The organism is Psychrobacillus sp. NPDC096623 (assembly GCF_044762655.1).
GTDB lineage: Bacteria > Bacillota > Bacilli > Bacillales_A > Planococcaceae > Psychrobacillus.
Map to the genome: position 1 here is coordinate 403,700 of NZ_JBIWER010000003.1, position 57,671 is coordinate 461,370.

Annotated in this window: 54 protein-coding genes and 1 other annotated feature (2 of these 55 running past the window's edge); of the genes, 14 read left to right on the forward strand and 40 right to left on the reverse strand. The window is 35.7% G+C overall.

What is annotated here, in order from left to right; all coding sequences use genetic code 11:
* From rarD to ezrA, 6 genes are all read right to left on the reverse strand, one after another.
* Nucleotides 1–295: the start of an EamA family transporter RarD gene (gene rarD, locus ACIQX2_RS11475; RefSeq protein WP_402850224.1), read on the reverse strand. The gene continues 614 nt to the left of window position 1, outside the view; only the first 295 of its 909 coding nucleotides appear in the window; it begins with the start codon at nucleotides 293–295; its stop codon lies beyond the left edge, outside the window.
* Nucleotides 296–425: 130 nt separating this feature from the next.
* A complete protein-coding gene (mbcS, locus tag ACIQX2_RS11480; RefSeq protein WP_402850227.1) occupies nucleotides 426–2,003 on the reverse strand; it encodes an acyl-CoA synthetase MbcS in 1,578 nt (525 codons plus the stop codon).
* 180 nt (nucleotides 2,004–2,183) lie between these two features.
* Entirely contained in the window at nucleotides 2,184–2,387 is a 204-nt protein-coding gene (locus tag ACIQX2_RS11485; RefSeq protein ID WP_402850230.1) for an alpha/beta-type small acid-soluble spore protein, read from the reverse strand.
* 82 nt (nucleotides 2,388–2,469) lie between these two features.
* On the reverse strand, nucleotides 2,470–3,672 hold the full coding sequence (gene thiI / locus ACIQX2_RS11490; RefSeq protein ID WP_402850233.1) for a tRNA uracil 4-sulfurtransferase ThiI: 1,203 nt from the start codon (nucleotides 3,670–3,672) through the stop codon (nucleotides 2,470–2,472).
* A gap of 6 nt (nucleotides 3,673–3,678) precedes the next feature.
* Entirely contained in the window at nucleotides 3,679–4,812 is a 1,134-nt protein-coding gene (locus ACIQX2_RS11495; RefSeq protein WP_402850236.1) for a cysteine desulfurase family protein, read from the reverse strand.
* A gap of 75 nt (nucleotides 4,813–4,887) precedes the next feature.
* On the reverse strand, nucleotides 4,888–6,588 hold the full coding sequence (ezrA, locus tag ACIQX2_RS11500) for a septation ring formation regulator EzrA (protein WP_402850238.1): 1,701 nt from the start codon (nucleotides 6,586–6,588) through the stop codon (nucleotides 4,888–4,890).
* Between the two features lie 151 nt (nucleotides 6,589–6,739).
* On the opposite strand from ezrA, the gene hisJ reads away from it, so the two are divergent.
* Nucleotides 6,740–7,537: a histidinol-phosphatase HisJ gene (gene hisJ / locus ACIQX2_RS11505; protein ID WP_402850241.1), complete on the forward strand. Its 798-nt coding sequence runs from the start codon at nucleotides 6,740–6,742 to the stop codon at nucleotides 7,535–7,537.
* 16 nt (nucleotides 7,538–7,553) lie between these two features.
* Nucleotides 7,554–8,033 (forward strand): GAF domain-containing protein, encoded by a 480-nt coding sequence (locus ACIQX2_RS11510; protein ID WP_402850243.1) that lies wholly within the window; start codon nucleotides 7,554–7,556, stop codon nucleotides 8,031–8,033.
* Between the two features lie 48 nt (nucleotides 8,034–8,081).
* Here ACIQX2_RS11510 and ACIQX2_RS11515 read toward each other — a convergent pair whose 3' ends face one another.
* The 4 genes from ACIQX2_RS11515 to ACIQX2_RS11530 all read right to left on the reverse strand — a co-directional run bounded on the left by ACIQX2_RS11515 (nucleotide 8,082) and on the right by ACIQX2_RS11530 (nucleotide 12,268).
* Entirely contained in the window at nucleotides 8,082–8,402 is a 321-nt protein-coding gene (locus tag ACIQX2_RS11515; RefSeq protein WP_402850246.1) for a cysteine hydrolase family protein, read from the reverse strand.
* Nucleotides 8,374–8,982, reverse strand: coding sequence for an AAA family ATPase (locus ACIQX2_RS11520; protein ID WP_402850249.1), 609 nt, complete (start codon nucleotides 8,980–8,982; stop codon nucleotides 8,374–8,376). Before ACIQX2_RS11520 ends, ACIQX2_RS11515 begins: the two co-directional genes overlap by 29 nt.
* A 165-nt stretch (nucleotides 8,983–9,147) precedes the next feature.
* On the reverse strand, nucleotides 9,148–10,335 hold the full coding sequence (gene megL, locus ACIQX2_RS11525) for a methionine gamma-lyase (protein WP_402850251.1): 1,188 nt from the start codon (nucleotides 10,333–10,335) through the stop codon (nucleotides 9,148–9,150).
* A gap of 70 nt (nucleotides 10,336–10,405) precedes the next feature.
* Complete coding sequence (locus ACIQX2_RS11530; RefSeq protein ID WP_402850254.1) at nucleotides 10,406–12,268, reverse strand: sensor domain-containing diguanylate cyclase; 1,863 nt, start codon at nucleotides 12,266–12,268, stop codon at nucleotides 10,406–10,408.
* A gap of 363 nt (nucleotides 12,269–12,631) precedes the next feature.
* Between ACIQX2_RS11530 and rpsD the strand changes: the two genes are divergently transcribed.
* A complete protein-coding gene (gene rpsD, locus ACIQX2_RS11535) occupies nucleotides 12,632–13,234 on the forward strand; it encodes a 30S ribosomal protein S4 (RefSeq protein ID WP_402850257.1) in 603 nt (200 codons plus the stop codon).
* A gap of 477 nt (nucleotides 13,235–13,711) precedes the next feature.
* Here rpsD and ACIQX2_RS11540 read toward each other — a convergent pair whose 3' ends face one another.
* The gene (locus ACIQX2_RS11540) at nucleotides 13,712–13,942 is read right to left on the reverse strand and encodes a WGxxGxxG family protein (RefSeq protein ID WP_402850260.1); all 231 of its coding nucleotides are present in this window, start codon (nucleotides 13,940–13,942) and stop codon (nucleotides 13,712–13,714) included.
* 1,213 nt (nucleotides 13,943–15,155) lie between these two features.
* Nucleotides 15,156–16,259 (reverse strand): J domain-containing protein, encoded by a 1,104-nt coding sequence (locus ACIQX2_RS11545; RefSeq protein ID WP_402850262.1) that lies wholly within the window; start codon nucleotides 16,257–16,259, stop codon nucleotides 15,156–15,158.
* Nucleotides 16,260–17,263: 1,004 nt separating this feature from the next.
* Between ACIQX2_RS11545 and ACIQX2_RS11550 the strand changes: the two genes are divergently transcribed.
* Entirely contained in the window at nucleotides 17,264–18,001 is a 738-nt protein-coding gene (locus ACIQX2_RS11550) for a hypothetical protein (protein WP_402850265.1), read from the forward strand.
* Between the two features lie 784 nt (nucleotides 18,002–18,785).
* On the opposite strand, the gene ACIQX2_RS11555 is transcribed toward ACIQX2_RS11550, so the two are convergent.
* Nucleotides 18,786–19,034, reverse strand: coding sequence for a hypothetical protein (locus ACIQX2_RS11555; protein WP_402850268.1), 249 nt, complete (start codon nucleotides 19,032–19,034; stop codon nucleotides 18,786–18,788).
* Nucleotides 19,035–19,230: 196 nt separating this feature from the next.
* On the opposite strand from ACIQX2_RS11555, the gene ACIQX2_RS11560 reads away from it, so the two are divergent.
* Nucleotides 19,231–19,395 (forward strand): hypothetical protein, encoded by a 165-nt coding sequence (locus ACIQX2_RS11560; protein WP_402850270.1) that lies wholly within the window; start codon nucleotides 19,231–19,233, stop codon nucleotides 19,393–19,395.
* Nucleotides 19,396–19,561: 166 nt separating this feature from the next.
* On the opposite strand, the gene tyrS is transcribed toward ACIQX2_RS11560, so the two are convergent.
* Nucleotides 19,562–20,824, reverse strand: a complete 1,263-nt coding sequence (tyrS, locus tag ACIQX2_RS11565; protein ID WP_402850273.1) for a tyrosine--tRNA ligase — start codon at nucleotides 20,822–20,824, stop codon at nucleotides 19,562–19,564.
* Between the two features lie 52 nt (nucleotides 20,825–20,876).
* Nucleotides 20,877–21,074, reverse strand: a binding site (T-box leader).
* Between the two features lie 101 nt (nucleotides 21,075–21,175).
* Here tyrS and ACIQX2_RS11570 point away from each other — a divergent pair.
* Together ACIQX2_RS11570 and ACIQX2_RS11575 are read left to right on the forward strand one after the other, a co-directional pair.
* The gene (locus ACIQX2_RS11570; protein ID WP_402850276.1) at nucleotides 21,176–24,151 is read left to right on the forward strand and encodes a transglycosylase domain-containing protein; all 2,976 of its coding nucleotides are present in this window, start codon (nucleotides 21,176–21,178) and stop codon (nucleotides 24,149–24,151) included.
* A 164-nt stretch (nucleotides 24,152–24,315) separates the two neighbouring features.
* Entirely contained in the window at nucleotides 24,316–24,693 is a 378-nt protein-coding gene (locus ACIQX2_RS11575; RefSeq protein WP_093060364.1) for an SET domain-containing protein, read from the forward strand.
* A gap of 63 nt (nucleotides 24,694–24,756) precedes the next feature.
* Here ACIQX2_RS11575 and ACIQX2_RS11580 read toward each other — a convergent pair whose 3' ends face one another.
* Complete coding sequence (locus ACIQX2_RS11580) at nucleotides 24,757–25,635, reverse strand: phosphotransferase family protein (RefSeq protein WP_402850281.1); 879 nt, start codon at nucleotides 25,633–25,635, stop codon at nucleotides 24,757–24,759.
* A gap of 120 nt (nucleotides 25,636–25,755) precedes the next feature.
* Nucleotides 25,756–27,474 (reverse strand): acetate--CoA ligase, encoded by a 1,719-nt coding sequence (gene acsA / locus ACIQX2_RS11585; RefSeq protein WP_402850284.1) that lies wholly within the window; start codon nucleotides 27,472–27,474, stop codon nucleotides 25,756–25,758.
* A gap of 173 nt (nucleotides 27,475–27,647) precedes the next feature.
* On the opposite strand from acsA, the gene ACIQX2_RS11590 reads away from it, so the two are divergent.
* From ACIQX2_RS11590 to ACIQX2_RS11600, 3 genes are read left to right on the forward strand one after another with little or no spacing between them, the layout of a single operon-like run.
* Nucleotides 27,648–28,280 (forward strand): GNAT family N-acetyltransferase, encoded by a 633-nt coding sequence (locus tag ACIQX2_RS11590; RefSeq protein WP_402850286.1) that lies wholly within the window; start codon nucleotides 27,648–27,650, stop codon nucleotides 28,278–28,280.
* Nucleotides 28,281–28,316: 36 nt separating this feature from the next.
* Nucleotides 28,317–28,964: an acetoin utilization AcuB family protein gene (locus tag ACIQX2_RS11595; RefSeq protein ID WP_402850288.1), complete on the forward strand. Its 648-nt coding sequence runs from the start codon at nucleotides 28,317–28,319 to the stop codon at nucleotides 28,962–28,964.
* Entirely contained in the window at nucleotides 28,961–30,133 is a 1,173-nt protein-coding gene (locus ACIQX2_RS11600; RefSeq protein ID WP_402850291.1) for an acetoin utilization protein AcuC, read from the forward strand. The genes ACIQX2_RS11595 and ACIQX2_RS11600 overlap by 4 nt, the downstream gene beginning before the upstream one ends.
* Nucleotides 30,134–30,609: 476 nt before the next feature.
* On the opposite strand, the gene ccpA is transcribed toward ACIQX2_RS11600, so the two are convergent.
* Both ccpA and ACIQX2_RS11610 read right to left on the reverse strand, forming a co-directional pair.
* Nucleotides 30,610–31,608, reverse strand: coding sequence for a catabolite control protein A (ccpA, locus tag ACIQX2_RS11605; RefSeq protein ID WP_402850294.1), 999 nt, complete (start codon nucleotides 31,606–31,608; stop codon nucleotides 30,610–30,612).
* Nucleotides 31,609–31,742: 134 nt separating this feature from the next.
* Nucleotides 31,743–32,828: a bifunctional 3-deoxy-7-phosphoheptulonate synthase/chorismate mutase gene (locus ACIQX2_RS11610; RefSeq protein WP_093060358.1), complete on the reverse strand. Its 1,086-nt coding sequence runs from the start codon at nucleotides 32,826–32,828 to the stop codon at nucleotides 31,743–31,745.
* 166 nt (nucleotides 32,829–32,994) lie between these two features.
* Between ACIQX2_RS11610 and ACIQX2_RS11615 the strand changes: the two genes are divergently transcribed.
* Nucleotides 32,995–35,130: a cell division protein FtsA gene (locus ACIQX2_RS11615; protein ID WP_402850297.1), complete on the forward strand. Its 2,136-nt coding sequence runs from the start codon at nucleotides 32,995–32,997 to the stop codon at nucleotides 35,128–35,130.
* Between the two features lie 53 nt (nucleotides 35,131–35,183).
* Here ACIQX2_RS11615 and ACIQX2_RS11620 read toward each other — a convergent pair whose 3' ends face one another.
* From ACIQX2_RS11620 to ACIQX2_RS11680, 13 genes are all read right to left on the reverse strand, one after another.
* Entirely contained in the window at nucleotides 35,184–35,465 is a 282-nt protein-coding gene (locus ACIQX2_RS11620; RefSeq protein ID WP_402850299.1) for a hypothetical protein, read from the reverse strand.
* Nucleotides 35,466–35,728: 263 nt separating this feature from the next.
* On the reverse strand, nucleotides 35,729–36,376 hold the full coding sequence (locus ACIQX2_RS11625; protein WP_402850301.1) for a uridine kinase family protein: 648 nt from the start codon (nucleotides 36,374–36,376) through the stop codon (nucleotides 35,729–35,731).
* 38 nt (nucleotides 36,377–36,414) lie between these two features.
* A complete protein-coding gene (locus ACIQX2_RS11630) occupies nucleotides 36,415–37,032 on the reverse strand; it encodes an NUDIX hydrolase (RefSeq protein ID WP_402850304.1) in 618 nt (205 codons plus the stop codon).
* Nucleotides 37,033–37,577: 545 nt separating this feature from the next.
* Nucleotides 37,578–38,153, reverse strand: a complete 576-nt coding sequence (locus tag ACIQX2_RS11635) for a YtxH domain-containing protein (protein ID WP_402850307.1) — start codon at nucleotides 38,151–38,153, stop codon at nucleotides 37,578–37,580.
* Between the two features lie 14 nt (nucleotides 38,154–38,167).
* Nucleotides 38,168–38,632: a DUF948 domain-containing protein gene (locus ACIQX2_RS11640; RefSeq protein ID WP_093060353.1), complete on the reverse strand. Its 465-nt coding sequence runs from the start codon at nucleotides 38,630–38,632 to the stop codon at nucleotides 38,168–38,170.
* A gap of 142 nt (nucleotides 38,633–38,774) precedes the next feature.
* Nucleotides 38,775–40,076: a UDP-N-acetylmuramate--L-alanine ligase gene (murC, locus tag ACIQX2_RS11645; protein WP_402850312.1), complete on the reverse strand. Its 1,302-nt coding sequence runs from the start codon at nucleotides 40,074–40,076 to the stop codon at nucleotides 38,775–38,777.
* Between the two features lie 112 nt (nucleotides 40,077–40,188).
* Nucleotides 40,189–42,486 carry a DNA translocase FtsK gene (locus ACIQX2_RS11650; protein WP_402850315.1) on the reverse strand — a complete coding sequence of 766 codons (2,298 nt, stop codon included), beginning with the start codon at nucleotides 42,484–42,486 and terminating at the stop codon, nucleotides 40,189–40,191.
* Nucleotides 42,487–42,838: 352 nt separating this feature from the next.
* Entirely contained in the window at nucleotides 42,839–43,444 is a 606-nt protein-coding gene (gene ytpR, locus ACIQX2_RS11655) for a YtpR family tRNA-binding protein (RefSeq protein WP_402850318.1), read from the reverse strand.
* Nucleotides 43,441–44,256, reverse strand: a complete 816-nt coding sequence (locus ACIQX2_RS11660) for a DUF1444 family protein (RefSeq protein WP_402850321.1) — start codon at nucleotides 44,254–44,256, stop codon at nucleotides 43,441–43,443. Before ACIQX2_RS11660 ends, ytpR begins: the two co-directional genes overlap by 4 nt.
* Nucleotides 44,257–44,312: 56 nt before the next feature.
* The gene (locus ACIQX2_RS11665; protein ID WP_402850324.1) at nucleotides 44,313–44,621 is read right to left on the reverse strand and encodes a thioredoxin family protein; all 309 of its coding nucleotides are present in this window, start codon (nucleotides 44,619–44,621) and stop codon (nucleotides 44,313–44,315) included.
* Between the two features lie 13 nt (nucleotides 44,622–44,634).
* Complete coding sequence (locus ACIQX2_RS11670) at nucleotides 44,635–45,147, reverse strand: hypothetical protein (RefSeq protein WP_402850327.1); 513 nt, start codon at nucleotides 45,145–45,147, stop codon at nucleotides 44,635–44,637.
* A gap of 63 nt (nucleotides 45,148–45,210) precedes the next feature.
* Nucleotides 45,211–45,735 (reverse strand): DUF84 family protein, encoded by a 525-nt coding sequence (locus ACIQX2_RS11675; protein ID WP_402850330.1) that lies wholly within the window; start codon nucleotides 45,733–45,735, stop codon nucleotides 45,211–45,213.
* A gap of 79 nt (nucleotides 45,736–45,814) precedes the next feature.
* The gene (locus ACIQX2_RS11680) at nucleotides 45,815–46,888 is read right to left on the reverse strand and encodes a M42 family metallopeptidase (RefSeq protein WP_402850333.1); all 1,074 of its coding nucleotides are present in this window, start codon (nucleotides 46,886–46,888) and stop codon (nucleotides 45,815–45,817) included.
* 157 nt (nucleotides 46,889–47,045) lie between these two features.
* Here ACIQX2_RS11680 and ACIQX2_RS11685 point away from each other — a divergent pair, with 157 nt between their 5' ends.
* Complete coding sequence (locus tag ACIQX2_RS11685) at nucleotides 47,046–47,360, forward strand: hypothetical protein (RefSeq protein WP_402850336.1); 315 nt, start codon at nucleotides 47,046–47,048, stop codon at nucleotides 47,358–47,360.
* A 176-nt stretch (nucleotides 47,361–47,536) separates the two neighbouring features.
* Here the strand turns inward: ACIQX2_RS11685 and ACIQX2_RS11690 are convergent, their stop codons facing one another.
* From ACIQX2_RS11690 to pepV, 7 genes are read right to left on the reverse strand one after another with little or no spacing between them, the layout of a single operon-like run.
* Nucleotides 47,537–48,382 (reverse strand): YtnP family quorum-quenching lactonase, encoded by an 846-nt coding sequence (locus ACIQX2_RS11690; RefSeq protein WP_402850339.1) that lies wholly within the window; start codon nucleotides 48,380–48,382, stop codon nucleotides 47,537–47,539.
* 14 nt (nucleotides 48,383–48,396) lie between these two features.
* Nucleotides 48,397–49,038: a tRNA (guanosine(46)-N7)-methyltransferase TrmB gene (gene trmB / locus ACIQX2_RS11695; protein WP_402850342.1), complete on the reverse strand. Its 642-nt coding sequence runs from the start codon at nucleotides 49,036–49,038 to the stop codon at nucleotides 48,397–48,399.
* Nucleotides 49,039–49,057: 19 nt separating this feature from the next.
* Nucleotides 49,058–49,975 (reverse strand): diacylglycerol/lipid kinase family protein, encoded by a 918-nt coding sequence (locus tag ACIQX2_RS11700; RefSeq protein ID WP_402850345.1) that lies wholly within the window; start codon nucleotides 49,973–49,975, stop codon nucleotides 49,058–49,060.
* Nucleotides 49,968–50,951: a nuclease-related domain-containing protein gene (locus ACIQX2_RS11705; RefSeq protein WP_402850348.1), complete on the reverse strand. Its 984-nt coding sequence runs from the start codon at nucleotides 50,949–50,951 to the stop codon at nucleotides 49,968–49,970. Before ACIQX2_RS11705 ends, ACIQX2_RS11700 begins: the two co-directional genes overlap by 8 nt.
* Complete coding sequence (gene thpR, locus ACIQX2_RS11710) at nucleotides 50,935–51,498, reverse strand: RNA 2',3'-cyclic phosphodiesterase (RefSeq protein ID WP_402850350.1); 564 nt, start codon at nucleotides 51,496–51,498, stop codon at nucleotides 50,935–50,937. The genes ACIQX2_RS11705 and thpR overlap by 17 nt, the downstream gene beginning before the upstream one ends.
* Nucleotides 51,495–52,346, reverse strand: a complete 852-nt coding sequence (gene dat, locus ACIQX2_RS11715; RefSeq protein ID WP_402850353.1) for a D-amino-acid transaminase — start codon at nucleotides 52,344–52,346, stop codon at nucleotides 51,495–51,497. The genes thpR and dat overlap by 4 nt, the downstream gene beginning before the upstream one ends.
* Before the next feature lie 2 nt (nucleotides 52,347–52,348).
* Nucleotides 52,349–53,755 carry a dipeptidase PepV gene (pepV, locus tag ACIQX2_RS11720; protein WP_402850356.1) on the reverse strand — a complete coding sequence of 469 codons (1,407 nt, stop codon included), beginning with the start codon at nucleotides 53,753–53,755 and terminating at the stop codon, nucleotides 52,349–52,351.
* A gap of 484 nt (nucleotides 53,756–54,239) precedes the next feature.
* Between pepV and ACIQX2_RS11725 the strand changes: the two genes are divergently transcribed.
* Nucleotides 54,240–54,461: a DeoR family transcriptional regulator gene (locus tag ACIQX2_RS11725; protein WP_093060335.1), complete on the forward strand. Its 222-nt coding sequence runs from the start codon at nucleotides 54,240–54,242 to the stop codon at nucleotides 54,459–54,461.
* A gap of 37 nt (nucleotides 54,462–54,498) precedes the next feature.
* Here the strand turns inward: ACIQX2_RS11725 and ACIQX2_RS11730 are convergent, their stop codons facing one another.
* Complete coding sequence (locus ACIQX2_RS11730) at nucleotides 54,499–55,221, reverse strand: pseudouridine synthase (protein WP_402850358.1); 723 nt, start codon at nucleotides 55,219–55,221, stop codon at nucleotides 54,499–54,501.
* A 9-nt stretch (nucleotides 55,222–55,230) separates the two neighbouring features.
* Entirely contained in the window at nucleotides 55,231–56,847 is a 1,617-nt protein-coding gene (locus ACIQX2_RS11735; protein WP_402850360.1) for a putative polysaccharide biosynthesis protein, read from the reverse strand.
* Nucleotides 56,848–57,202: 355 nt separating this feature from the next.
* Between ACIQX2_RS11735 and ACIQX2_RS11740 the strand changes: the two genes are divergently transcribed.
* A protein-coding gene (locus tag ACIQX2_RS11740) for a BaiN/RdsA family NAD(P)/FAD-dependent oxidoreductase (protein WP_402850363.1) crosses the window boundary here: on the forward strand, nucleotides 57,203–57,671 show its 5' end (the start). It continues 794 nt past the right edge of the window; 469 of the gene's 1,263 nt are visible here — the first part of the coding sequence; the start codon lies at nucleotides 57,203–57,205; its stop codon lies off the right edge, out of view.

The following is a 57,671-nucleotide window of genomic DNA, read 5'->3' on the forward strand; positions in this document are numbered from 1 at the left end:
CATTAACTGCAAATATGTATGTAAACCAATTTCCTGTTACTAGATAGGAAGCTACGAAAAGTCCCCAAAAAGATTTCTGGTTTGCCCATAAATCCTTTAGATCTATTTTCAGCTGTTTCAAATTCCTTCCGACAATTACAAGCATCAGTGTAAATATAAAAGACCAAATTACCCTACCTGCAAGTATTTCATCACTTGAAACATGCTCTAATAACTTCCAGTAGATGGGCATGAATCCCCATAAAATGTATGCTATTATAACAAATATGATTCCTTGTTTTTCTTCCGTTCCCACTAATGACACCTCTTTACTTTGTGACTCGAAATATTAAATAATTATATTGCTTTAAATCACTAAAGTAAACAGTAAAACACGGAGAGCGAATTTATCTCCGTGTTTGACAAGTAAGTTAACCGCACAAATCTTACTTTTTACTATTCTCTTTTAATCGTAAATCTATTCTTCTAATTTTCCCAGATGTTGTTTTAGGTAATTCGGAGATAAATTCGATTTCCCTTGGATATTTATAAGGTGCCGTCACTTGTTTTACATGGTTTTGTAATTCTTTTATTAAATCCTCAGAACCTACTATAGATGCATCACGTAATACAACAAATGCTTTAACAATGCTCCCTCTTTCAGGATGTGGTGCTCCAACTACAGCGCATTCTTGCACTGCTGGATGTTTCGTCAATGCATCTTCTACTTCAAATGGTCCAATTGTGTAGCCTGAGCTAATAATTATATCGTCTCCCCGACCTTCAAACCAGAAATAGCCATCCTCATCTTTTTTCGCACGATCACCTGTAATATAATAGCTCCCTCTAAATTGCATAGAAGTTCTTTCAGGATCCTTTAAGTATTCTTTAAATAACGCTGGTGTTTCTACATGAACAGCTATATCTCCAACTTCACCAGGAGCACAAATTTGACCTAAGTCATTGATTATGTCCACAGTATTTCCTGGAGTAGGTTTCCCCATTGATCCAGGTCTTGCTTCCATGCCCTTCATTGTTCCAACAAGTAACGTATTTTCTGTTTGACCGTAGCCATCTCGTACTTCTAAACCAAATATTTCTTCGAATTTTTCAATTACTTCTCTGTTTAACGGTTCCCCAGCTGAAACAGCACTATGAAGAGAAGATAAATTATAGTCGCTTAACGTATCAACTTTCGCCATAATTCTGTACTCGGTTGGTGTACAACATAAAACGTTCACTTTTTTCTCGTGAATATTTTTTAAGTAAGTTTTTGGATCAAACTTCCCGTTATATACATAGCCAGTAGCGCCACTACCAAGAGTAGCTAAGAAAGGGCTCCATATCCATTTTTGCCAGCCAGGACTTGCGGTTGCCCAAACAACATCTCCCTCTTGAATTGCCAGCCAGTTCGGCCCAGAAGTGCGTAAATGTGCAAAAGCCCAACCATGTGTATGGACAACCCCTTTTGGATTTCCAGTCGTTCCACTAGTATAGGATAGAAAGGCCATGTCATCCTTTAATGTATCAACTGTTTGAAATTCCTCCGACTCTGCTTGTATTTCCTCTGTCAACGAAATCCAATTGTCTTTCTGATTGCCGATCACAAATAAAAGTTGTTCATCTAAATTAGAAACTTCTTCAAATTGATCAAGAAATGGTTCGTAAGCGATTATTGCTTTTGCATCACTATGAGACAAACGATATTCTATATCTTTTGCTCGCAGCATTTCAGAACTTGGTATAACAACAAGGCCAGCCTTTAATGCAGCTATATATATTTCATACGCTTCGATTAAACGAGGTACCATTATTAATACTACGTCTCCTTTTTGGAGACCTTTACGTGTGAACAGATTGGCAATTTTATTTGCTCTTTGGATTAAATTTTTGTATGTACTTTTTTTCTGCTCCCCATCTTCAGATTCCCATATCAACGCTAATTTATCTTTATCAGTAGCATATTTTTCAAATTCCGTTACGAGGTTATAATGTTCTGGGGCAATTAAATCTTGTTTATTCATTAAATTTCCTCCTTTTTACTTTCTTATTATAAAGGAAAATTATCTCTTTTAGTAAATTAAATTTCCAAACTTTCAGACATTATATTAGTATATTATATACTTCTCCAATCAAAAAGAACAGATCTTCCTGCATATCATCAAAAAAACCGGCAGCATAGGCTACCGGTTTCTTTTCTTTACTTATTTTTGGTATCCGTTCATTTGTTGTTGGGCTTGGGCAACTAATCGCTTCGTAATTTCTCCGCCTACGGATCCGTTGGCACGCGATGATGCTTCCCCACCAAGTTGTACTCCAAACTCTTGTGCAATCTCATATTTCATTTGATCTAGAGCTTGTCTTACACCAGGTACTAGAAGTTGATTTGAGTTGTTATTGTTTGACATGTTCCTCACCTCCTTGTGAAATTAGATTGTACATTTTCATCTAATTCATACACAGAGGAGAAAAGGTATTTTATGTCAGTTATTAAAGGAGATTCGAAAAATCATTCGACTTTTTCATTGGAAATGAAAGAACTTCTCTATTTTGCACTGCTTCTGTTATTAATTCATCAAAATCCTTAAAGCTCTCGTAATATTCTACTTTTTCGAGCTTCGGTTTAGTCTTTGGACAGGAAGGTGTAAAAATAGTACAACAGTCTTCATAAGGTAATATGGAAGTGTCGTACGTTCCAATTTCCCGGGCAATATCAATAATATCTAACTTATCCATTGAAATTAGTGGTCTGAAAATTGGTGTAGATGTAACTGCATTAATCGCCGTTAAGCTTTCTAACGTTTGGCTCGCAACCTGGCCTAAACTCTCTCCTGTTACTATTCCTAAAGCTCCTATTTCCTCACGAACAAGATCGGCAATTTTCATCATTAAACGTCTAGTAGTAGTCATCGATACATTTTCAGGAATTTGAGCTTGTATACTTTGTTGAATATCTGTAAAAGGTATTACATGAAGTCTTACTGTTGCCCCAAAATGGCTTAGCTGATTGGCAAGATCCATCACTTTTTCTTTCGATCGCTCACTTGTAAATGGTGGGCTATGAAAATGTATTGCGTCAAGACGAACACCACGTTTTAAAAGCATATATCCAGCCACAGGGCTATCAATTCCACCTGACAACATCAATAAAGAACGACCATTTGAACCTAGAGGCATACCTCCTGCTCCAGGAATTACTTGCGCCATCATATATACGGCATCATTCAACACTTCAATTCGTAAATCTATTTCTGGTTTTTTCATTTGAACTTTTAAGGTAGGATATTGTCTTAATACATTACTAGCTACCACGCTTTGTAGCTCATATGTGTCCAATGGGAAAAACTTATCAGAACGTTTTACAGTAACACGAAACGTTTTATCCTGGCTATCAAGGCTATCCATAATTTGAAGTGCAGTTGCTTGAATATCATCTAATTCTTTTGAACAGGAAGCTACAGGACTAAATGATTGGATACCAAATATTTTAGGCAACCGTTCTATTAACGCATGAATTTCCGAGTCATCAGATGATGTTAAAAACATGCGATCTCTTTCAGCTTGAATTTTAATATTAGGTAAATCGACAAAAGAAAACCTAATATTATTTCGTAAATGTGATATAAATTGCTTTCTATTTCTTCCTTTAGTGGATAATTCACCATATCGTACTAATATTTTTTCCCATTTCATACTTTTTTAATCTCCTTTAATAACATTCATGACACGCTTGAATACTTTTTTAAATTGCTCTATCTCTTGTCGGGTGTTAATAGTACTAAAGCTAATTCGCAATACGCCTTTTATATAATCGTCAGAAATATGCATAGCCTTTAGCACATGACTAGTTTTCGTTTGTCTTGAGGAGCAGGCACTACTAGTGGAAACAATTATACCTTGTTGCTGCAATGCATTGATTAGCACTTCTCCTTTAATTTTTCGCACCGAAAATGAAATTATATGTGGGGCTTTCTTAGCTGGAGATACAACTTTTATGTTTGGAAAAGACTGTAAATAATCTAATAAATCATCTGACAGCCTTTGTAAATTTACGATTTTTTCATCTAAATCTTCCAAAGCAAGTCTCATTGCTTTCGCTGTTGAAACGGCCAAAGGTACAGAGGTTGTACCACTGCGAATACCTGATTCCTGCCCTCCACCGTATAATATCGGTTCTATTTCGATGAATTTTTTTAATGCAAGTAACCCGGAGCCTTTTAAGCCATGTATTTTATGAGAAGAGATTGTTATAGCATCAACTTCAAGTTGCTTAAAATCAACTGGCATTTTCCCGAAACTTTGAACGGCATCCATATGAAGAAGCGCTCTGCTTTGTTCTCTGACAATTTTAGAAAGTTCTTCTATTGGTTGTATTGCGCCTGTTTCGTTATTTACATGCATAACACTGACTACTACAGTATCATCGCGAAGAAGTTTTTTCACGGACTCTAACAAAATGATTCCTTCCGTGTCTACAGGAATCCACTCTACTTCAAATCCTTGATCAATTAATTTTTTAGCGGTTTCTATAATAGAAGGATGCTCAATTTCGGATATTAATACATGCTTCCCTCGATGCTTATATTTTAAAGCTAGCCCAAAGATTGCTAAGTTGTTGGACTCTGTTCCACCTGATGTAAAATATACTTTATCACTCGAGGTTTTCAGGATACTTGCAATTTGTTCTCTAGCAGATTGTAACAATTCATTGGTCTGATGTCCAAATGTATGAATGGAAGCTGGATTAGCCCAAAATTTTTCATTGACGGTTACAAAAGTATTAAGCACCTCTGGATGTACTTTTGTCGTCGCACTATTATCAAAATAGATCATTTTCCATATCGCTCCTTTTCGGAAAAAAACCACCGTCACTAGAGTGAGGTGGTTCACGTTTGTATACAAATAAGTTTATGTACGCCAAGCGTCTTCTTTCACTAATGCATCAATTTTCTTTAGAGCTCCCGGCTCTACCTCTTCCACTGCTGTCGCTGCATCCTCTAATGCCTTCGCATAACGCAATTGTCTAAATGCTTCCTCGGCTTCTAGTAGACGAGCATGAACTTGTGGGTGACTTGCACGGTAGCGATTGCCGTACTGAATAATTTTTTCTGTGAGTAACACATTCTCAAGCATTTCTTTCGCTCTCTTATGTACTTCCTCCATACATGCCTCGGCTTTTTCTAAATAGTTATCTACTAGTGACATATTTAAAGGTACTTCCTGTAGGCTTTGCATAGCTACATAAATATGCTCCTCGGCTTCTTCTAAACGAACGTCCATATCCTCTGGAATTCCAGGAATATTGGCTTTTTGTAACATGCGATCTGTTTCATGTAACATATCTTTTAGCTCATCTAGTTTTTCCCGTGCACTATTTTCATCGATTCGAAGGTTTTTCAGGCGATTTGCAAATCGATCCTGTTCTTCGTAAAGCCGATCTATCTCTTCAGCAATTTCATTTAACTCATCCTGCAGGCTTGAATATGCAGATTGTTCTTCCTCTACTCTGCTAGAAAGCAATTCAAACTTTTTCTCTAAATCCTCTAGCTCTTTTAAGCAGCTTTGTGGAATTTCGGCTTCTTTTTCTGGAAGACGATAGCTCTGTTGTACATATGAAGCTTCCTCACTAACAGCACGAGTAACAGATGTCACTTCACGTAAACGTGTACCAGTCTGTTCTTTATATTGGTCCACATATTTTTTAGCAAGCACTTCTTTTTCCAATAAATCATAGAAAGTATCTAACTCATCTTTTAACTCTTCCACTCTAATAATTGTTTTACCAACGTTTAGGTCAATAATAGCTTGTTTTAGTTCCACAAGCTCTGCTTCCATGGAATCTAATTTTTGATTCATTTCGAGATGCTGTAAATAATAAGAGCTCTCTTCCATCTCTTTTTGCCCATTTCGCAATTCATGAATTATAGCTGGGATTTTATGTTGAATTTCGGATAAAACTGTAGGTATATCATGCAATTTAGGGAAAAATTTTTGGCCATCATCCTGAACAGTGATTACCAGTTCACGAGCACTCAAATAATTTCCTGAATCTGTTAATCGATCAAATTCCTCAAACTGTGGGATGAAGGATTCTAACTTTTGCTCCAACGCCTTCACTGCTTCGCCAAAAGAATGCTGATGGGCAAGAAGAGTTTTTCTTGCTGCACGATGCTGTTCCTTTATTTGCTCCATCTCGATACGGTTTTTTTCTTCGCTACCGATTAGTTCCTCAAGCTCTGTTAAAATTCCTGACATTTTCTTGTCACAAAGAGAAATTAAAATTTGAATTTCCTTTTCTATTTTCGTCGCTTTTGGAAAAATAAATCGGTCAACACTTTCTTCCACATCAAATAAAAGGACATCGATTTTCGGCATATGCACATCCATTACCTCAGTCCATGTATTTCTCCATCTTTCAAACATTTCCTCTGTTTGACCGTTCATATTCAGCTGTTTCACTTTTGTCATTTCTTCTAAAATTGGTTTGTTTTGAATTTGATGTTTCTCATGTTCTAATCTCTCTATTTCTGCGTTATGTTTTCGTCGTATGATAAATGCAAAAATTGCAATTACTAAAAGTATAATGACTGCTGGGATGATATACTTCATCGTAAGCCCCCTGTTCCAAATTCAAAAAGTTCTATTTCCAATGCTACTCTATATCTTACCATGCTTTTTATGTTATTGTTTCATAAAACAAGAGAAAAGCAATTAATTCTTAAAAAATCTTATATTTATATAATTTGGAGGCTGATATTAATTGAAAAAGGATGGACATATCCACTCACCTTATTGTCCACATGGGACTGAAGATTCCTTTCATTTGTATATTGAACAGGCCATACAAAGTGGTTTTCAAGCAATTACGTTTACAGAACATGCCCCCCTGCCTTTAGGTTTTATAGATCCAACACCTAATAAGGACAGTGGAATGAGCATAAATCAATTAGAATCTTATATTTTCGAGTTACAAAAGTTGAAAAAAGAATATAACAAAGATATTGTTATTTCAACAGGTTTAGAAATCGATTTCATATCTGGGTTTGAACAAAATACGATTACTTTCTTAAATACATATGGAAAATACTTAGATGATTCAATTTTATCAGTTCATTTCTTAAAACACGAAAATGATTATACGTGCATTGACTTCTCAAAATCTACATTTTTGACATTCATCAATCGACTTGGAAACCCAATGTCTGTTTATAAATTGTATTATAAAACACTGCTAGATTCAATAACGAGTAATCTTGGTATTTTTAAACCGAAAAGAATTGGTCATATAACATTAGTGCACAAATTTCAGCACTCCTTTACCGAGGAAGTGCAAGATCATGAAGACATAGTAGCTATTTTGAATGAAATCAAACACCAGCAGCTAGAGCTTGACGTAAATAGTGCGGGATTAGCTAAGCCTTATTGTTTAGAAAGTTATCCTCCGCCAACTTATATAAAGCTAGCGAAGGAACTCGAGATTCCACTTGTATTTGGGTCTGATGCACATCAAGCAAAAGATCTACATCAGTTTTACAATGAAATAAGTACTTTACTATAGAATGGAGACAATAATTATGTTCACAAAATCAGCATACTCAGAAGATTTAACAGCTAATTACAATATGCTTTCCAAACAACTAGATGCTCTTTTAACTGGAGAGACAAATACTATTGCAAATTTAAGTAATGCTTCCGCATTATTAAATCAATTTTTCGATCAGATTAATTGGGTTGGGTTTTATGTAATGGAAGATGGAGAACTAGTTTTAGGTCCATTCCAAGGTTTACCTGCATGTGTAAGAATTCCGTTAAGTAGAGGTGTGTGCGGAGCAGCTGCTTCAAAACGAGAAACAGTTATTGTACCAGATGTACACGCTTATCCAGGACATATCGCATGTGATGCAGCATCACAATCCGAAATTGTTGTTCCAATCATTAAAGACGGTGAACTTGTAGGTGTTTTGGATATCGATAGTCCTATTAAGGATCGATTCTCTGAGCAGGACGCAGAAGGCTTGCAGCAATTTATTGATGTATTAGTGAAGCATATTTAATAAGTCTATAATATTCGATAATAAAAAGGACCTACTTTTAGGTCTTTTTTATTTGCTCGATTTCATAAAGACATACTTAGTAGTGAAATCCGAATGAAGTTGATTTCCACTCCTACGGACGCTTTCCGTGGGCACGGCTTTAATCTCCTCGTCTCTGCTTTCCTGCGGGGTTTTCGGTTCGCGCTGTTCCCACTGGAGTCGCCGCCTTGCTCTCCAATCAATTAGATCCACTTTATACAAATCCATAGAACGTGCCCGGGTTAATAAATCATTTAAGTTTCGTAATAATTTATCCCAATTGAACACTTCTTCACCCTCTTGAAACATTGCATTTTCTACATCAATTACTAATAGTGCTTCCTTTGTCAAAATGCTCACCCTTTTGGTTGTTTAATTGAAACTCTGTTTTTATATAATGAGCAACTTCTTCCAAACTCAAATAAGTATTATCTATTCTTAAATAATTCTTTCTTTCAATTTCATCCTTATAAGAATTTAATCTACTATTTTCTAGAGTACTTAGTAAATGTTGTTCAGATTGTTCTATATTTCTTTTAGTCGGTTTATGCTCAAGTCTATGTGGTGTCTTATTACGTTTTAACCTTTCCTCTACGTTTGCCTCTAATTCTACAAAATATATCTCTGCTCCATGAGAAGCTATGGTTTGACACATACTTTCTATTTCATCCCAATCTTCTTTTTTATCAAAATACCATACCTTAGTAAAAATCATTCCATTATTATCACTTTTTGAAAATGAATTAAATATTTCCTGTCGAAATAGATGTGTTAACCTCCACATTTCCGGACTAAATCCAAATAATGGCTCCAGCAAATCAATCGTCATATGGTTATGAAATAACTTCAAACCTGTTATCTTTGCTAATTCCTGTCCGACAGTCATTTTACCAACTGCTTGCGGTCCAAATATAAAAACAAATTTTTTCATAGTACCTTCCTCCTTGAAAAGATCATCAGAATTCTGATTCTCTATTACATTATGTTCCACAAAAAAAACGTTAATCCTTCTTGGATTAACGCACCCGCTTGTTTTATTACTAGAAAATCTTGGACAGGTTCAAACCACGCAACTAAAAATGGGATATATCCCCTTTTACAATTTATCTAATGCTCGCTTCAAATCTTCTACTATATCAATAGAGTTCTCCAGACCAACGGAAAGCCTTAATAACCCACCTGTTATGCCCATTTCTAAACGGTCTTTTTCAGGTACAATGGAATGCGTCATTGTATAGGGATGCTGAATCAGTGTCTCCGCATCTCCTAAACTAACAGCAATTTTTATCAGCTTTAGCTCATTCATAAGCTTTTGCGCCTGTTTCACTCCACCATTTATAGTGAACGAGATAAGCCCACCACCAGCTTTCATCTGTTTCTTCGCCACATGGTACTGTGGATTATCTACATCAAATGGATAATAAATATTTTCTATAGATGGATGTGCCTTTAAAAAGTCGAATACTTTATGAGCATTTTCCGAATGCCGATCCATCCGAACATGCAGTGTTTTTAAACCTCGTATTAAAAGCCATGCATCGAATGGTGAGATGATACCACCAAAGTCTTTTTGAACAGTACCCCGAATCGTTTCCATAATCTCTTTATCTTTTCCTACTAGAATTCCTGCAATAACATCACCATGTCCATTAATATATTTGGTCGCACTGTGAAGCACGAAATCTGCTCCTTGTTCAATCGGATTTTGTAAATATGGTGAAGAAAATGTATTATCTACAACAACTGGAATGCCATGTTTCTTCGCAACTTCTGTGATCAATTCGATATCTACAATTTCCATCGTTGGATTAATAGGTGTTTCTATATATATACAAGCTGTATTAGGTTGAATTGCATTTTCTATCTCTTCCTCGTTTATCAAAGCTTTTAAATCATGCGAAATATTGTATTTTTCCTTCAATATTTTTAACAAACCAAACGTACAACCATAAATTCCTCTTGTACATAGTATGTGGTCACCTGATTTTGTCAGGTGAACTAAAATAGCACTAACCGCGGCCATACCAGAGCCGAATGCTAAAGCACCCTCCCCCAACTCCATCGCAGCAATTCGTTCCTCCAATACTTGTACGGTAGGATTACCTAACCGAGAATAAATTCCCCCAGTCACTTCCCCAGAAAATCTTCTTTCCCCCTGCTCCGCTGTGTCAAAAGCGAATGTCGATGTCTGATAAAGTGGAACAGAAAGGCTATCTTGGTGCTCTCCGGTTGTATATCCCCTATGGATATACAATGTCTCTTTAGAAAAACTTGAATTACTCATAATATACACCCCTTTTGTAAACGCTTACATATAGTGTACATCGAATATATAAAAAAGAAAAGACACCTCCTCAGCAAGAGTGAGATGCCTTATAAACGCAAAGTTGATTTTTACCATTGTTTTTTGCTTTATACAATACAGTATCTGCGTTGTGGAAAAGGTTATTAAAACTTAAATTATCATTTCGTTGCCAGTTCGAAATACCAATTGATACTGTTACGGAAGGTTTGGTATTTTGGGGAATGGCCATTAATAACTGTTTACCCATTTCTATGCCTTGTTCCAATGACATATGTGAAAAGTATAAAGCTAGCTCTTCTCCACCCCACCTCGCACTAATTCCTTTATTTTCAATCATTCCTTGTATAACTCTTGCTATTTGTATTAAAATTTCGTCTCCTTTTTGATGACCATGGGTATCATTAATACGTTTAAAATTATCAATATCAAGAAGTATAAAGACACCTTCGTCATCTGTCTCCATCGCTTTTTCAACAAACCTATCTAAATAATTCCGTGCAAAAAGATTTGTTAAGTGATCTCGATCTACCATTTTTTGAAGCTTATCTCTTAAAGTTGAGTTGCTAATAGCTAATGAAGAATGCTGTATCAAGGACTGCATAAGTTTGTAATTGTCAAAAGAGAAAAAATAGGGTTCCTTATGCATAATAATACTAAATCCAGTAATATTGCTCTGTTCTTTTAATGGGATAGCCACTAACGAACGGTATTCGTATTTCAAATCGTTTAATCGATTGAAATCGGCAATAAATAAAGAATCCTTCTCCGTTTTAAAATGGTTTGTAACATATTGAATATATAATTGCCCATCCATCGTATGGAATAAATCTGTACTCGCAGGGGAAATTTTATATTCATCCTTTTCTATAAAAACAAAGCCAACATGTTCGGGTTGGAAAAACCTCATTAGCTGGTCTCGTAAAAAGTTAACCATCTCGTCCAAGGACAAATTCATATTTAACTTATGCGACGTTTCGTTGATCAATTGTAAATCAGAAACCAGTCGATGCGATTGAATATATAACTTAGCATTTTCTAACGCATTGCCAGCTGCTGCAGCGAGCAAAGTGGCAAAATCTTTTTGCCTAATCGAAAATAAATAATCTAGTGGTGCAGAAATTTGTAAAATACCGTAAATCCCTTGTTTACCTACGATTGGAATATTCAGCAAGCGAACCCCTAAGTCCTGTGCTAATTCTGTTGTTAATTCACCTGAAACATATGCCTCAACTGTGGCATTTCTTTCCGTTGTATAATCGAATAATTTATATGGAACAGATGTTTTACGATCCTGGTCATTTGAAAGGATAAGTATAGACTTGAATTTAGGAAAAGCTATTTGGATCGAGTGTAATGTTCCTTCTAAAATTTGACCAATATCTAATGTCGAATTAAACATTTTCGTTACATTAAACAAATTTCGATATTGGTTCTCCTGCTGAGTTAAATAAACGGACTTCCTAATCGTTTTTACTAATTTAGTAATTGTTTTCAAAAATTCGTTTAGTTGAGGTGTTTGTGAAAATTCTTGCCATTTTTCTGTGGATTCTATTATTATTAAACCTAATGGCTGTAGTTCTGCTTCTCTTAATAATAAAGCCACGTCTAGGCCGGAAGAGTCCCTTAATTGAAGAGTTTGTACATCGACATAATCCTTGTCATAGAAAAACTTTTCAATCTCTGACCATTTGACAGCATTCAGTTTTTTTGTAAATGAATGATTCCAAGAAAGTTGTAAAAAAGTATCAGAATCGTATATAAAATACTTTGCTTTTTGTATGTCAAAAAAATCATATAAAATTGTTTGTAATTCTTCAAACCAATTAATACTTGATTCATGTGTAAACAAGCTTTCGTTCCAAATATCTAGAATTCCACTTTTAAGACGGATCATCTTCTCTTCGCTATCCATTACTTCACCTCTTTAGGTTTCCAAGAGTATCTATGATACTTTTATCACATTTACGTATAATTCAATATAACTATATTTTATCCTATTTATATATTCTCTGTCTATTGCATTTTTTACAATTTTTTTGAAGTAGAATATAATTTGACTTTTAATATATATAGAGATACAATGGACTTTGTGTAAAATAAATGCAGCAGTTGTATGGCCTAGATTGCTCATTTTGTTCCTCTATACTATAGATGGTGTATCCCGTAACCCTTGGCTGCTAGGGCGATGATACATGAAAACAAAATGTCTGCTAGTCTGAATACATCTGGTCTTATTTTACAACAAAATAAAACCAACATAGAGGAGGAGACATACATGTCTCGTTATACAGGTCCATCATGGAAATTATCACGTCGCCTTGGTATTTCACTAAGCGGTACTGGTAAAGAATTAGAAAAACGCCCTTACGCACCAGGACAACACGGTCCTAACCAACGTAAAAAATTAACTGAGTACGGTCTTCAATTACAAGAAAAACAAAAACTTCGTCACACTTATGGTGTAAACGAACGTCAATTCCGTACATTGTTTGACAAAGCAGGTAAAATGCAAGGTAAACATGGTGAAAACTTCATGATTCTTCTTGAAACTCGCCTTGATAACATCGTATACCGTTTAGGTCTTGCTCGTACACGTCGTGGAGCACGTCAATTAGTAAACCACGGTCACGTATTAGTTGATGGTAAACGTGTGGATATCCCTTCATACCGTTTAAAAGCAGGTCAAGAAATTTCTCTTCGTGAAAAATCTCAAAACCTTGATGTAGTAAACGAATCTATCGAAGTTAATAACTTCGTACCAGAATACTTAACTTTTGACGCAGACAACAAAGTAGGTACTTTCGTTCGTAATCCAGAACGTGGAGAACTATCTGCTGAAATCAATGAAGCTCTAATCGTTGAGTTCTACTCTCGTTAATTTTATTGCTCTGCAAAGAGTAATATTAAATGCCTTCGAAACCTTTGTTTATCAAGGTTTTGGGGGCTTTTTTATTTTTTCGACATTGCAGAGTAAAGCTTTAAATAGCAGGTTGTTGGGGCTAATAAATATTATTTATGGTGGCGTATGTACAGGAATAGTTAAGTATAAATATATGCCTATAATCGATCAAATTGTGCTATAAACAGAAAGCTGTTGTAAATAATGAAATGTCTGATAATGAACAAACCACCTTCACCTTTCGTTTACCGATTTCCCCATTGTTTTTTGTGTAAATCATTTCGACTACTTGATTGTTTTGCATGGATTCATAATATTTATACGCACAAATGTCCCCTCCTTTTCTTTTTAGAATACGAACATTCGTTTGATTTTTTAGCAAATAAATTTTGGACAAATAAAAAAGCGACCAACTCATAATCGAGAAGGTCGCATTTCTTAATTAATTATTTTCCTTTATCGATCTCGTCGTACTTCTTTTTTACGTAAGCCCAACAAACCAATTAACCCTAGTAATCCAATCCATCCCCAGTCCATGTCATCGTCATCATCGTCATCGTCTGAATTATTAGCAACATCTGTAGTAACAGGATTGTTGTTGGTATTGGTATTGGGGGTAGCATAGGTAGAATCAGTAAACGAAAATGCAATCAAAAATGCAAGAAAAAGCCCAATTATTTTCTTCATATAGTTATTTCCTCCTTTGAATTATTACATTCAGATTATTGTCATAATCTTGTGAAAGTATACATTGTGGAAATTTTAAATAATCAAAATAAAAAGCCAATCAACAATTGAGTGAGTGGGGCTTATTTTCACTTACTATTTAGTCGTTCTAACATGGCTTTAGATGGAATTTCATATTGCCGCAATCACTCAACAACGTATATAGGAAGTTATACCACTGTAAATCTCTCGATTATAAAGAGTTTTACATTTTTACTGTTCATATATTTATATGGAATAATAATAAAAAGTGGTCGCAATTACTCTATTTTTTTATGTAAACATTCATAATATTTTTTGAAATTTGAATCCCAAAAAAGTAAAATCTTGTTATTTTTCTTTACCACAACAGGTTGTAAAAAAATTCTCCATTACCGCTATACAGATAAGCGCAGCGGAGGGCATATGAATTCACACCGCTAAAATAAGTATGCTTAACCTCTTCAAAATCTTCTGGAGAAAACCGATTAACAAATTCTACTTACCTGTCTTTTTGAGGATCAAAATTCTTACGTACCTTGAAAGTAATGCAGTATCTTTCAACAAATGAATCGAACCACTTTATATAATTAGTTCCACCAGACTTCCGCTTTAAATTAATTCAAATATCTGGTAAAGCACATGCAGTTATGAGTACCAAATGGCAGTTTTCATTTTTTATTCCTAGAGTCAACGCGTCTTTATATGGTTGTATAAAGTTTTATAAATCCACTGTCATCAACTGAAGGATCCTTTTTTCTGGATCACTCCAACTAACGTCGATATACAGACTACTAAATTCAAAATTCCAGCAATAATAGGCATGTATCCAAAATAGTCTAAATCCTGAATCGTTAAAAAGTTATGATTCCAAAAAACATTAAGTACACTGCTGTAATTATAAACATTACCACAATGCGTCCTTTAGGAACTATGATGATTCCGATACTTAATCCTACCCAAAGTCCAAAAAGGTCTCTGGTCATCATACCGATATATGGTCCCATTGGAAAACCAAGATACAAAAAATGTTGTAATAAAATAAACGCCACGTATGTCAATATTCCAATTGGGATAAAAAGTATCTATCTCAATTTTGGATTTTTTTCTACCGTATTCTAAACATTTCCTCCTAAGACTAAGCCTATTTCCAACTTATCTACATAATTGCATTAATAAAGCATATAACAAAATTTCATTTTACTTTTAGGTTACTGCTAATATCTGACCATCCCGTTACCACACCATCCTCAAAAGTAACAATAGAATAATCATACCCCCAAAAGCTACCTATGATAGAGTCAGGAGTTCCCATTACATCAACAACATCTTGAATAGAACTACCTATTGTAAATGAACTTATACCTGGATTTTTCTTCTGAACAAAGATTTTAAGGTTTTCACTAATATCTGACCATCCCGTTACCACACCATCTTCAAAAGTAACACTAGAATAATCATACCCCCAAAAACTACCTATGATAGAGTCAGGAGTTCCCATTATTTGTTTTACCTGATCTTGTGAAGACCCTAAAGTGAAAAATTCTTCATTTGATGTAACAACGGGGCTAATATCCTCCGTTATATTAGTGCTACTATTAGTCGTACTTTCGGCTAATGGTAAAGTGTCAATCTTCATCTCCAATTCCTCGATATAGTTAATTTGTTCATTGTATTCTTTAGATATGGTTGACAATCGTTCTTCTAAAATAGAATTATCACTTATTAACTCATCATATTCTTCTTGTGAAAAAAGAATAGCTTCTTGTTGTTCTATTGGCTCAACATTTATATTAGCGGATATAACTGCATCACTTTGAAAAGTATCAAGAATTATAATTATTAGAATAAAGTTTAATATGAATGAGAGTACAGCGAAAGCTCGCCAATTTTTAAATCGTTTAGTAGAATATGTTGTTGAATTAGGGTTATTTTCATTGCTACTTGAATTTGTTTGGTTATAGCTCATATTTGTTTCTTCTGCTCGTTTACTATTATCAGTACTTTCTTTGTGCTCTTTATAGTTATTTGTACTACTTTCAGAGCTTTGCTTAAAACCTTTAGTTCGTTCGCTTTCTGCTTGTTTGTTGTAGGCATCAAAAATATTATCGTAATTGATTCTATCGAACTCATTATTTAAAGTATCAAACGCTTCTTTCAAAAGTAAAAATTTCTCGCTACTTCCACCTGAATCTGGATGGTATTCTTTAGCTTTTTTTCTATATGCTTTTTTAATTTCTTCATTAGATGCATTTTTTGATATTCCAATTATGTTGTAGTAATCAACAAATTCTTCCATTCAACCACTCCAAAAGAATTATTTTATTAATAAATTTAATCTACATCAAATTGGAAATATGTTCAACACATGCTTTTATGTCATTATGAATCAATTTACTTCTAGTACTAAAGCAACTCGCTATTATGTATTTTTACTGCTTTTTTATAATCAGCTTCCGACTGCAAGCTGATTTTCTTCCAATTATCAGTATTGGATTAGAGATCAGCGTGAGGAATGGTCTTCATTCCCTCTCGATCACGTTCAATATTGCGTATAATGTTCTAACAAACTTACCAAGTGCATCTTTTATAGCGTGCACTTATAGGCTAATTTCATATTCATCTAGTAAATTTAAAGCTTACCTATCCGGAAAAAACATGGATAAAAGAGCTAAAGTAAGAATAAGCATATAGTTAGAAAGGTGTGTGTGCATTGTGAAAGATTTATAGAATTCTATAATGATTTTTTTACTAAGAAATACATTTATGATGAACTGCTACAAAGAGCTCTGGCAGGTACAAACGAAAGAGGAAAAAAACATCCCCATAAGTTGAGAATTAAAAATGAAGGATATCCTCGTTTTAGACAATACTTACTTCCATTAGAGAATTAATTTAACAAATGTTCAACATTCGATGAAATAATGAACCTGGTTTATGAAGAAAGAAGAAGCCCTCTTGGAAGTTGTTTTGGGCCTCTTTCAGTTTATGATAAAGCTTATGCCTTTCTGTTAATAAAAAGTTGTTTCCTAATGTTATTCATTTGCATGCAGGTACATATGAAGGAGCAGAAAATTTATTTGCTGAAAATGAGCTCAAACAAATAGTTTGTAATTATCAAGGAAACAAAGAATTTCCTTATTAACTTTGGATCAGTTGCCTAAACCATTTAAACAGCTTCAGCCACACCATATCGAAAATTTCTTTTGTATTTACTGAGAAGAATTAAAAGAAATTAAGGCAAAATCGTTTGATTTGCAGTCATAGCCTACAAAAAAAATCATTTAATAAGGATGTGCCAAGTTGAAGCTATCAAATCGATTAAAGGTTGAGTATGAAGAAACTGAAATCAGTAGCATTCTTATAAATAATCTTAGTATGTATACCGATCAAACATTTTCACTAAAAAAATGGAGTAATTCAAGTAATATTAATAAGGAAGCCCTAGAAAGAATTTATAACCTTTTATGCACAATTGATGAATTTAAAATAATTCTGGACAAATATAACGCTGATTTCGAAACAATTACAGATATTTACTGGCTTGTTATGGCTTCTGGGGCAGGTCAAGAAATAAAAGGTAACTATCTTCCAATTTCTATGTTTTTAAATGAGCATACATTGGAATGGGTTCTTAAAAATATTAATTCTGTTACCACCCATGACTTGGCACTTTTTTTAGTAAATTATTTTTCTAAGCATCCTAAAAAAAAATCGAGTTCACCTTTATTAAAAATAGGTATAGGTTTAAATATTTCGAATTTAGTCTTTTACTTTGGAGTTATTGTGATACATTTTTATACCGCTTTTCTTTTTCACCAACATTTCGGTTTATGGCAGATGTTTGTTGCTTTTTTTCTCCCTATTATTTCAGAGTTATTCCTATTTTTTAACCTAATTATCAAGGATGGCATTTTTAATTTTTATGCAGTATTGTTCTATCTTTTAATCGTAAACTTAGTTATTAACAGTTTATTATTAAAAATTTCATTAAAAGCCTCGAGTAATGATAGTTCTTTCCAAAAACAAATTTACAAATAATTAACGTTTGATACTTGGTAAATTAGCTCCACAAATCGCAATATTAAAAGTGTTTGCGGAGCTATTGTTACCATTTCTCTATATCAGTTGAGAACTCTACCTTAAATGTACCATTGTCTTCATTAATTACCTTCTTGCTTATCCCTCCATATATCAGGTTGTCTATTTTTCAACCAAAAATTTGAGCATTGGCATCAGGAGTTTGCAGCTTCACAACACATTTTAACAATACCATTTCACCAACACTTTTTCCCCCTTCTTAATGACGTCGGCAAACTCGGGAAAACGATCCTGCCATTCATACAATGTAGCAACGTTTATCCCTATTTTGTTTGCAATCTGTTTGTTAATTAAACCCTCTTCGGACCACTTATTTACTTATGCTAGTCCTTTTTCAGTCAGCCATTCAGTATTTTGTAACCCCCTGTTTAATGTAATCAGAACGTATAAAGCATTTAGTTAGAAGTCATAAAAATAGAATTTAGAACAGCAGCAAAAAGTTTTATAAGTTTTTTAAATGACCTATACAAATCCCTGAACGCAAATAAATCAGAGGAAATGGACTTTAAAATCTTCTGCTTAACGAATAATTTCTTGTAAATATGAATCCTCTTGTGAAAATTCAATCAGATGCTGCTACTAACAGACTCAGGAACACGCGTAAACGCCTAAATAAATCTTAAATGGAAAACAATAATAACAAAAACACCTTTAAGTTGTTAAGTGGGATTATGCTCCTCACTTCACAACTTAAAGGTGTTCTAGTTTGCTTTTATAACAATACTTAGCTTTTTTTCATATTCTCAATTAAATCCAACAATCTTTGTTTCGTACTATCTCCTTCTTCTTCGAGCATTTTAAAATTGTAACCGGATTTATCAGGGTTGATTTCTACTTCTAACAAATCGCCCTCTTTTGCATGTACTGTAAATTTATCTTTTAAAATGACTAGTTTGTTTGCTTTATTATCTTTTTCAAATAAAACTACAAAAAAATCATCAAAATGACTTAATACATATTTCTTTGCACTCACTCTTACGTCCCCTCGATCCAATAATAAAAGTTTTGTTTTAAATCCAAACTTTTGTCCCAATTTTTATTTTACCCTATTTTATGCTCTTTTTTAACTAGTAAAGTTTAATTTTTTTTATTTCCTTAATAAATTTGTGACTATTTAAACATAATCGGTGAATACTAACAACGATCTTTATTAAATAGGAGGGTTTTGTATGAAAAAGGATAATTCATTTAATACATTGAATAAAAAGAAAAAAGACAATGTAACAGGCGATAGTTATTTGGAATATCAAAAGTTAAACGAGCATCAAAAGAAACAGCTACAGGTAAAGGATGGTCAGAATAATCACCACATAGATGAGCGTGGCGGTTTTTAATCTTTGATTTTGTTCTGAACAATTGCGCAAGCGACTCAGATGGTCTAGGCGCTACAGTCCGGACGGAGCATCACTTGTAAGTAAGTGATCAACATGACTAGAATTTTATAATTTCCTAAACAATAAAAAGCTACTTCCCAAACAGTATAGGGAAGTAGCTTTTATCTTATACAAACTTAATCATTTTATAATTTTTCTTGCCTCTCCGTACAATCATAAACTCATCTTCTAAACGGTCTGCTCCACTTACAACGTAAGCAACATCCGTCACTTTTTCTCCATTAATTGAAATAGCACCATTTGCTACATCTTCACGGGCTTGGCGTTTTGAAGGCGACACTGTGGCTTCCACGATGAAGTCTACAATCGTTTTTTCTTCTTTCGCCATTTCAACAGATGGGACGTCTTTAAAAGCATCTTTCATTTCTGTTGCAGTCAATGCTTTTAAATTTCCGCTAAATAATGCTTGGGAAATTCGAATTGCTTGATCTAAAGCGTCTTGTCCGTGGATTAGACGTGTCATTTCTTCTGCTAATGTAATTTGAGCTTTTCTTAAATGTGGCTCATTTTCAACAGTTAGCTCTAAAGCTTCAATTTCTGCTCGCTCTAGGAATGTGAAGATTTTCAAATACTTAATAACATCTGAGTCCGCTGTATTAATCCAGAATTGGTAAAATTCATATGGAGATGTCTTCTTTGCATCCAACCATACTGAACCAGAGGCAGACTTACCGAATTTAGTTCCATCTGCTTTAGTAACCAATGGAATGGTAATACCGTAAGCTTTCGTATTCTCATCATGTGTTTTACGAATCATTTCTAAACCAGTCGTGATATTCCCCCACTGATCCGATCCACCTACTTGAACGCGACATCCAAAATGGTCATATAAATGATTAAAATCAATTCCTTGAATAAGCGTATACGTAAATTCAGTGAAAGAAAGGCCTGTGTCTAAGCGAGAAGCAATAGAATCTTTACCGAGCATGTAATTAATATTAATTAATTTACCGAAATCACGTAAGAATTCAATAACGTTCATGGATCCAATCCAATCTCGGTTATTAACCATCTGCGCACCGTTTTCGGTTTCAAATTCAAAAATTTGCTCCATTTGTTTTTTTATACCCTGGACATTTAAATCTATCTGCTCAGTCGTTTGTAATTGACGCTCCTCTGAACGACCAGAAGGATCTCCAATCATTCCTGTTGCACCACCAACTAAAAGAATTGGTCTATGCCCGTGCATTTGGAAGCGTCTCAATGTTAGCAATGGCACGATATGTCCAATATGCATACTATCCGCAGTAGGATCTACCCCACAGTACAACGAGATTTTTTCCTTATTTAGTAGCTGCTCCATTCCTTCCGCATCCGTTTGTTGGTATAAAAGACCTCTCCAAGCTAAATCCTCTAATAAATTCGTCATTATTACTACCTCCTCCTAAAAAATAAAAAAGTCCCCACATGATATAAAATCATGCAGGGACGCTTAAAACAATTAGCGCGGTACCACCCAGCTTGAAGGAATTACTCCCTCCGCTTCAATCACCGTATCGTTGTGAGTACGTTTAACTCCAAGCCTGTAATTCGTTTTTATACACTGACTAGCTCCCACCATCCGCTAGCTCTCTAAACAGTATGCATAAATACTACTTCGGACTTTTCACCGTTAAAATATATACCTATTTTACCTAATCTATGTTGTATGTCAATAACTATCGTCTAACATATTATGCTTATGGTATAATAGTTCAAGATTTAGGGGGGCGAGAACTGAATGAAAAAATTGCTTGAAAAAATACAGATATATAGAGACAAATTTGCAGCGTGGGAATCTACAAAGTGGGCAAAGGGTGTTAGAATATCCTCCAGTGTTATTTGGAATTTAAGTCTACTTCTCATTGTGGGAGTTCTTACTTTGGGGGTATTTGGTCTAACTGTCGGTGCAGGTTATTTTGCTTCATTAGTTAAAGAAGAACCACTTCGTGATAAGCAAGAAATGCGAAGTGATATATTTAATTATGAAGAAACTTCCGAAATTTATTTTGCCGGGGATATCTATTTAGGTAAATTACGGACCGATCTAGAAAGAACGGAAACAAAATTATCAGAGGTTTCTCCTTTTGTCATTGATGCAGTGTTGGCAACAGAGGATGAATATTTTGAAGTCCATAAAGGAATTGTTCCGAAGGCATTATTCCGCGGATTACTTCAAGACGTATCAAATTCAGATACACAAACGGGTGGTTCAACCTTAACGCAACAATTGATCAAAAACCAAATTTTAACCAACGAAGTATCTTACGAGCGTAAAGCTAAAGAGATACTATTAGCAATGCGTTTAGAGCACTTTATGAACAAAGAAGAAATACTTGAAGCATATTTAAATATAATTCCCTATGGCCGAAACTCGAATGGGAGAAATATTGCAGGAATAGAAACAGCAGCAAACGGAATATTTAATGTTAAAGCAAAAGATCTCACTTTACCGCAAGCAGCCTACATTGCAGGTATTCCACAAGCTCCATTTGCATATACACCATTTAGACAAGGTGGCACTATTAAAGAAGGTGAAGCTCTTCAGCTTGGTATTGAACGGATGAAAACTGTTTTATTCCGGATGAATGAAACCGGTTATATTACAGATGAAGAATACAATAATGCAGTAAACTATGATATTACAAAAGATTTTAGACAGCCAGAGATTCTTCCCGAAGAGAAATATCCTTGGTTAACATACGAAATTGAAAATAGAGTAAAAGCTATTCTAAGAGAAAAGTTTGCTGAGGCAGACTCTATTGATCCTGATAGATTAGATAACGAGACAAAACTTTATGAAAAATACGATATTTTAGCACAGCGTTCCATAAGTACAGATGGTTATCGCATTCATACCACGATTAATAAAGACATGTATGAGGCTATGCTAAAAGTGAGAGATGAATTTGAGTACTATGGTCATACTTTCCAGAAAGAAGTAAAAGATGAGGATTCAGGAGAAATAGTTTTAAAAGATTTCCCTGTTCAAGTTAGTGGAATGATGATTGAGAATGGAACAGGTAAAATACTTTCCTTCTTAGGCGGACGAGATCATACGATTGAGGCTCAAAATAATGCCACTCAAGGTGTCCGACCGATAGGCTCTACGATTAAACCTTTGCTTGTTTACGCTCCAGCGATTGAATATGGCGTAATTGGTGCTGGTAGTCCAGTAGTCGATCTGAAGTTAGAAAATTTGGGTAGTACTACTTGGGCAAAATCACCATCTAACTATACAACTGAACAAGAGTTAGGTATTATTTCTGCTCGTGATGCTTTAGCAACATCTCAAAACTTGTCCACTATTCGACTTTACGATTTGATAATGGACCGTAAGCCTACTGATTTCTTAACGAAAATGGGATTTGAACATATTGAAGAAGGTGAATATGCCAATCATGCCCTTTCCATTGGGGGAATGACAAATGGTGCAACACTTGAAGAAAATACAAATGCATTTGGCACATTTGCTAATAGTGGTCAGTTTATCGATGCGTATATGATTGAAAAAATTGAAGACGTAGACGGTAACGTTATCTATCAGCATGAGGTGGAAGCTGTACCTGTATTCAGCGCCGCTACTTCCTATATAATTACCGATATGTTACGAGATGTAATGAGTAAAGGAACCGCAAAATTAGCAAACTCTAGATTAAAATTCCAATCTGATTTTGGTGCAAAAACGGGTACAACACAAAATCATAATGACTCGTGGCTAGTTGGCTATAATCCAAACGTTTCTTTAGGAGTTTGGTTGGGTTACGGAGATGATACACAAACATTATATTATATGAACAATCGTTATAATCACCCTAGCGTTCGTATTAATATGCTCTGGTCTAATATGATGAATGCAATGTATGATGTGAACCCTGAATTAGTCGATGCAGCTAATGATTTTAAAGCACCTGAAGGAGTAGTTACCCGATCCTTCTGTGGCATTTCGGGACTAGCAGTTTCTGACGCATGCTCTCAAGCCGGTTTAGTGAAATCTGATTTATTTAACGCGGCTGTTTTATTACCAACTGCCAAAGATGATAGTTTAATCTCTTCTTCATACGTTGAGATAAATGGAAATAGATATCGTGCGTTAGATACGACTCCGCGTGAATTTGTTGTAAGTGGCGGTTATGGCGTAAACGAAGCTTTTATCAAGCGTATGCTTGGAAAATTTGGAGGTAACGCTTCGAAACTATTCCCTGCAAAGTCGGCGTTTGGAGGAAATGTAGTTTCTGAAGAAGTATTTAATGCTGACGGTAGCCCACCTGCTGCTGTCACAGCCACTATGTCTAACGGAACAATTACTTGGGCTAATTCTACTTCAGGAGATGTTGTAGGATATCGAGTATATGAAGTTGGAAATGGACAAAGAGCCCTACTAACTTCTATGAAAGAGGCTGCAGGAAAGAATTTTTCTATTAATAGAGCGGGTCAATTTATCGTTGTCGCGGTAGATATTACTGGCTTAGAATCTGGATCTTCTAACATAGTATCTATTGAAGAAGCAAAACCACCAGAACCTGTGGTACCACCAAAATCACCGGATAAAGATAAAGATAAGGATAAAGATAAAGATAAAGATAAAGATAAAGATAAGGATAAGCCAGTTAAACCTCCTGTTGTAGTAGAACCAGTTCCACCACCTGTTGAGGAAAAACCTGTTACCCCTCCAGTAGAAGAAGATCCAGCTTCTCCTGGTGAAGGTGGAGAATAATTAGATAAAATTAAACATTGAAAGAGCCCATATTCGGGCTCTTTTTTCTATTAAAAATGGAGACACCAGATTGAACAATTTTCTCACTCCAAAATAAAGGAGCATAATGTTCAAATTAATGTTACAGTTAGAAAGAATATTTTAAAAGTGAGAGGCGAATAAACATGATTGAGGTAAAAACATCTCCAGTAAGTGATGGAGAATTCAATAGAGGAGTATTTGCTACATGTGACATAAAAAAAGGGCAGCTTTTCCATGAAGCACCTGTCATTTCGTATCCAAACGAACAGCATCAATACATTGAGCAAACCCTTCTAGCTGATTATGCTTTTGAGTATGGGATAAATCACTCCGCTATCCTTCTTGGTTATGGAATGTTGTTTAATCATTCTTATGAACCGAATGCAATATATGAGATAAATTTTAAAAATCACACATTTGATTTCTTTGCTTATAAAAATATAAAAGCAGGAGATGAAATTCTAATCAATTATAATGGTGATATTGATAACAAAGATAAACTGTGGTTTGATGAGGAATAAAGAAGACATGAAGGCGATTCTTGACGAGTCGCCTTCTTTTGTTATTAGAAACCAAAAGTTGAATTAACGTTCATTCATCAGAATAGATTTTAAGATAACATAATTCTCATTAAAAAATTTCTGATGCTTTTCGATGCCACGTCTTTTACACCACCCCAATGAATTAAATGCATCGGTAAAACGATAAAATGGCAATACGCCTTCTAAATCTATTAATGGTCGAATAGATTGATAACCCTGTTGGTAAGCTTCTAATGTCCCTGGGTTTTTCAAAAAAATATCACGATTAATTTTTGTAAAATCCATTTCCGTCGCACCAAAGCGAGCACTTTCAAAATCTATAATTCCAGAAACTTGATTTTCATAGGTTATAATATTTGCCGGACGAAAATCCATATGTATAAAGCTCGGTCCATCTGGGTTAGGAAGAAATTTGCGACGCTCTTCAAATAGTTCTATTGATTGTCTTAATAAGTCCTCTGGTATTACTTCTTTTACATCTTCTGCAAAACCATAAAAATGTGCTTCAGTAAATGTTGACCATTGTTCATATACATTTAAAATACCTTTATATGATTTATTTTCTTGCGGTGACACGTTATGCAACTTTGCGTGGTGAACGCCAATATCATAAGCTAATTTTTCATCAACTTTTCCAGAAACAGGCTGCCCTTTCATCTCTGAAAGCAGAAGAGCACCTGGTATCTCATCGTCCCCTTCCCAATATCCCAATAACTTAGGCACTGGTACCTCATCGCTCAATATTTCTAACGCTTCATATTCACGTACTAATTTGACTTTAGAATAGGGAATTTTTAGATACACTATTTGCTGATTCATTTGTTGTATTTTATATACAGTTGAGCTAAAGGAATCAGGAACATTCTTAATGGATAGAACATTCATTTTTAACTTTTTTATAATTTGATTTAATTGTTCCATTTAATTTCACCCCTACCTTTTCATCAAACGACTATATTAGATAATTTCAAATACAAAAAGCACTGCGAAACGCAATGCTTTTTGTATATTATTGCTGATCCTTTTAGTTCACTTAAACTATTAGTCTTCCATAGTAGATAAATCGCCTGTTGGCAGCTTTAATTCCCACGCTTTTAGTACGCGGCGCATGATTTTACCACTTCTTGTTTTTGGAAGCTTATCTTTAAATTCGATTTCTCGTGGTGCCGCATGGGCAGCAAGTCCCTTTTTCACAAATTGTTGAATATCTGTTATTAGTTCATCAGATGGTTCATATCCTTCATTTAACGCAACAAAGGCTTTAATAATTTCACCACGTACAGGATCCGGTTTTCCTATAACCCCGGCTTCTAAGATAGCTGGGTGCTCTAGTAACTTGCTTTCTACTTCAAATGGTCCTACGCGTTCACCGGAAGTCATAATTACATCATCCACTCGACCTTGGAACCAAAAGTATCCTTCTTCATCCATATAAGCGGAGTCTCCAGAGAAATACCATTCATCATTAATGAAATATGAATCATACTTATCTTTGTTGTTCCATACCTGACGCATCATAGCAGGCCAACCCTTTTTAAGTGCTAGATTGCCCATTGTATAAGGCGGTACAACGTTACCTTGGTTATCTATAATTGCTGCTTCTATTCCAGGTAGTGGTTTACCCATTGAACCTGGTTTAATAGGTAAGCAGCCATAGTTACAAATCATCAGCGCACCAGTTTCGGTCATCCACCAAGTGTCGTGGATTCGTTTATTGAACACCTGCATACCCCATTTGATAACCTCTGGATTTAACGGTTCACCTACAGATAACACATGGCGCAATGACGATAAATCATGCTTTTTAACGATGGCATCTCCTGCTCCCATTAGCATACGGAATGCTGTTGGTGCACTGTACCATACTGTAACTCCATATTCTTCTATTGCATTATACCAAGCATCTGGTGAGAATCGACCACCAAGAATAAGTGATGTCGTTCCGGTTAGCCAGGGACCAAAGATGCCATATGCTGTCCCTGTTACCCAACCTGGATCTGCTGTACACCAATAGATATCGTCATCTCTAATGTCCATTACCCATTTCATAGATTGGTATTGCTGCACCATCGCATTATGAGCATGCAGTATCCCTTTCGGTTTACCCGTAGAACCAGAAGTATAATGTAAAATTAGTCCATCTTCTCTATCAACCCATTGGATTTCAAAGGCTTCTGTGGCATTATGTAAAGCTTTTTTGAAATCGATAAACTTATCAGTTTCCTCTATACTTTCACCAACTATAAAAACAGTCTCTAAATTAGGTAATTTATCTAATGGAATTCTATCTAATAATTCCGGTGTTGTGACAATTGCTTTTGCTTCACTATCTAGTAAACGATCGTAAACAGCACCTTCCATAAACGCTTCAAAAAGCGGACCAACGATTAAGCCCAATTTTGTAGCGCCAAGAAGTGCAAAATATAGCTCTGGTGATCTCGGCATGAATATAAACAGGCGATCCCCTTTTGACAAATTTGAGTGGTTTACGTATACATTTGCAGCTTTATCTGTCCACTTTTTCATTTCGCCGAAAGTATAAGATTCTCTACGTTCAGCATCCTGATAATAAAGTGCTACTTTATCTTTCTTATCGGATTCTGCATGACGATCAATTGCTTCATACGCCATATTCACTTTTCCAGTTTTATACCATGAGAACTCTTTCTCTGCGTCTTCCCATTTAAAATCTTTTGCAGTTTCCTCATAATTACTTAACTGAAAGTCCCCTTGAACTACTTGTAATGTTTCAATTTTCATCCTATTCACCCTTTCTATAACTTTACTATTCCATTCTACAATACTTCTTTGCATTTTTGCTAATCTTTATACTTTTTAGAATCTTTGATTAAAATAATAGAGGTAATCGCAATATTAATTTAAAATCATGTATAATATATACAATTACAATTATCTAAATAGGTGGTGAATCCGTGATACATACAAAAACGTATAATGCAGAGCAGAAAGAAACAGTACATGGCAATGTCGTTATTGAAGGTCCTATTCCTTCTGAAGAAATTGCCAGGCTACAATTTCACGAGGATTTAGTAGCTTTTCGCTCACCTACACAGCAGCATCAAGCAATTATTGAAATTGCCAAACTGACTGAAGGAAGAATTATCATTGTGCGAGATCAAGAAACTATTGTAGGTTATTGTACATTCTTATATCCAGACCCACTAGAAAGATGGTCACAAGGTAATATGGAAAATCTAATAGAGTTAGGGGCTATTGAGGTAATTCCAAAATTCCGTGGCACAGGAGTCGGAAAAACCCTCCTTCGAGTATCCATGATGGATGATGCAATGGAGGATTATATTACGATTACAACAGAGTATTACTGGCACTGGGATTTAAAAGGTACAGGATTAAACGTATGGGAATATAGAAAAGTAATGGAGAAAATGATGCAAGCAGGTGGTCTACAGTATTTTGCGACTGACGATCCGGAGATTAGCTCTCACCCTGCCAATTGCTTAATGGCTAAGATTGGTAGCAGAGTAGACTCGGAATCGATCCAGCAGTTTGACCAACTACGTTTTATGAATCGGTATATGTACTAATAATGACTAACTTTCTTACAAAAGGAGTTCGTGCACATGCTAGTTGAACAAATCATGAATACTTCCGTACCAACTTTAACACCAGAACACACGATAAATGACGCATTACAATTACTCAAAGAGAAAAAAATACGCCATTTACCTATTATTAACGACAAGCGACAAGTACTTGGAGTGGTGACCGATCGAGACTTAAAAGAAGCAACTCCATCCACACTACAAAATGTATCAGACCCTCAAATATATAATCGGACATTAGAAGAAATAATGACCAAAAACCCGATAACTGGTCATCCACTAGATTTCGTAGAGGAAACTGCGAGTATCTTTTATGACAATAGAATTGGTTGCTTACCGATTGTATCGCATGGAAAACTTGTAGGAATGATTACAGAGTCGGATTTACTTTACAAATTTATCGAGCTAACAGGTGTACATCAGCCAGGATCCCAAATTGAAATCCGAGTACCGAACAAACCTGGTGTACTGTTCGAAGTCTCTAAAGTTTTCCATGATCAAAAAGTAAATGTGTTAAGTGTTTTAGTGTATCCTGATAAAGATCAAAGTGATTATAAAATTTTAGTGCTTAGAGTAAAGACTATAAATCCACTAAGACTTATTGAAGCTATTCGTGCAGAGGGCTACGAGGTATTATGGCCGAATCATCCGGGGTTAGGTCTATGAAAAAAGCTGTATTTGTCTTTTCCGAAGATCAGTTAGGCTATAAGTTTTCCGATACTCACCCATTCAATCAAAAACGACTCACATTAACGGTTGATCTACTAAAAGAGGTAAATGCTTTATCTTCATCGGATATTGTTCCACCTAGAATGGCTACTGACAAGGAATTACTTCTCGTCCATGATGCAAACTATATTGAGTTAGTAAAAGAAGCAAGCAAGGAAAATGTTGATAGTACAAAATATGAAAGCTATGGTATTGGCACTGAGGATACCCCTATCTTCCCTAATATGCATGAAGCAAGTGCAAGTCTCGTAGGAGGCACTTTAACTGCAGTTGACTATGTGATGGAAGGAAAGTCATGCCATGCAGTGAATTTAGGTGGCGGGCTACATCATGGTTTTAGAGGACGTGCGTCTGGTTTTTGTGTATACAATGACAGTTCAGTTGCTATCAAGTATATGCAGGAAAAATATAACGCACGTGTTCTTTACATAGATACGGACGCACATCACGGAGATGGAGTTCAATGGACTTTTTATGATGATCCAAATGTGTGTACTATTTCGATTCATGAAACAGGAAGATATCTATTCCCAGGAACTGGGGGTATTACGGAAAGAGGCTCTGGCGAAGGCTATGGCACCTCCTTCAATTTCCCTATTGATGCTTTTACGGAGGATGAGTCTTTTTTAGATATTTATCGGACAAGCTTTCGAGAAATTGTGGAAGCATTTAAACCGGATGTTATTCTTAGTCAGAATGGTGCAGATGCTCATTATTTTGATCCACTTACTCATTTATATGGAACGATGAAAATTTATCAAGCGATTCCGAAGCTTGCACATGAGCTAGCCCATGAATTTTGCAATGGTAAATGGATTGCAGTTGGCGGGGGGGGTTACGATATATGGCGAGTAGTACCACGTGCATGGTCCTACGTATGGATGGAAATGAATGACTTTCCTTATCCGGAAGGCGGGTTACCACAAAGTTGGTTGGATAAATGGTCGAAAGAATCACCAATCCCTCTCATCCCTACATGGCTAGATCCAGAACCGCTGTACGAACCTATTCCACGTAAAGAAGAAATTTCAGAAAAGAACAAACAAATGCTCGACAAAGCACTCTACCAACTTCGAAATCAGCAAGAATTCAAAAAGCACCAGTAACCTCCAAGGGCTACTGGTGCTTTTTTAAAGTAAAGTAAGTACATAAAAGCGTCCCGTGAATTTAAGCGTTCACTAGATGAAAGAGCGAAATAGTGAACGAAATTGTATCTTTGAGAGCAACGATATGAATAGGAAAGTATCTTTTCTCTAATTATCCAAAAACGTACTTACCTGTTTCTAAGAGTTGTAGGAGGGTAACGGATAGATAAAAGTGAAACTTCAACTAGGGGGCTTCATCCCCTACCGTTAATTAGTTGAACCATTCAGGCTTTTACGGGCAGTTATCTACTGCCCGTTGATGCGGGACAACCGCCATAAGATTATCAAGAAAAACGAGGCTGGTCGTGACATTATCACGACCAGCCTCTAAAAAAATCAATCGGTAATACTATAGAAAAACGTCTGTCCAAAGCCCTTCGAAAACGATAGAAACAGGTATTAAGCTTAAGGATACGGCGCCTTTTTGCATGATTTTTTTATTTAACTGATTTTCGTTCTTCAATCCAATGCGGTAGAATAACCGTATCTTCCTCGATATTCTCTTTATTCATATGCTTCGTCAGCAATCTCATGGAAACCGCTCCAATATCATACAAAGGCAGAACGACACTTGTAAGCTGAGGTCTAACCATACGAGATAGTTTTGAGTTTTCAAAGCTTATTACTTCGACATCCTCGGGTACACTTAATCCATTATCTTGTGCTCCATGGATTAAACCAATAGCAATTTCATCATTACCAGCAAAAAATGCTGTTGGAGGATTCTTTAGCTCTCGCAATTGCTCCCATGCAACAAGGCCATCGTCGTATGTATTATTCACTCCAACTATGAGATCGCTGTCAATTTCTATACTTGCCTCGTTTAATGCTTTTTCATAACCTGATAGCTTGTATAGTCTGGTAATAGTGCTATCAATAGCCCCTGATACAAAGGCAATGCGTGTGTGACCATTTTTGATAAGACGGTTAACTGCATCCACTGCCGCTTCATGATATTCAATATTTACGGATGGAAACGAATTAGTAGTTTCAACTGTGCCTGCTAATACAATTGGAACGCTTGCTCTTTTCATTTCATGCAACATTTCAGGGGAAATTTCATCACTCATCATCACTACCCCATCTACTTGCTTACTAAGTAGTGTAGACAGTAATTGGACTTCTTTATCTTCTTGCTGATCGGAGTTAGTTAATATGATATTGTAACGATACATTGTTGCAATATCTTCTATACCACGAACAAGCTCAGCATAAAATACATTCGAAATATCTGGAATGATAACGCCGACAGTTTTTGTTTTTTTACTTGCTAACCCCCGTGCAACAGCATTCGGTCGATAATCCAGTCGTTCAATTACCGCTAATACTTTTTGACGTGTAGCTGGCTTCACATTCTGATTTCCATTAACAACCCGTGAAACAGTTGCCATTGATACGTTTGCCTCTCTGGCAACATCGTAAATTGTAATAGTCAACATATATCCCTCCTTCACCTTTTTACATACAAAAAATTATATATATCAATAATACTTGATAACCTTCCTAACTTTCAATGAAATAGTAAAACCGACTCTAAAATAAGAGTCGGTTTTGTGAATTTTTTCACTAACTAGGCATGAATCTCATGATTTTTTAAGAATTTTTGTACAGAATCATAAAACTCATCAAATTGCTGTAAGTTCATTTGTTGTGCAGCATCCGATAAAGCTACTGCTGGATCTGGATGAACCTCTGCCATTACACCGTCAGCACCAATCGCTATTGCAGCTTTTGCAGCAGGTAGTAGAATATCACGACGACCAGTTGAATGTGTAACATCTACAAATACTGGTAAATGTGTTTCTTGTTTTAAAATTGGCACAGCCGAAATATCTAATGTGTTTCTGGTTGCACGTTCATACGTCCGAATACCACGTTCACATAGGATAATCTGATCGTTCCCTTGAGACATAATATATTCAGCAGCATGGATGAATTCTTCTAATGTAGCTGCCATTCCTCGTTTTAAAAGGACTGGTTTATTGATAGAACCTACTGCTTTTAATAATTCAAAGTTTTGCATATTACGTGCACCAATTTGAACAACATCAATATATTCTAGAGCTTCATCTAAATGACTTGGCGTTACAATCTCAGATACTGTAGACAAGCCAAACTCTTGTGAAATTTTCTTTAATATTTTTAATCCTTCTAATCCCAATCCTTGGAAATCGTAAGGTGAAGTACGTGGTTTATATGCTCCACCACGGATAAGTTTTAATCCTTTAGATTGGATAGCTGCTGCTACCTCTGCAACTTGTGTATAGGATTCAACTGAACAAGGACCAAAAACAAATGATGGTGTGCCTGTTCCAATTTGTTCCCCATTAATATTGACAATAGTATTTTCAGGTTTTCTTTTACGAGAAACAAGTAGTGCTTTCTTTTGATCATCTACTTGAATTTCTAAAGCAGTTTTGAAGATTTCTTTAAAGATATGCTCAACCGTTGATTGTGGAAGTGGCCCAGCATTGTTTTCTTTCAAGTGATCTAACATATGTCTTTCGCGAAGAGGATCGTATCTATTAACACCTTGTTTCTCTTTTACTTTACCAATCTCTTGGATAACACCAGTTCTTTCGTTGATTAACTGTAAAATTTCCACGTTAATCTCATCAACACGTGCGCGTAAAGCGTCTAAATCTACATGACTCATAGATAATTTCTCCTCTCTTCTTTCCACCGATACTTTATAACGACAGAAAATTGTGATACATTTTTAGATATAAGTCATATTATAATCAATGCTCGAGAAAATGTCACGCATTTTATTTTAGCGATTCAACTCGTTAAAGTATTTGTCGGAAAAAGGACGTGGGAAATTGACATCTAAATTATTTGCACTAGATATTGGTACAAGATCTGTAGTAGGTATTATTTTAGAAGAGAATAAAGATTCTTTCCATGTAGTGGATATATTAGTAGAAGAACACAAGGAAAGAGCAATGGTCGACGGTCAAATACATAATGTGTTAAAAGTGGCTGAAGTCATTCAGTCCGTGAAAGAAAAGCTAGAAACAAAACATGGAAAACTGGAAAAAGTAAGTGTGGCTGCGGCTGGTAGAGCGTTGAAAACAGAGCAGGCAGAAGTCGTAATGGACATTAAAAATAGACCTATTTTTTCAGAGGATGATATGAATCGACTGGAGCTTTCAGCAGTCCAAAAAGCACAAAGTAATCTAATACAAAATGATACAGACAAGAATTCTAATCACTATTATTGTGTTGGATACAGTGTTGTATATTATCGATTAGATGGAGAAGAAATAGGAAGTTTAGTAGATCAACAAGGAAACGAAGCGTCTGTAGAGGTTATTGCAACTTTTCTTCCGCGCGTCGTAGTAGAATCTCTTATCTCTGCACTTAAACGTGCTAACTTGGAAATGGAAGCTTTGACGCTTGAACCAATTGCTGCGATCAATGTGCTAATACCTCCTTCGATGAGAAGATTAAACGTAGCATTAGTCGATATTGGGGCGGGAACTTCTGATATTGCTCTTACAGATTTAGGAACTGTAGTCGCCTACGGAATGGTAGCAACAGCTGGAGATGAAATTACCGAAGCTTTGAGTGATTATTACTTATTGGATTTCCCGTTAGCTGAACAAGCAAAGAGAAAGATTAATACCGAGGAATTTGTCCAAATACAAGACATTTTAGGCTTCGAGCAGGATATCCCTAAAGATGAGGTGATTAAAGCACTAAAACCTGCTATAGAGGTTTTAGCAAGTGCTATCTCAAACGAAATTTTGCGTTTAAATAACAACAAGCCTACGAAGGCTGTAATGCTAGTAGGTGGAGGAAGTCTAACTCCAACTCTCCCTAATGTTTTGGCTGAAAAACTAAATTTACCTGCCAATCGTGTTGCAGTTCGTGGGATTGATGCGATACAGCACTTAACAAAGGAAGAACATATTCCAATCACGCCTGAATTGGTTACCCCTATCGGAATTGCTATTGCTGCAAAACGTTCACCAATTCAATACATGTCTGTGCAAGTGAATAACCAAATCGTTCGGTTATTTGAACTAAAAGAAATGACTATTGCAGATGCCTTTTTAGCAGCTAATATTTCAGCTCGTAAACTTTATGGGAAGCCCGGAGCTGCATTAACTGTACAAGTAAATGGGCAAATCATTCATATTCCAGGAGAGCATGGAAAACCAGCTGTTATCCAGCTAAACGGAGTCGAAGCTAGTACAAAAACAGCTATTCAAAATAATGACAAGATAGAACTATTAGAAGGCGTTGACGGAAAAGAAGGTTTCGCTACAGTGCGGGATCTTTTGGACGATGCGACGATCAAATCTATTACTTTCCAAGGGGTTATGTATATAGTTGAACCGATAGTGAAACAAAATGGCCAAAAGGTTTCTTTAGATAAGGTTTTGCAAGACAACGACAAAATTACTGTTGAAACGCCGCAAACAGTAGAACAGGTTATATATGCTATTCACCAAGAAAATTATTTAACACAACTACAACCTTACACTGTAACCATTAACAATAAAAACCATTTTATCCCGACATTTTCATCAAAGCTATTGTTAAATGGAAACCTGGCCAAACTAACCTATCATGTTCAAGAAAATGATATTATCCAACTGGAAACATCTAGTTCACCGACGTTACAACAGCTTGCCAATCAACTTGAAAAAAAATTAATGGACAAAATAAAAGTTACATTCCAAAACAAAACAGTAGAGCTCATGAAAGAATGTGCAATTGTTCAAAAAGAAAACGTCCAGTTGTCTCCAACCGATATAATTTCTAAAAAATCGAACATTCAATGGCAGGATATAAATAATTCCCCTTGGATCTTTCAAGACGTTTTTCGTTTTACTGAATGGACTATGCCGGAGCAAGCTGGCTCCTTCCAAATATTAAAAAACGGGGAACCTTCTCGTTTTGATGAAGAAATATTCGGTGGAGATCATTTAGAAATCGTGTTTGGATAAAACAAAAGAGCCTGATTCAATTTGAGTGAATCCGGCTCTTTTTTCTAATTGTTTTATGAACGTTCTCTATTTCTATAAGCGACCCACGATGTTTTTAACGCAGCGTAATTTCCGACTGCTGCATATCCATAAAACCACCCCATGAAAATACCGGCGAATAAGTTGTTTGGATGACTAATAAAAATAGATATTAATAACCCAATTATCAATGCAATATACGGAGTAAATTTGCTAGGAATTTTAAAGTATATTTTTAGTAGTTGTGTAAGAATCATAATTACCGGAACAGCTATTAGAGCATCCCAAAAATTTGTATGGATTACTGGAAAGTTCATCTTGTCACCTCAATGATAGCGTGCCCGAATCATTTAATTTAATTCGTTACTCTCTGAATAAGTATGTTTTTCGAAGGACTTTGGACATAGAATTGCTAGAAGACTAAAGTGTTATTTTTTAAAGTTAAGCATGCTTCCTGCGTTAGTGCGGAATTAAAGGGAAGTAGAACTTATTGGATCTTTCATTGTTGCGTAGAATCATGGCTGACAAAAATTTATAATGTTTGCATTCGTTCTTCAAGAGGTTAAATAATTCTTTTTCATCAAGTTAATACGCAACTTTTTTCAAGGATATAATCTTCATTGGTATTTTTTAATACGATATCAAAACTTCTATGATAAGGATGCATGAATAATTCATACTGAATTCTCCGCATTTCATGAGATTTTCTTAAATAATTTATATCAGTTCCTCTTTCGGAAACATCACGTATACTCCTTCTCATTAACTCAGTTTCTCCATCCGTATATAAATATGCTTTTAGATCATACAAAGCTAGATCAGTAAATGCAACGCTCATGCCTTCTATAATATTTATTTTCTTTTGCGAAGAAAGTAACTTACTCTTTGAATAATTAGTGCCTATTGTATAAAAATCCAAACCATCTCTCATCATATGAATGTCTCTCTCTAATGCCAATATATTATGAGCTGCGGGATGACAGGCAGTAATTTTATCAAGATGATGTTGGTTCTTAAATTCATAATCAATCAGAGCATACTTCCTAAGTTTAGAGCTTATAATATATGGATCCGTGTTGATATAATTTACGCAATCATGTCCCAGAATCCTTAGAAGATTATTAGCAAACGTTGTCTTTCCAGATGCACCGTGACCTGAAATCCCAATCGTTATTCTTTTATCCTTCTTCGTAATCAAATTTGCTATTTCATGTAGTATCTTGTCCATATTTCCCCTCTTCATTAGTTTTCTTGAATAAATTAATATTAATCGAATAACGTCTCTTTACTAGGGTCCCTCATAAACTCGAAAAGAGAGTTAATCTGTGTCGCCGTATTCCTATTAGTAGAAAGCAGCGGTAAATTACCTTCCGAAAAAAAATTAATACTATTCGTTTCACTACCTATAGTAGGTTTTCCCCCAATTATTTCACATAAAATAAATATCTTATAATAATGAAAAGCTTCTGGTGGATGTGGGTGTTTATTTTTATCCAATAAAGCAATTAATCTAATTGGGATTACATCAAAACCAGATTCCTCTTTTATTTCTTTAACAACATTCTCAGATGGCGATAGTCCTATATCGCAAAAACCACCCGGCAAAGCCCATTTATCATCTATATTTTCTTTCACCATTAAAATCTGATTATTTTTAAAAACCACACCGCGAACATCAACTTTCGGAGTTTGGTAACCAGTCTCATTAGTAAATAAATCCCTAACTTTATCCATTTCAAGTTCTGTATGTTCCGTCATAATTTCTATACTAATATTACGTAATTCTTCATAACGTTCTATATCATATATATCTTTTGAAAAGGCCAATCCAGACTGAGACAAAGCTTGAATTCTTTTTGCCCAATCTAACCATTGTTTACTCATTAGACACCTACTTCGAAGGAATTTTTAAATTCTTTTTTCACTTATTATTAACTAAGGTTTGTACGCTAAATGTAGAAGTTTGGTGCTCCGGAAACCACCTTACACCAATTGTAAATACATTAGGTTACAATACCGCAATTACATCTGCATCACTATCTCCCGTATAAATTGCATTCCAAGTTATTTACTTCTAAAAAAAATAAAGCTTTTAGCATCCCCTCTGAATCAGGTTTGGGAATTATTAAATTAGCCACCTATAATCTTTAGAAGGATCTGTAATTCCTCCTTGCCTCTTTAAACAAATCTTACCATATTATTTATAACTTTTATTATTAGAATACTTAGTATTTTCTTTTATCAGTTTAAAATTTTATATAATAAAATAGATCTTTTTTATTTCTAAAGAAAATTTTAGATTCGTGTAATTACCTATTTCTAAATAGCTTTTCATAAATCCTCAATATAGTTCATGATTATCTCCTTTTTATTTAGCAAAACAAAAAAAGCATTGCTATGTGCAATGCTTTTTTGTATTTATGATATATTTACTTTTTTTCTTCTTCTGCAACTGCTTCTTTAATCGCTTCTGCAACTGCTGTCGCATTTTCTTCTTGATCCGTTAATTCTTCTGTCGTAAAAGTCACAGTTTCCATAAATTCCATTGGCTCTTCTCCCTCAGAAGAAGCAGTACCGTCATCCAACGGTGAAGAGGCAGCTGGTTTAATAGCTTTTACTTTTTCAACTAATTGCCCAGACTGCTCCTGAATTTGCTTTGAAAGCTGAGTTGTTTTTTCTTTCGCAGTAGAAGATAAGTCCATCGTTTTTTCTTTCAGCTGACCAGCCTGAGTTGAAAGATTTCCACGAAGTTCTGTACCAGTTTTTGGTGCCAATAATAAAGCAGTCGTTGCACCAATTATTCCACCTATTAACACACCAAGAATAAAATCTTTACCATTTACTTCTTCATCACGGTAAATATCATCTCTTGGATCATTGTTGTAGTATGGTACTGGGGGATAATTAGGATGTCCCTGCTGATTATACGATGATTGGTTAGCATAATATTCATGATTATAAGTTGCATCATTGTAGTTAGGTTTAGTTTGTTTTTGATTTGTCATGTAAATTCCTCCAATTATAGTGGTTTTTGGTTGTCGTTGTCGTAAGTATAATACCCAGCACGTTCTAATGCTTTACGTTCTTTCCATTTGTCCCGAACGCCTAGAAAAACATTACTCCATTGTACAACCTGGGCAATTTTCTCTTCATTCTTCTCCACTTCAGATGTAACAGATGTTGTTAAGCGTTGAATAGAATGATTAAATCCATTTACAGATGTCCCTACATTTTTAACTGCATCGACCACTGTATTTAACTTCTCAGATTTTGCTTGAATATCTTCTGCTAAATCATTTGTTTTATGAAGAAGTTCCGCTGTTTCTTTTGTCATGTTTTGTAGATTTGTTTCTAACCCATCTAATGTGTCCGCCACATTATTTAATGTCTTTTTAACTGAAAATAAAGTCATCGCTAAACTTATACAAAGTATTAGAAATGCGACAGCGGCTATTATAGCGGCTATGTATAAAAGATTTTCCATTGAACATCCTCCTAAAACTGATATGTCTTAATACAATTTTACCCCAATCAAATCAAATTAAACTTCCTATCTATACTATACTACGTTTCTTTTAAATATCCTTCAAAAAAAAAGCTTAATCCAAATAGATTAAGCTTTTTTATTAATTATTTAGTTTTGCTTCAAAGGCTTGTTGATACTTTTGAACGTCGCCTGCTCCCATAAATAAGAAAACAGATTGTTCGTTTGTTTGCAATTCGCCTACATTTTCTTCTGTTAAAATATGACTGCCTTCAATGATATCTCCAAGCGTTTCAATCGTTAAATTTCCAGCATTTTCTCTTGCAGATCCAAAAATATCACATAAATAAACGCGATCTGCCAAACTCAAAGCCTCACTGAATTGCTGTAAAAACTTTTGCGTTCTTGTAAAAGTATGTGGTTGGAAAATAGCAACGATTTGGTGAGCGGGATACTTTTGTCTAGCCGATTGAATAGTTGCCTTTATTTCTGTCGGATGATGGGCATAATCATCAATGATAATATCATCACCTGCAATAGTCTCCGTAAACCTTCTTTTTACGCCTTCAAACGTCTCTAACCCTTTTTGAATGGTATCTGCTGGGACACCTTCATAATGGCAAAGAGAGATAACTGCAAGCGCATTTAAAATAGTATGGTCACCGAACATTGGAATAGAAAAGCGATCATAAAATTCATTACGTACAAATACATCAAAAGATGTACCTTTTGTTGTTATTTCAAGATTGCGAGCTGCAAAATCATTATGTTCCCCAAAGCCGTAGTATACGACCGGAACTTCCGATTTTATCTGTTGTAAATATTTGTCGTCGCCACAAGCAATTATACCTTTTTTCACTTGCATCGCCATGGACTGAAATGCTTGGAATACATCATCAATATCTTGGAAATAATCTGGATGATCAAAGTCAACATTAGTCATAATGGCATAATCAGGATTGTACGCTAGAAAATGACGACGATATTCACAAGCCTCAAACACAAAATTAGAAGCATTGTGCATACCTTTTCCAGTTCCATCTCCTATCAAATACGAAGTTGGTTCATATCCACTCAATACATGAGATAACAAACCAGTAGTCGATGTTTTACCATGAGCCCCAGTAATTGCAATAGATGTAAACTGACTCATATAATCGCCTAAGAAGTCATGATATCGTATTACCTCTAAGCCAAGCTCTCTAGCTTTGACCAGCTCAGGATGATTGTCTGGAAAAGCATTCCCAGCAATAACCGTCAAACCCTCTTTAATATTAGATTCATCAAATAATAATATTTCTATATTTCGCTCATGTAATGGTTTTTCTGTAAAAAAATATTTTTCAATATCAGAGCCTTGCACTTCATAGCCTGTATCATGCAAAATTTGCGCTAACGGGCTCATACCAGACCCTTTAATTCCTGTAAAATGGTACTTTGTCATACGTAGTAACCTCCTGGGATTAGCCCCACTTAAATACATTGAATAATTCATTCGCCTATTAGACGTATTCATCATTATAACACTTCTTCTTGTGAACATTTAATAAACAATATTAACTAAATATTTCGTCTAAAATTTCACTCGTCAATAGCACATCTCTTGCTTTACTACCCTTTTGTTCCGTAATATAACCACTTTCATACATAGCATCTATTAAGCGAGCTGCACGGTTATATCCCAAGTGAAATTTACGTTGTAATAACGATGTAGACGCAGTTCCTTGTTCCACAATAAATCGGCAAGCCTCTTCAAATAATTCGTCCTGTTCAGAGGTGATTTCTTTTTGGAGAAGCTCCTCTTGTTCAAACATATAATCTGGATTACCCTGAGTTCGAGCATATTCAATAACACTTTCAATTTCGTCATCCGATACATAGGTACCTTGAATACGAACAGGGCTAGACATTCCGTTACCTTGGTAAAGCATATCCCCTTTTCCTAGCAAACGTTCTGCACCTTGCTGATCCAAAATAGTACGTGAATCAATTTGTGAAGATACGGAAAATGCGATTCGTGTAGGGATATTTGCTTTAATGAGACCTGTAATAACATCTACAGAAGGTCGCTGTGTAGCCAATACTAAATGTATTCCACAGGCTCTTGCCTTTTGTGCAATTCGACAAATAGCATCTTCTACTTCCGTTGGAGCCATCATCATTAAATCCGCAAGCTCATCAATAACTATGACAATATAAGGAAGCTTCTGAGCAAACTGGCGCTTCTCGGTAGCGAGCGTATTATATCTCGTTATATCCCGTACGCCAATATGTGCAAACAATTGATAGCGTCGTTCCATCTCTTCCACTGCCCACTTCAATGCAGCTGTTGCGGCTTTTACATCTGTAATAACTGGACTGACAAGATGTGGAATATGATTGAACGGTGCAAGCTCTACCATTTTAGGATCGATTAATAATAATTTTACTTCAGCTGGCGTCGCTTTATACAACAGACTTACTAATAATGAGTTGATAAATACAGATTTACCAGATCCAGTTGCTCCTGCAATGAGTCCGTGAGGCATTTTACGCAAATCCAATGTCACTGGTTTACCTGTAAGATCCAATCCTAAAGCAGCTTCCAAAGGAGAATCCGAGCCTAAAAATATATCTGTATTTATTACTTCAGCTAAGCGCACTGCGCGAGATTTTCTGTTTGGTATCTCTATTCCTATAGAGCTCTTCCCTGGTATTGGTGCTTGAATACGAATATCCTTTGCTGCTAGCGCAAGCTTAAGATCATCCGCCAAGTTTCGTATTTTACTAACCTTTGTTCCCTGACCGACTGTTATTTCAAATTGAGTAACTGCTGGTCCCTGTACCATTTGAACAATTTCACCAGCTACTTGAAAATGTGACAACGCATCTATTAATGTAAATGCTTGCTCCTCCATCCATTCCTTATCTTCTACATTCATCTCGGGAGGAAGTAAATGACTAAAAGAGGGTCTGACATAATTAGGTAGGATCTCTTCCTCCACTTTTTCTTCTATAACTTCCTGCACACTTAGTTGAACCACTTCATTTGTTTGTTTCTGCTCCTGCTGAATGGATGGCTTTGGTGTATTAACCGCCTTTTGCGCTACCGGAGAGATTTTGTTCATAGTATCTATTCTATTCAATTTACTTTTATCTGATTTCAGCATTAGTACATTAAATGGTCGAATGTTTTCTTTTACTGGCTTTTCTTCTAGTATTTCTGTATCTTGAGCTATTTCAATTGTTTCTAACGTTTCCGTGACAGCTACCTCTGCTTGTACAACTTCCAGTAACTCGGTTACGTGTGCTTCCTCCTCTAAATCATCAGCCAACTGATTTTCTTCTAGCTCTGTTTGCTGAACGAGTTTGTCTGTTGCTATTACTTCTGGTTCAAAAATAATAGGTTCCGAATAAATTGCTGCAGCAGTTACTTCTTCCATTTTAGGTTCGATCTCTTCTGTGAACTCTTTTTCTTTTTTTACTACCGTTTTGGAAAAACCATAAACAGGTGATGGTACCTCTGTAGGTGTAAATGCTCTTTTCTTTCGATTTATAGTAGGAGTTTCTTCCACCATTATCTTTTCAGCACGATGTATTACAGTGGGCTGTTTACGTTGCTGCCACAGGCTCTGGGCATGCAATGGTTTAAATTCTGTTTCCTTTAAATAAGGTTCCTCTTTATATGGTTCTACTATTTTTTCTTCCTTTGGATATCCGTATAACAATTCATTTTTTTCTTCATCTGATATTAACGGGAAACGAAAAGGAGTTTTCTTTGTTGCGGAATGGATCACTTGTTGTTGCTCTTCGTATTCCTCTTCAAATTCTTTTTCCTCTGATGCAAATAATTTTTTTAACCAATTCAAATTCATCACTCTTTCTAAAAGATACCTCTTATTCTACCAATAATAATAGGTTTCGTCTGTAATTAACAGGTAGAATGGGAAAAATATCATGCCTTTTTGTTGTTTGCCTATTTGTAAAGTGCCACTTATGTATTGGGAGGGTGATTGTTTTGGGTAATGTTACCATTGTGTGAGTAAATCCTGGGCGAAAGCGAGTAATTTGTGAGTGGGCGCAAGTAACTTATTGGATAGAGGAAGCTTGAAAAGGAAGGTAGTAGTAATATTTATTCTAAAAGTATCTTGATCCCAATGTTCATGGGAAACTATGATATACTTTCTCAAAAAAAAAGCACACCTCAATGGTATGCTTTTCCTTCATTTAAACTAAAAATTCACTTCCGACTTCTTTTTTCTCTTCCAGAATAAGAATTCCTTTTACTTCTGGTGCGTTTGGAATCGCTAATTCTCTTGCGGAGCATAGCATTCCACTTGAAGCAACACCTCTCAGTTCAGCATCTTTTATCACCATACCTGAAGGCATAACGGCACCTACCTTTGCTACTACTACCTTTTGACCAGCTTCTACGTTCGGTGCACCACACACGATTTGTAATGTCGTATCCCCAACATTAACCTGGCATACTTTTAACTTGTCGGCATTGGGATGCTGCTCCAGCGATTCCACTTGACCAACAACAAATTTAGGAGACAGGTCCACTTCTAGTGTGTAAGATAAGCCATTTTTCGCTAAAACCTCTTTTACAGTTTCTACTAATTCTTCGGTTAAAGGAACATTTCCTTGAACTTCCAACTCTTTATATTTACTAAATTCAAAAATATTTATAGCCAATACTTCATTTGTTTGTGCATCTTTTACTTGCGTGACATCACCATTTGTTTCTGTAATAACCTTCTCTGCTTTTTCAGGTGTTAATTGGATTAATAATACATCGCCAACTCCAGCTTTGTTGTAAAAAATATTCATTCGTCTTCGTTCTCCTTTGATACTCGATTTTTCGCCATGATAAATATCGGTTCTAAATCTCCATTTTCATAGATGAAAGATAAGGAAGTAACAGGCACAGTTCCTACGGTGAAGAAATGCATCGTCATTTGCGCTAGAACATCATAGCCAGTTTCATTTCTAATATCCCCAATTATCATAACATCTTGATGGGGTACAGAAATAGTCATATCTCCAGTAATTTGTTTTTTCATATCTTTTAATAACGATTCGTTAAGTATACGACTTGCATCATAGCCATCGTTATTATTAAAGAAATAAAATATATTACCCGCAACCTCATCCGTTTTAAAGCGATTTTCTAAATTTCTAACTTGGAAGATAGCTCGTTCTCTTACTTCCGTCTCTCTTACCTTCCAGTCTGCGAGCATCTTTTCATCTAGCAAACGGTATGTACTACCAAGATCTACAGCATAGTAAATTCGTGTTTCTGCAGTATGATCCTTCGTTATAAAGCGATTGCCTTCATTAGACTTAAGTGGGAAAGAAGTAGAACGGATCACTGGATATACTGATAATGATGGATCTATTTCACCGGCCATCTCTTTTTCCATCGCTTGAAATGTTTCGTGTATCGTATAAACAACCTCGTTAATCGCCACTTCTTTTTTCGTTTCATATTTAGCTAAGATTGGAGGAATCGAAATTTCAATTCCTTTCGCTGTAGCTTTATGAGTCAATCGTAGCTTATTCGTTTCTCTATTATAGTCGTAAGTATAAATATCTTCGGAAAGCTTTGTTTTTAAGAGTCGTACAAGTTCAAGTGCTTTCAATTTTATCTTTTCCTTTCATAAACAAAACGGTCCACTATGTGAACCGTTTCATCCAATTAAATCGATTGAAGAAATTTCTCAATCTCTTCTCTAGTTTTGCGGTCCTTACTAACAAAACGACCTTTTTCTGCGCCATTTTCATATGCTAGAAAACTAGGAATACCAAATATATCAAGCTCGATGCATAAATCGATGAACTGATCGCGGTCTACGGAGATAAATGTGAACTCCTTAAATTTTTCTTCTACCTCTCCCATGAATGGATCGATGAAATGACAATCTGGGCACCATCCTGCAGTAAATTTAAATACAACTTTTTCTTGCTTTAATTGTTCAAATTGTTCTATTGAAGCTAGATTTTCCATATGTATCACTCCTCTAGTTTGTTGCAATGGACCGAACAATAAGCATCATTTTCTTTAAATTATTTGCAATATCTTGCTGTTCGGAAAGGGTAGTTAGTTTAATACCGCCAATACTTGTTATGAGCTCGTATTTTTCTTCACTATTTTCAATAATCGCAGCAAATCCAAAACGTCCGTTTTGCTCGAAAGTTTTTTCTTTTATTACTTTTAAATTACTATCTGATGTCATCAAATTATAATATAGTTGACTGCTTTGCAATTCATTCGGATTAATAAATAGAATATATGAATCATTTCCTTTGGAAAGAAGAATATTCGTCTCATTTGATTCTTCCTCTATCGAAAAACCACTAGGTAGGAATATATTGATATCATTCACTTTTTCATTTGGTTTTTCTGCATCTTCTTGAAATGCTACTTTTGCATTTTCAAGCCCATCTGAAGTCTGTTCCTCTAAGGTAGAACATCCAGCTAATAAAATGACAGCTAGTGACGCGATCAATAATCGCATCCATTTTCGGGTCATTCTCGTTCCTCCATTCAGTGCATAACTGCTATATATTTTAACGATGATTACATAGTGTTGCAACTACTTGAGCTTATTAGAAAATACAAATTGCCCTATCAATAATAACATTATATGCTCAAACATAGCACTTCTATTAACAAATCCATTTGAAAATACTCCAATGGCACCTTCTTCATGACGAATACCATTCTTATTAGAATAGACGTCCATTACTGGTCCAAGTTCCGCACCGGCAAATAATTGTTCCGCTATTTCATCAGGGAGTGGAACTCCAGCTCCTGTAGCCGTAAAAACATCACCCTTTTGTGTTACGAGAGCTCCCCAATTACACATGTACATTTGCCCATCAATTACCTGAACTCCACCTTCTAAGCCTATTCCAAACACTGCTTCATCTGATTCCACCATCAGTTGCTTTGCTCGGTTAATAGCCCCTTGCCGTGTCTCTTTCTGACTCATAGGCTGATCGGACACTAGTGATGGAACTTCTTTATTCTCAAATATTGCATCTGGATAATACATCCTAGAAATGGTCTGGACTGCTTTTGTTTTAGCCCTATTATGAGTACCGATTAATATCTTCATACATTTATCCTTCTTTCTAGTTAAAAAGATGCCTTTAAAGGCATCTTTTTAAACTAAAGTATCGCATCTGTTGCTTTACTTATACGTTCGATTTAATTGTTTCTAAAGTAGTGCGGTCGCATGATTTAACTAATTTGACAATAAGCTCTTTAGCCGCAGCATAATCATCTGTATGAATTATAGATGCAGACGTATGAATGTAACGTGAGCAAATACCAATTACCGCGCTTGGAACTCCTTCATTTGAGGTATGAACACGTCCCGCATCTGTACCACCATGTGAGATGAAATATTGATAGGGAATATTATGCGTTTCTGCAGTATCTAATACAAACTCACGCATACCTCGATGAGTTACCATTGTACGGTCGAAAATTCGTAAAAGTGTTCCTTTTCCAAGTTGCCCAAACTCACTTTTGTTACCCGAAGCATCATTGGCAGGACTTGCATCTAAAGCAAAGAATACGTCAGGGTTAATCATATTCGCTGATGCCTGTGCACCACGAAGACCTACTTCCTCCATAACGTTTGCACCAGAGTAAAGCATATTCGGTAGTTGGTCGTTCTGTACCTCTTTTAAAAGCTCAATTGCTAAGCCACAGCCATAACGGTTATCCCAAGCCTTCGCCATAATTTTTTTATCATTTGCCATCGGTGTAAATGCACAAACTGGGACGATTTGATCACCCGGTTTAATACCCATTCGTACAGCATCCTCTTTGTCATCTGCTCCAACATCAATTAACATATTCTTTATATCCATCGGTTTGTTACGAAGCTCATCGCTCAACAAATGAGGAGGAATAGAACCGATTACTCCTGGAATCGCTTTATCCTTTGTGACCACATCTACTCGTTGTGCAAGTAAAACCTGGCTCCACCAACCACCTAATGGTTGAAAACGAACCATTCCATTATCTGTGATTCCTGTTACCATAAATCCGACTTCATCCATATGACCTGCAACTAATATTTTCGGTCCATTTTCATCGCCTTTTTTAAGTCCAAAAATTCCACCTAGGTTATCTTGAACAATCTCACCTGAATATTTAGTCAGTTCATCGCGCATAAAGGCACGAACTGCATTTTCATTGCCAGGTGCTCCTGGAAGTTCTGTCAACGTTTTAAATAATGAGCGTGTTTCTTCATTCATATAAAAAAGCCTCCTAAAGCTATGCAGAAAATAATATCCTTCTCTTATTGTAATAAAAGATCTCTTCGTTTACTACAATAAAACTTCGTAATCCGAAAAATTTAATAGTATTGAGGATGTATGATACACTAAAAAAAATAAGATGGGAGGAATAATAATGAAATTAAAAGATTATATGATGGGACTTGGAACTGGAATTGTTATAGGGGTTATTGCCAGCCAAGCTACAAATAAGATGGATTTCAATCGTTCAGCCGAGCTTGTGTTAAATGAAATTAAAAATTCTTTCAAAAAAGAGGGTCCAATTGATGGATCATGGATATATATGTCACCAGAAAAACTTCAAAAAGCTGCCATTAGTATGAATGTTTATAAAGGTGGAATTTCCCGTGTGAAGAATGGTGAACTTGAGCAATATGAGTTCGCAGCAGATGCAAAAACAGGTTCAGTTGTGGACTTAGTAAAACTCTAAGTATTGAAAAAGAATGGTTGATCATGAGTTTCATCATGATCAGCCATTTTTTTGTCATCTAAAAATGTTTTGTTGGCATAAATGGAGTTTTAGTTGGGATAAATACCTTCCCAGTTGGAATAGATTATATTTTCCACAAAAAAAGAGCGAAGACGATGTCATCACTCTTTTTATTCCTACCTAGTTCTCTCCACTAAGTCCACTATTTCTTTTCCATCTTCGGACCATTTGATCATTCGATAAAATGCATCGTGGTAGAAGCTGAACCAGTAGTTATGTTGAAGTGCTTGTTTAACCCATTTTTCTTTCGCAAACACAGAAGTCATCGGGTAATCATCATATGCAAGCACCCAAAGTGGATTTTGGTGCGCATGGGTAGGCATTAAATCTGCCATATGTATTACTGTATCCTCCGCTTGCTTGAATACTACAATACTATGTCCGTCACTATGACCACCAGTATGAATCATTTGAATTCCTTCTATTACCTCGAGCGAATCTGTAAACGGTACTACTTGGCTTTCAATTGCCTCCCAATTTTCTTTCCAGTACGTATTTTTGGATCGAATATTTGGATTTCTCATCTCATGCCATTCAACATCAGATACGTATATTTTGGCATTTGGAAAAGTGGAAACAATCTCATTGCCTTCCCATTTTGTCAGGCCACAGGCATGATCGAAATGGAGATGCGTCATCATGACTATCTGAATATCCTCTGGTAATATTCCTAATTCTACTAGATTATCTTCCACCTGGGATTGATCGGTAACTCCATAGTTTCGCAATTGCTTCTCGGTCATTTTACGATAGCCGAGACCAGATTCCATTAAAATATTTTGACCTTTATATTGGATAAGTAATGGATCTGATGGTAGTTCAATTTGGTTTTTCTCATTGACCGGATATTTCTTTTCCCATAGTGGTTTTGGAACAACCCCAAACATGGCACCCCCGTCCATAAAAGTTGTTCCTCCCTTTAACCATGTAAAGGACATTTCATGAAATTTAAACGTGTCCATTTCCCAGCACCCCTTTAGATGTATTTTGCTTCTACTCGATAGATAGGCTGTCCTTTTGCAGAAAACTTTTCTTCATATTCCGTCATAACATTATCCTCAGGCATATTTACATGCAAGTCGAGCGAGACATCCTTGATAAGCATCCCGAAAGCAGACATACTCGTTAATGAGTATTCAAATAGACCACGATTATCTGTTTTGAAATGAATTTCAGCATGGTCTACTAAAATCGATTTATATAACTCTAAAAATACCGCATGTGTCAAACGTCTTTTAGCATGTTTAGTTTTTGGCCATGGATCTGAGAAATTTAAATACACACGATCGACGTCATTTTTTTCAAAATACTGCGCTAAATCTGCTCCATTTACTTTCAATAATCGTAAATTTGGTAGTGGCTGCGCGGCAATTGCATTTTCCAATGCGGACACAATAACACTATCATATAATTCGATTCCGATATAATTGATGTCAGGGTTTTGTTTAGCCATTCCTGTTACAAATTGACCTTTACCTGATCCTACCTCGATATGCAATGGATGATCATTATTAAACTCAACGTTCCATTTCCCTTTTTTTTCTTCAGGATTTGGTATTACTATTTCTGGGTGAGCATTGATAAAATCCTCTGCCCATGGTTTATTTCTTAACCTCATTATTTAAACTCCTTTTTCTTTAACGGCTTGCTAAATTCCATGCATTTGCTACTACGGAACATGTATAAGCTGTATCTTTATCGGTTACGCCTGAAAACTCTCCGTCTACATGACCAAACACTTCATTATGAAGGACCATTTTAAAATCGGATGCTTGGAACTGTGTAACTTCTTTAAATTTAGTATGTTTTCCAAAGAATACTGTACCAAAAATAAATAATAATTTCCATCTTGATAATTTGTTAACTACCGTCAGCTCAAGTAATTGGTCATTTGCAATAGACGTTGGAGAGATTTTCATGCCACCTCCAAAAAATGGCTGATTGCAAATAACAAAAAACCATACATCATCAAATCGGATAATTTCATTATTTGTATGTAAAGTAAAAGAAAATTTATCAAACGTAAATAATTCTTTCATTAAATATAATATGTATGCAACTTTACCAAGTCTGAATAGGTTTAGCCTACCCTTCCATGCAGAATAATTTGCTAAATAAGCAACTTTTGCATCAAAGCCAAATCCTGCATTATTAACAAATTGATATTCCCTTTCAGGAGTTCGCACAGTTCCCAAATCCATTTTTTTGTGACTGTAACTATTTGCATAAGTTTTTAAATCTTTTAACGTATGAATAACAGCAAATGTTCGGCTAAAGTCATTTCCACTACCTGCAGGAATAAATCCGATTCGAACGTGTGCAAAACCTACTACACCAACTATAATTTCATGTATGGTACCGTCACCGCCAACTCCAACTATTAGCAAATCGTCGAGCGAGTCTGCACAGCTTTTTGCTATTTCGGTGGCATGCTCTGTTCTTTCTGTAAAAAATACTTGATGCGGAATATCAATTGTTTCTTTCCATTTGTTCCATACTTTCTTACCTAAACCATTTCCTGCGTGCATATTTACGATAAAAACTATATTACTCATCGGTTTCCTCGCTACCCAAATCCCAGCTAGATCTGGAATAAGAAGTCGTTTGAACTAAGTCCAATATTGCCTGTGCTGCTTTAAATTGCATATGCTTCATCGGGGAAGGTGAAGATTTCAAAGATAAAAACCACTCTGGAAATTTACGAGTATCGATAAAATCGGTGTTAAACGAGTTTCCTGGATAATCAATATAGCCATTTCTAGAAAGAATTACTTTTTTTATCGGCAGCTCTATTTCTTGCTTTTGGAAAATCTGACTTAAGATAGATTCCATCCGATTGAGATTAATCGTTGGATTTAAAATTTTCTTTTCATCTTTTCCGCTTTTCTTTAGCCAGAACCGATCTCCGCTTCCTATAAAAGCATCGGAAGCTTTACCCTCAAGAGCTACGATACATACCACTTCTGTAGGCAGTATTAGTATGATATCTAATTCAATTGGTGCTTTTTTAAGCTTCAAAATAGGATAATAAAATAAGAAATAATTATCGGGTAATTTCTGTGTTAAATCTCGCAGCATGGAGTCTCGCATATATTTTGGATCTATATAAGACTTTTCACGTAACGTGGAACTTGCCCATTTTAACTGAAAATGAAATAACTGATCTAAATACATTCTCTTTAACTCTTCTTTTGTTTGCGGATTATATACTAGTTTAGGTTCAAAATGTAAAGTAGTAGACTCTTCAGGAATCAAATCCTCATCACTCAACTCATTAGTTTGCCAGTCTAGCTCTTCCGTTGTTTCTTTTTTATGCTTTGGAAAAAGAATAGAGAAAAGCGTTTTTTTCTCGTATTCTTCCAGAACTTCCTCTTCTTTTTCGATCCAATCAGAGTTAAAAGAACCTCGTTCCCACTCTTCCTTTGTTCGATCCCACTGCTGTTTCTTTAAGCGCACAAACTGAGTGGGATATCTTTTTAGATCTATTTGGTATCTAGAAACATAATCTTGTAATTTAACTAGTTGGGCCATTCTGGTTTCCCTCCCTATTTAAAAATGTACTAACTTCCTCGTAACGCGGAGATTGAGTTACATTAATCGTATAAATAGAAAAACTGTCTACGTTAAAGGACAGATCAGGTAGTTTAAAGTTAACTAAATTGACCGATTCTTTTGCTGCCCATTTTTTAGCGATAGTAATATGGGCAGTATAGTCGTTTTTTTCCTGTACTTCTATAATATCGGCTAATCGCTCTACAATTTTTTGATGCAAAAAATGTAGAGGATTACTTTTTTCTAACGCAGTATATACAACGCGTGGAGTGACGTCACTACCAAAATGCGCCACTCCACTTGTTGTTAGTTCAAATGAACCCCATTCTAACAGATGAAAAGAATCTATTATTTGAGTTAGTGTATCGTCTACTACATGTCCCAAATAATACAAAGTTATATGAAGATCCTCTGCTACCGGTAGTATTTTATGAGTCTTTTGTAAGTTTGTTTTATCACGTTCCTGAATAATGGCGTTTGCTACCTTCATTGGAATCTTTATCGCGATAAAATAATGCTTGTTCATACTTCAACGGATGAAGGAATTCTTTTTTCAAAAGCTACTTGAAGCTTTTCTGTCCATTCTCCACGTTTACCATTACCAATTAGTTTATCGTCAATCGAAATTACAGGCATTACTTCTGCATTTGTAGAAGACATAATCATTTCATCCATTTCCAATGCTTGCGTTTTCGTAAATGCCTCTTCCACTACTGATAGCCCTATTTCCTCACAGCAGTTTAAAATAACTTGGCGAGTAATTCCGTTAAGTATTAAATTGCTAACTGGATGAGTATACAAAACACCATCCTTAATACCGTACATATTAGAGGATGAACCTTCCGTAACCATTTCTCCACGATGTAGTACCGATTCATAGCAGTCTTTACTAATTGCTTCCTGTTTCGCAAGAACATTACCCAATAAATTTAACGACTTGATATCACAACGAAGCCAGCGGATATCCTCTACAAAGCAAGTTTTCACTCCATTTTCTAGCTGAGAAAGAGGGCGTGATGTTTCCTTTGTATATGCTGTTAATACAGATTCAACCGATGGAACAGGAAAATTATGTTGGCGCATGCTAGTACCGCGTGTAATTTGGAGATACACTTGACCGTCATGAAGCTCATTCATTTCAATAAGGTCGTGTAGCATTTTGTGCATAACGTCTTTAGTATAGGGAATTACTAATTGAATTTTGTCAGCACTCGCATACAATCGGTCGATATGCTCTGTTGCAGTGAACATATTCCCGTTATATATTTTAATCACTTCATAAATTCCGTCGCCAAATTGATAACCACGATCCTCGTAACCAATTTTCACATCTTCTTCTTGAACAAATTGATCATTCCATAATACTTTTACCATGCTTATTCCTCCTCGAATTTTGAGCTTCCAGCAAGTTCTACAATTGCATCTGCATAAATAGCAGTAGCTTTAACTAAATCTTCAATATCTACATATTCATCTACTTGATGTGCTACGTCTTTTCTACCAGGGAAAAGCATACCGAATGCTACTCCTTTTTCTAAAACTCTTGCATAGGTACCTCCACCGATAGACAAAAGTTCTGCTTTTTCACCAGTATGTTTTTCGTATACTTTTTGTAAAGTTTTGATGAGTATATCTTCTTTATCGACATAATGTGGTTTAGAGTTAGTACCCAAATCCAATGTAATACCAGTACCACTTAGTAGCTCTCTACACGCTCTTAATTGTTCATCGAAAGGATAGTTGACAGAATAACGCATACTCACCTGTGTGCATGAACCTTGAGCAGGTGCATAATGAATGACCCCTGGATTTAATGTCGTATCCCCTGAAATTTCATCTGTAAAATTGAGTGCCAAAGAATGTCCTCTACTCTCTTCACCGAAAGAATTCACTAAAAAGTTTACAAATGCTTTGGAATGAGGCGTTAAGTTAATGTTTTGTAAAAATTTAGCTAGTACAATTCCGGCATTAACCCCATCATCTGGCTCCATGGCATGTGCAGATTTACCAAACACAAGCACTTTTACCATCGGACCTTCTTGTGTAACTTCGCCATTAATATTATGTTCTGCCGCAAACGCTTGGAACTTTTCTTTAATCATATGTAAACCACCGAATAATACTGCAAAGGCTTCATCGGGCACCATATTTGTACGTTTACCTGCTTGGAAAAATTGTATCGTTTCCGTATCAGCTGAACCGGTTTGCGTAAAGATCAGACTAGCTATACCTTTTTCTGCATTAATAATTGGGAAATCCGCATCTGGGGCAAATCCCATTTGGGGCATTGCTTCTTTTTCAAAATATCTAGCCATACAACGGAATCCACTTTCTTCGTCTGTTCCAATGATGAGACGGACTTTTTTGGCAAGCTCAATTCCTGCCTCTTTTACTAGATTCATCGCCATCCAAGCTGCTATCGTTGGTCCTTTATCGTCAATTGCACCCCGACCAAACACTTTCTCATCAGCAACTACCCCTTCAAAAGGTGGATATGTCCAATTTTTACCCTCTGGCACAACATCTACGTGACATAGAATACCTAATATATCTTCGCCTTCACCCATTTCAATATGTCCAGCTACATTATCAACGTTTTTGGTTGTAAATCCTTTTTGCTCTCCTTCATTTAACATATGGAGAAGCGCTTCTAGTGGTTTAGGACCAAAAGGCATTTCATCATTACCTGCTTTTTCATCCATCACACTTGGAATTTGTATTAACCTTTGTAACTCTTCTACTAAATCTGCTTTTTTAGATTCTGCTAATTCTAACCAGTTCATTTTAGTTTCCTCCTCTGTCATCCTTACACTTCATTTTACACTTTTTATCTAAAAAGACATAAATATCTGTTAGTTGTTTGATTATTTGCCCAAAAGGTTTATTTACTTACAAATCGGGAAATTAATCAATAAAAATCTACGATACTTTGGCTATTAGCAGCAGGAGTAGTGAAAGACTACAGGCTCGAGCTGTGCCTATAGAAAGTTTCCACATAGAGCAGAAATCAGCGTTGCTCGGATTTCCCTATGTAATTTATGTTACTTTTAGCTCACCCCAAAACTAAAGAGAAATGTGAATTATTTGTAAATATCATAATCTCTATAGAAATTTCAATAGAAATTTATTATAATGGAATTGTCAGAAAGAAAATATTCTGACTACCATCATTGTAAAGGGGCTGTAAATTGCAATTACCTAGTTGCTTTTCACCCAAGTCGTCCGCTAGTCTAGCCAAGAGATATCATGATGAAGGAGTGGTTACTTATGAAACCTACTACTGATCGGATGCTTACTCGAATTAAAGACATGTATATGTTCATCCGTGATAATGGAACTGTAACAACACAAGACTTAGTCGATGAATTTGGCATCACTCCTCGCACGATTCAACGAGATTTGAATGTGCTTGCTTTTAATGACTTAGTTATTAGTCCGACAAGAGGCAAATGGACCACGACGAACAAACGAGTCAAATTGACATCTTAGATATTAACGATACGAAAAGAATGACCATGCTCAGTGATTAAGCGAGGTCATTCTTTTGCTGTATTTGTTCTAACTCTTCTTCCGTTAGTTCTCTGTATGTGCCCTCTGAAAGGTTTTTGTCTAGCACTAGCTTCCCCATCGAAAGCCTTTTTAAATATACAACTTTTTTCCCCACTGCCTCAAACATTCTCTTCACTTGATGAAATTTACCTTCTGTAATAGATAATTCTATTTCAGAAATAGGTCCTCTATTTAATATATTGAGTATCCCTGGCTTTGTATGATAGCCATCATCCAAAATTACCCCATGAGAAAAGGCTTCAATATCCGATTCATCAACCACACCTTCTACTTTCGCATAATACACTTTTGGTACGTCCTTATTCGGCGAGAGCAGACGATGTGTTAATGCACCATCATTTGTCAATAGCAGCAGACCAACTGTATCCTTATCTAATCTCCCAACTGGATATGGATCAAAATGGCGGACATCATCATCTAAGAGATCAATAACTGTTTGATCCCTAGAATCCTCTGTCGCAGAAATTACCCCAGGAGGTTTATTCATCATTAAATAGATGAACTCTTTGTATTCCACAGGCTCTCCGTATACAGTCACTTTATCTGTAATTTCATTCACATGCATGGAACTATCTTTGACAGCGACCTCGTTTACTTGAATAGCCTTTGATTTGACTAAAACTTTCACTTCTTTTCTTGTACCATAGCCCATATGAGCTAAAAATTTATCTAAACGCATGTTCGTCACCTACAAACCAAATTTTTTCGTTAATCTTGTCAGTCTCTCTCCAAATAGTTTTTGAGCAAGACCCAATCGTAATGTAACAAACGCATAAAAAGCTGCTCCGATACACGCACAAACGATAATGACTATTAAAGCCCCTAGCTTATTATCAATTACAAATAGATTTTCCATACCTACCTTAATTACATAAACAAGTATTAACATAAGGACATTGATAATAAGGATCAAAACAATCCTTCTAATAACCATAGTCGATTTATAGTGGAGTGTCTTACTAATAGCAAATAAGTTTAAGCCAATCGCTACTAAGTAACCACAAGCTGTAGCTAAAATGGCACCATCTGTTTCAAACGCTTTGATAAGAGGTATATTAAGCAAAAGTTTCGTCAGAATCCCTAATAAAAGATTTAAAATAATTAACTTTTGACGGTCTATCCCCTGCAAAATAGCCGTGGTAACCGGATATAATGCAAACAAAACAGCGACTGGTGCATAATGCGCTAAAACCTCAGCACCGTCTACACTTGGTTCATAAAATAGATGATAAAACTCACCTGATAATACGGATATACCTAAAGCTGCTGGTACCGTTAAAAACAGAAGAATTTGAAATGATTGGTCTAATGATCTTCTTACTTGTATAAAATCTTTTTTAGCATAATAGCTCGTAATATACGGAACTAAAGCCATAGAAAAACCGGTAGCTAACATTACTGGAATCATTACAAGCTTATGAGTAGTTAAGTTCAACATACTTAAAAATATATTAGATAGCTTACCGCTAATACCAATGTCATGCATAGCACTGTTAAAAGTAATCATATCGATAAATTGAAATATCGGATTAATAACTCCAACTAAAGCAAATGGAACTGTATAGATTAATATTTCTTTATAAATATTAGTTAGGGATACATTAGATGTCGTATTTCCACTTCCGTCTAACAGATCATTAAACTCAGGCTTCAACTTTTTCCAATAATAATACAAAACGACTAATCCGGCTATAGCGCCGATAAAAGCTGCGAAAACTGCAAATGAAACTGCCATTTTTTCAGATCCATTAAACACTTTTAGAACGAGAAAAGCCCCAATAATCACAAAGAATACACGAGCAATTTGTTCAATCAATTGTGATATAGCAGTTGGTGTCATATGCTGATACCCTTGGAAGAATCCTCTTATCAAGCTCATCAAAGGTACGATAATTACAGCAAAACTCACATATTTAATAACTGTCGCAACATCTTGAACTGTTATTAAAGCCTCATCATCTTCAATAACTAAATGTGCTATAGGTTCAGCCAATGTAAATAGAATGATAAACCCAATAGTTCCGGTAAGACTCATTAATACCATGCTAGATTTTACTAACTTCCTACCTGTTGCATAATCTCCAAGCGTATTATATTTTGCCACAAATTTTGAGACGGCAACTGGTATACCAGATACTGCTACGGCTAGCATTATGGAGTAAGGCACGTATGCATATTGGTAAAGTCCTATATACTCTTCGCCTATTAATTGATAAAAAGGAATTATATAGAGAATCCCTAAAACTCGCGATAATAAAAGACCGACCGTTAAGATCATGGTCCCTTTCAATAAATTCGATGCCATCTAACCCATCCAATCCTATCAAATTCTTCTCGGCGAATGTGCTCCTGCGCACGCTTGTCGCAAAAAACAGTGCGCCTAGATTTTTCTCGAGCTTGCTTGAGAAATTCATTTAAAAATCTCTGACATCCGCCGGAGGCCTTAACTTTATTAAGCAGAGGTTTGTGAACACCACATAGTTGAATATATATCTTGATTCACCTCCACTTCTAGAAGTGGGAAACTCTGCTCCTGCGCAAGCACGTTGCAAAAAAACATCTGCTTATTGAAGTAAAAATGTCTATCTTACAGTGTACAACTGTCTAAAGAAAACCACAATCATGTATAATAAAGAAAAAAGTGAAAGTGTGAATTTATTATGTATGACGTTATTGTAATTGGTGGGGGTCCCTCTGGATTAATGGCCGCTGCCGCAGCAGGTGCAGAAAACAAGAAAGTACTACTTATTGAAAAAGGAAATAAGCTTGGGAAAAAGCTTGCTATATCTGGTGGAGGACGCTGTAATGTTACCAACAGACTTCCCCAAGAAGAAATTGTAAAAAACATTCCTGGAAATGGACGATTTTTATTTAGCCCTTTTTCTGTTTTTAATAATGAAGATATTATTGAGTTCTTTGAGAATCTAGGAGTTGCTTTAAAGGAAGAAGACCACGGAAGAATGTTCCCTGTGTCCAACAAAGCGATGGATGTCGTTAATGCCCTACTTGATGAGTTAAATAGATTACAGGTAGAAATAAAGTTAAATTCAGCTGTAGCCAAATTATTGATGAATGATGAAAAAGTAATTGGTGTTAGACTAGCTACTGGTGAAGAAATTACTTCAGGTG

What these genes read in the sequence shown, in the direction of transcription:
- mbcS (WP_402850227.1), bottom strand. Translation starts at nt 2,003, where the DNA reads ATGAATAAACAAGATTTAATTGCCCCAGAACATTATAACCTCGTAACG.
- ACIQX2_RS11485 (WP_402850230.1), bottom strand. Translation starts at nt 2,387, where the DNA reads ATGTCAAACAATAACAACTCAAATCAACTTCTAGTACCTGGTGTAAGA.
- thiI (WP_402850233.1), bottom strand. Translation starts at nt 3,672, where the DNA reads ATGAAATGGGAAAAAATATTAGTACGATATGGTGAATTATCCACTAAA.
- ACIQX2_RS11495 (WP_402850236.1), bottom strand. Translation starts at nt 4,812, where the DNA reads ATGATCTATTTTGATAATAGTGCGACGACAAAAGTACATCCAGAGGTG.
- ezrA (WP_402850238.1), bottom strand. Translation starts at nt 6,588, where the DNA reads ATGAAGTATATCATCCCAGCAGTCATTATACTTTTAGTAATTGCAATT.
- ACIQX2_RS11510 (WP_402850243.1), top strand. Translation starts at nt 7,554, where the DNA reads ATGTTCACAAAATCAGCATACTCAGAAGATTTAACAGCTAATTACAAT.
- ACIQX2_RS11520 (WP_402850249.1), bottom strand. Translation starts at nt 8,982, where the DNA reads ATGAAAAAATTTGTTTTTATATTTGGACCGCAAGCAGTTGGTAAAATG.
- megL (WP_402850251.1), bottom strand. Translation starts at nt 10,335, where the DNA reads ATGAGTAATTCAAGTTTTTCTAAAGAGACATTGTATATCCATAGGGGA.
- ACIQX2_RS11530 (WP_402850254.1), bottom strand. Translation starts at nt 12,268, where the DNA reads ATGGATAGCGAAGAGAAGATGATCCGTCTTAAAAGTGGAATTCTAGAT.
- rpsD (WP_402850257.1), top strand. Translation starts at nt 12,632, where the DNA reads ATGTCTCGTTATACAGGTCCATCATGGAAATTATCACGTCGCCTTGGT.
- ACIQX2_RS11540 (WP_402850260.1), bottom strand. Translation starts at nt 13,942, where the DNA reads ATGAAGAAAATAATTGGGCTTTTTCTTGCATTTTTGATTGCATTTTCG.
- ACIQX2_RS11545 (WP_402850262.1), bottom strand. Translation starts at nt 16,259, where the DNA reads ATGGAAGAATTTGTTGATTACTACAACATAATTGGAATATCAAAAAAT.
- ACIQX2_RS11560 (WP_402850270.1), top strand. Translation starts at nt 19,231, where the DNA reads ATGAAAAAGGATAATTCATTTAATACATTGAATAAAAAGAAAAAAGAC.
- tyrS (WP_402850273.1), bottom strand. Translation starts at nt 20,824, where the DNA reads ATGACGAATTTATTAGAGGATTTAGCTTGGAGAGGTCTTTTATACCAA.
- ACIQX2_RS11570 (WP_402850276.1), top strand. Translation starts at nt 21,176, where the DNA reads ATGAAAAAATTGCTTGAAAAAATACAGATATATAGAGACAAATTTGCA.
- ACIQX2_RS11575 (WP_093060364.1), top strand. Translation starts at nt 24,316, where the DNA reads ATGATTGAGGTAAAAACATCTCCAGTAAGTGATGGAGAATTCAATAGA.
- ACIQX2_RS11580 (WP_402850281.1), bottom strand. Translation starts at nt 25,635, where the DNA reads ATGGAACAATTAAATCAAATTATAAAAAAGTTAAAAATGAATGTTCTA.
- acsA (WP_402850284.1), bottom strand. Translation starts at nt 27,474, where the DNA reads ATGAAAATTGAAACATTACAAGTAGTTCAAGGGGACTTTCAGTTAAGT.
- ACIQX2_RS11595 (WP_402850288.1), top strand. Translation starts at nt 28,317, where the DNA reads ATGCTAGTTGAACAAATCATGAATACTTCCGTACCAACTTTAACACCA.
- ACIQX2_RS11600 (WP_402850291.1), top strand. Translation starts at nt 28,961, where the DNA reads ATGAAAAAAGCTGTATTTGTCTTTTCCGAAGATCAGTTAGGCTATAAG.
- ACIQX2_RS11610 (WP_093060358.1), bottom strand. Translation starts at nt 32,828, where the DNA reads ATGAGTCATGTAGATTTAGACGCTTTACGCGCACGTGTTGATGAGATT.
- ACIQX2_RS11620 (WP_402850299.1), bottom strand. Translation starts at nt 35,465, where the DNA reads ATGAACTTTCCAGTAATCCATACAAATTTTTGGGATGCTCTAATAGCT.
- ACIQX2_RS11625 (WP_402850301.1), bottom strand. Translation starts at nt 36,376, where the DNA reads ATGGACAAGATACTACATGAAATAGCAAATTTGATTACGAAGAAGGAT.
- ACIQX2_RS11630 (WP_402850304.1), bottom strand. Translation starts at nt 37,032, where the DNA reads ATGAGTAAACAATGGTTAGATTGGGCAAAAAGAATTCAAGCTTTGTCT.
- ACIQX2_RS11635 (WP_402850307.1), bottom strand. Translation starts at nt 38,153, where the DNA reads ATGACAAATCAAAAACAAACTAAACCTAACTACAATGATGCAACTTAT.
- ACIQX2_RS11640 (WP_093060353.1), bottom strand. Translation starts at nt 38,632, where the DNA reads ATGGAAAATCTTTTATACATAGCCGCTATAATAGCCGCTGTCGCATTT.
- murC (WP_402850312.1), bottom strand. Translation starts at nt 40,076, where the DNA reads ATGACAAAGTACCATTTTACAGGAATTAAAGGGTCTGGTATGAGCCCG.
- ACIQX2_RS11650 (WP_402850315.1), bottom strand. Translation starts at nt 42,486, where the DNA reads ATGAATTTGAATTGGTTAAAAAAATTATTTGCATCAGAGGAAAAAGAA.
- ytpR (WP_402850318.1), bottom strand. Translation starts at nt 43,444, where the DNA reads ATGAATATTTTTTACAACAAAGCTGGAGTTGGCGATGTATTATTAATC.
- ACIQX2_RS11665 (WP_402850324.1), bottom strand. Translation starts at nt 44,621, where the DNA reads ATGGAAAATCTAGCTTCAATAGAACAATTTGAACAATTAAAGCAAGAA.
- ACIQX2_RS11670 (WP_402850327.1), bottom strand. Translation starts at nt 45,147, where the DNA reads ATGACCCGAAAATGGATGCGATTATTGATCGCGTCACTAGCTGTCATT.
- ACIQX2_RS11675 (WP_402850330.1), bottom strand. Translation starts at nt 45,735, where the DNA reads ATGAAGATATTAATCGGTACTCATAATAGGGCTAAAACAAAAGCAGTC.
- ACIQX2_RS11680 (WP_402850333.1), bottom strand. Translation starts at nt 46,888, where the DNA reads ATGAATGAAGAAACACGCTCATTATTTAAAACGTTGACAGAACTTCCA.
- ACIQX2_RS11685 (WP_402850336.1), top strand. Translation starts at nt 47,046, where the DNA reads ATGAAATTAAAAGATTATATGATGGGACTTGGAACTGGAATTGTTATA.
- ACIQX2_RS11690 (WP_402850339.1), bottom strand. Translation starts at nt 48,382, where the DNA reads ATGGACACGTTTAAATTTCATGAAATGTCCTTTACATGGTTAAAGGGA.
- trmB (WP_402850342.1), bottom strand. Translation starts at nt 49,038, where the DNA reads ATGAGGTTAAGAAATAAACCATGGGCAGAGGATTTTATCAATGCTCAC.
- ACIQX2_RS11700 (WP_402850345.1), bottom strand. Translation starts at nt 49,975, where the DNA reads ATGAGTAATATAGTTTTTATCGTAAATATGCACGCAGGAAATGGTTTA.
- ACIQX2_RS11705 (WP_402850348.1), bottom strand. Translation starts at nt 50,951, where the DNA reads ATGGCCCAACTAGTTAAATTACAAGATTATGTTTCTAGATACCAAATA.
- thpR (WP_402850350.1), bottom strand. Translation starts at nt 51,498, where the DNA reads ATGAACAAGCATTATTTTATCGCGATAAAGATTCCAATGAAGGTAGCA.
- dat (WP_402850353.1), bottom strand. Translation starts at nt 52,346, where the DNA reads ATGGTAAAAGTATTATGGAATGATCAATTTGTTCAAGAAGAAGATGTG.
- pepV (WP_402850356.1), bottom strand. Translation starts at nt 53,755, where the DNA reads ATGAACTGGTTAGAATTAGCAGAATCTAAAAAAGCAGATTTAGTAGAA.
- ACIQX2_RS11725 (WP_093060335.1), top strand. Translation starts at nt 54,240, where the DNA reads ATGAAACCTACTACTGATCGGATGCTTACTCGAATTAAAGACATGTAT.
- ACIQX2_RS11730 (WP_402850358.1), bottom strand. Translation starts at nt 55,221, where the DNA reads ATGCGTTTAGATAAATTTTTAGCTCATATGGGCTATGGTACAAGAAAA.
- ACIQX2_RS11735 (WP_402850360.1), bottom strand. Translation starts at nt 56,847, where the DNA reads ATGGCATCGAATTTATTGAAAGGGACCATGATCTTAACGGTCGGTCTT.